This is a genomic window from Stenotrophomonas sp. (genome assembly GCF_050737575.1).
Taxonomy (GTDB): Bacteria; Pseudomonadota; Gammaproteobacteria; order Xanthomonadales; family Xanthomonadaceae; genus Stenotrophomonas.
On record NZ_JBOHXW010000004.1, the window covers coordinates 337,890 to 393,977 of the forward strand.

Annotated in this window: 55 protein-coding genes and 2 tRNA genes (2 of these 57 running past the window's edge); 26 read left to right on the forward strand and 31 right to left on the reverse strand. The window is 64.4% G+C overall.

Going from position 1 to position 56,088, the window contains the following annotated elements:
- Nucleotides 1–556 carry the 5' portion of an inositol monophosphatase family protein gene (locus ACREP4_RS10110; RefSeq protein WP_431596047.1) on the reverse strand. Its footprint begins 272 nt before the window's first position, so only the first 556 of its 828 coding nucleotides appear in the window; it begins with the start codon at nt 554–556; its stop codon lies off the left edge, out of view.
- A gap of 120 nt (nt 557–676) precedes the next feature.
- On the opposite strand from ACREP4_RS10110, the gene ACREP4_RS10115 reads away from it, so the two are divergent.
- The 3 genes from ACREP4_RS10115 (at nt 677) to ACREP4_RS10125 (ending at nt 4,567) form a co-directional block, all read left to right on the forward strand.
- The gene (locus ACREP4_RS10115; RefSeq protein WP_431596048.1) at nt 677–1,435 is read left to right on the forward strand and encodes an RNA methyltransferase; all 759 of its coding nucleotides are present in this window, start codon (nt 677–679) and stop codon (nt 1,433–1,435) included.
- Between the two features lie 61 nt (nt 1,436–1,496).
- Nucleotides 1,497–2,414, forward strand: coding sequence for a phosphate/phosphite/phosphonate ABC transporter substrate-binding protein (locus ACREP4_RS10120; protein ID WP_431596049.1), 918 nt, complete (start codon nt 1,497–1,499; stop codon nt 2,412–2,414).
- Nucleotides 2,411–4,567, forward strand: coding sequence for a putative bifunctional diguanylate cyclase/phosphodiesterase (locus ACREP4_RS10125; protein ID WP_431596050.1), 2,157 nt, complete (start codon nt 2,411–2,413; stop codon nt 4,565–4,567). Before ACREP4_RS10120 ends, ACREP4_RS10125 begins: the two co-directional genes overlap by 4 nt.
- Nucleotides 4,568–4,582: 15 nt before the next feature.
- Here ACREP4_RS10125 and epmB read toward each other — a convergent pair whose 3' ends face one another.
- A complete protein-coding gene (gene epmB, locus ACREP4_RS10130; RefSeq protein ID WP_431596051.1) occupies nt 4,583–5,641 on the reverse strand; it encodes an EF-P beta-lysylation protein EpmB in 1,059 nt (352 codons plus the stop codon).
- 100 nt (nt 5,642–5,741) lie between these two features.
- Between epmB and efp the strand changes: the two genes are divergently transcribed.
- The 5 genes from efp (at nt 5,742) to ACREP4_RS10155 (ending at nt 9,971) form a co-directional block, all read left to right on the forward strand.
- Nucleotides 5,742–6,308, forward strand: coding sequence for an elongation factor P (gene efp, locus ACREP4_RS10135; RefSeq protein ID WP_431596052.1), 567 nt, complete (start codon nt 5,742–5,744; stop codon nt 6,306–6,308).
- Nucleotides 6,309–6,483: 175 nt separating this feature from the next.
- On the forward strand, nt 6,484–7,821 hold the full coding sequence (locus ACREP4_RS10140; protein WP_431596053.1) for a TRZ/ATZ family hydrolase: 1,338 nt from the start codon (nt 6,484–6,486) through the stop codon (nt 7,819–7,821).
- A gap of 43 nt (nt 7,822–7,864) precedes the next feature.
- The gene (gene ubiG, locus ACREP4_RS10145; protein ID WP_431596054.1) at nt 7,865–8,581 is read left to right on the forward strand and encodes a bifunctional 2-polyprenyl-6-hydroxyphenol methylase/3-demethylubiquinol 3-O-methyltransferase UbiG; all 717 of its coding nucleotides are present in this window, start codon (nt 7,865–7,867) and stop codon (nt 8,579–8,581) included.
- A complete protein-coding gene (locus tag ACREP4_RS10150; RefSeq protein ID WP_431596055.1) occupies nt 8,578–9,267 on the forward strand; it encodes a phosphoglycolate phosphatase in 690 nt (229 codons plus the stop codon). Before ubiG ends, ACREP4_RS10150 begins: the two co-directional genes overlap by 4 nt.
- A complete protein-coding gene (locus tag ACREP4_RS10155) occupies nt 9,237–9,971 on the forward strand; it encodes a phytoene/squalene synthase family protein (protein ID WP_431596056.1) in 735 nt (244 codons plus the stop codon). Before ACREP4_RS10150 ends, ACREP4_RS10155 begins: the two co-directional genes overlap by 31 nt.
- A 247-nt stretch (nt 9,972–10,218) precedes the next feature.
- On the opposite strand, the gene ACREP4_RS10160 is transcribed toward ACREP4_RS10155, so the two are convergent.
- From ACREP4_RS10160 to yidD, 3 genes are read right to left on the reverse strand one after another with little or no spacing between them, the layout of a single operon-like run.
- Nucleotides 10,219–11,073: a M23 family metallopeptidase gene (locus ACREP4_RS10160; protein WP_431596057.1), complete on the reverse strand. Its 855-nt coding sequence runs from the start codon at nt 11,071–11,073 to the stop codon at nt 10,219–10,221.
- Entirely contained in the window at nt 11,073–12,419 is a 1,347-nt protein-coding gene (locus ACREP4_RS10165) for a dihydroorotase (RefSeq protein WP_431596058.1), read from the reverse strand. The genes ACREP4_RS10160 and ACREP4_RS10165 overlap by 1 nt, the downstream gene beginning before the upstream one ends.
- Before the next feature lies 1 nt (nt 12,420).
- A complete protein-coding gene (gene yidD / locus ACREP4_RS10170) occupies nt 12,421–12,693 on the reverse strand; it encodes a membrane protein insertion efficiency factor YidD (RefSeq protein ID WP_431596059.1) in 273 nt (90 codons plus the stop codon).
- A gap of 262 nt (nt 12,694–12,955) precedes the next feature.
- On the opposite strand from yidD, the gene dksA reads away from it, so the two are divergent.
- Together dksA and ACREP4_RS10180 are read left to right on the forward strand one after the other, a co-directional pair.
- Entirely contained in the window at nt 12,956–14,062 is a 1,107-nt protein-coding gene (gene dksA, locus ACREP4_RS10175; protein WP_431596060.1) for an RNA polymerase-binding protein DksA, read from the forward strand.
- A 68-nt stretch (nt 14,063–14,130) separates the two neighbouring features.
- Nucleotides 14,131–14,586 carry a nucleoside deaminase gene (locus ACREP4_RS10180; protein WP_431596061.1) on the forward strand — a complete coding sequence of 152 codons (456 nt, stop codon included), beginning with the start codon at nt 14,131–14,133 and terminating at the stop codon, nt 14,584–14,586.
- Between the two features lie 271 nt (nt 14,587–14,857).
- Here the strand turns inward: ACREP4_RS10180 and ACREP4_RS10185 are convergent, their stop codons facing one another.
- From ACREP4_RS10185 to cysS, 3 genes are all read right to left on the reverse strand, one after another.
- Nucleotides 14,858–16,102, reverse strand: a complete 1,245-nt coding sequence (locus ACREP4_RS10185) for an MFS transporter (protein WP_431596062.1) — start codon at nt 16,100–16,102, stop codon at nt 14,858–14,860.
- A complete protein-coding gene (locus tag ACREP4_RS10190; RefSeq protein ID WP_431596063.1) occupies nt 16,099–16,539 on the reverse strand; it encodes a SufE family protein in 441 nt (146 codons plus the stop codon). The genes ACREP4_RS10185 and ACREP4_RS10190 overlap by 4 nt, the downstream gene beginning before the upstream one ends.
- Nucleotides 16,540–16,821: 282 nt before the next feature.
- Nucleotides 16,822–18,195: a cysteine--tRNA ligase gene (cysS, locus tag ACREP4_RS10195; RefSeq protein WP_431596064.1), complete on the reverse strand. Its 1,374-nt coding sequence runs from the start codon at nt 18,193–18,195 to the stop codon at nt 16,822–16,824.
- 163 nt (nt 18,196–18,358) lie between these two features.
- On the opposite strand from cysS, the gene ACREP4_RS10200 reads away from it, so the two are divergent.
- The 11 genes from ACREP4_RS10200 (at nt 18,359) to ACREP4_RS10250 (ending at nt 30,252) form a co-directional block, all read left to right on the forward strand.
- Nucleotides 18,359–18,925: a hypothetical protein gene (locus ACREP4_RS10200; protein ID WP_431596065.1), complete on the forward strand. Its 567-nt coding sequence runs from the start codon at nt 18,359–18,361 to the stop codon at nt 18,923–18,925.
- A gap of 302 nt (nt 18,926–19,227) precedes the next feature.
- Nucleotides 19,228–20,238 carry an N-acetylornithine carbamoyltransferase gene (locus ACREP4_RS10205; RefSeq protein WP_431596066.1) on the forward strand — a complete coding sequence of 337 codons (1,011 nt, stop codon included), beginning with the start codon at nt 19,228–19,230 and terminating at the stop codon, nt 20,236–20,238.
- Nucleotides 20,239–20,382: 144 nt separating this feature from the next.
- Entirely contained in the window at nt 20,383–21,573 is a 1,191-nt protein-coding gene (locus tag ACREP4_RS10210; protein WP_431596067.1) for an argininosuccinate synthase, read from the forward strand.
- 158 nt (nt 21,574–21,731) lie between these two features.
- Nucleotides 21,732–22,829 (forward strand): acetylornithine deacetylase, encoded by a 1,098-nt coding sequence (locus ACREP4_RS10215; protein WP_431596068.1) that lies wholly within the window; start codon nt 21,732–21,734, stop codon nt 22,827–22,829.
- Between the two features lie 72 nt (nt 22,830–22,901).
- A complete protein-coding gene (locus ACREP4_RS10220; RefSeq protein ID WP_431596069.1) occupies nt 22,902–24,230 on the forward strand; it encodes an acetylglutamate kinase in 1,329 nt (442 codons plus the stop codon).
- A 3-nt stretch (nt 24,231–24,233) separates the two neighbouring features.
- Nucleotides 24,234–24,833: a GNAT family N-acetyltransferase gene (locus ACREP4_RS10225; protein ID WP_431596070.1), complete on the forward strand. Its 600-nt coding sequence runs from the start codon at nt 24,234–24,236 to the stop codon at nt 24,831–24,833.
- Nucleotides 24,830–25,786, forward strand: a complete 957-nt coding sequence (gene argC / locus ACREP4_RS10230) for an N-acetyl-gamma-glutamyl-phosphate reductase (protein ID WP_431596071.1) — start codon at nt 24,830–24,832, stop codon at nt 25,784–25,786. The genes ACREP4_RS10225 and argC overlap by 4 nt, the downstream gene beginning before the upstream one ends.
- Nucleotides 25,787–25,894: 108 nt before the next feature.
- Nucleotides 25,895–27,193 (forward strand): argininosuccinate lyase, encoded by a 1,299-nt coding sequence (gene argH, locus ACREP4_RS10235; protein ID WP_431596072.1) that lies wholly within the window; start codon nt 25,895–25,897, stop codon nt 27,191–27,193.
- A 367-nt stretch (nt 27,194–27,560) separates the two neighbouring features.
- On the forward strand, nt 27,561–27,818 hold the full coding sequence (locus ACREP4_RS10240; protein WP_431596073.1) for a YciI family protein: 258 nt from the start codon (nt 27,561–27,563) through the stop codon (nt 27,816–27,818).
- 4 nt (nt 27,819–27,822) lie between these two features.
- Nucleotides 27,823–28,971, forward strand: a complete 1,149-nt coding sequence (gene proB, locus ACREP4_RS10245) for a glutamate 5-kinase (RefSeq protein WP_431596074.1) — start codon at nt 27,823–27,825, stop codon at nt 28,969–28,971.
- Between the two features lie 33 nt (nt 28,972–29,004).
- Nucleotides 29,005–30,252: a glutamate-5-semialdehyde dehydrogenase gene (locus ACREP4_RS10250; protein ID WP_431596075.1), complete on the forward strand. Its 1,248-nt coding sequence runs from the start codon at nt 29,005–29,007 to the stop codon at nt 30,250–30,252.
- Nucleotides 30,253–30,422: 170 nt separating this feature from the next.
- Here the strand turns inward: ACREP4_RS10250 and ACREP4_RS10255 are convergent, their stop codons facing one another.
- From ACREP4_RS10255 to ACREP4_RS10280, 6 genes are all read right to left on the reverse strand, one after another.
- Nucleotides 30,423–31,622 carry a CynX/NimT family MFS transporter gene (locus ACREP4_RS10255; RefSeq protein WP_431596076.1) on the reverse strand — a complete coding sequence of 400 codons (1,200 nt, stop codon included), beginning with the start codon at nt 31,620–31,622 and terminating at the stop codon, nt 30,423–30,425.
- 259 nt (nt 31,623–31,881) lie between these two features.
- Nucleotides 31,882–31,958, reverse strand: a tRNA-Pro gene (locus tag ACREP4_RS10260).
- A 162-nt stretch (nt 31,959–32,120) separates the two neighbouring features.
- Nucleotides 32,121–32,197: transfer RNA gene (locus ACREP4_RS10265), tRNA-Pro, on the reverse strand.
- A gap of 60 nt (nt 32,198–32,257) precedes the next feature.
- Nucleotides 32,258–32,368 carry a cytochrome bd-I oxidase subunit CydX gene (gene cydX, locus ACREP4_RS10270; protein ID WP_431596077.1) on the reverse strand — a complete coding sequence of 37 codons (111 nt, stop codon included), beginning with the start codon at nt 32,366–32,368 and terminating at the stop codon, nt 32,258–32,260.
- Between the two features lie 34 nt (nt 32,369–32,402).
- Nucleotides 32,403–33,554 carry a cytochrome d ubiquinol oxidase subunit II gene (cydB, locus tag ACREP4_RS10275; protein WP_431596078.1) on the reverse strand — a complete coding sequence of 384 codons (1,152 nt, stop codon included), beginning with the start codon at nt 33,552–33,554 and terminating at the stop codon, nt 32,403–32,405.
- A gap of 15 nt (nt 33,555–33,569) precedes the next feature.
- The gene (locus ACREP4_RS10280; RefSeq protein WP_431596079.1) at nt 33,570–35,144 is read right to left on the reverse strand and encodes a cytochrome ubiquinol oxidase subunit I; all 1,575 of its coding nucleotides are present in this window, start codon (nt 35,142–35,144) and stop codon (nt 33,570–33,572) included.
- Between the two features lie 202 nt (nt 35,145–35,346).
- Between ACREP4_RS10280 and cydD the strand changes: the two genes are divergently transcribed.
- Nucleotides 35,347–37,068, forward strand: a complete 1,722-nt coding sequence (gene cydD / locus ACREP4_RS10285) for a thiol reductant ABC exporter subunit CydD (RefSeq protein ID WP_431596080.1) — start codon at nt 35,347–35,349, stop codon at nt 37,066–37,068.
- Nucleotides 37,065–38,780 carry a thiol reductant ABC exporter subunit CydC gene (gene cydC, locus ACREP4_RS10290; RefSeq protein WP_431596081.1) on the forward strand — a complete coding sequence of 572 codons (1,716 nt, stop codon included), beginning with the start codon at nt 37,065–37,067 and terminating at the stop codon, nt 38,778–38,780. The genes cydD and cydC overlap by 4 nt, the downstream gene beginning before the upstream one ends.
- 104 nt (nt 38,781–38,884) lie before the next feature.
- Here cydC and ACREP4_RS10295 read toward each other — a convergent pair whose 3' ends face one another.
- The 13 genes from ACREP4_RS10295 to ccmA all read right to left on the reverse strand — a co-directional run bounded on the left by ACREP4_RS10295 (nt 38,885) and on the right by ccmA (nt 49,618).
- Nucleotides 38,885–39,499 (reverse strand): DUF1294 domain-containing protein, encoded by a 615-nt coding sequence (locus ACREP4_RS10295; protein ID WP_431596159.1) that lies wholly within the window; start codon nt 39,497–39,499, stop codon nt 38,885–38,887.
- 117 nt (nt 39,500–39,616) lie between these two features.
- Nucleotides 39,617–40,471, reverse strand: a complete 855-nt coding sequence (locus ACREP4_RS10300) for a DNA ligase (RefSeq protein WP_431596082.1) — start codon at nt 40,469–40,471, stop codon at nt 39,617–39,619.
- Nucleotides 40,472–40,692: 221 nt separating this feature from the next.
- Nucleotides 40,693–41,808: a homoserine O-acetyltransferase MetX gene (gene metX, locus ACREP4_RS10305; protein ID WP_431596083.1), complete on the reverse strand. Its 1,116-nt coding sequence runs from the start codon at nt 41,806–41,808 to the stop codon at nt 40,693–40,695.
- A gap of 75 nt (nt 41,809–41,883) precedes the next feature.
- Nucleotides 41,884–42,918 carry a tetratricopeptide repeat protein gene (locus ACREP4_RS10310; protein ID WP_431596084.1) on the reverse strand — a complete coding sequence of 345 codons (1,035 nt, stop codon included), beginning with the start codon at nt 42,916–42,918 and terminating at the stop codon, nt 41,884–41,886.
- Nucleotides 42,912–43,364 (reverse strand): cytochrome c-type biogenesis protein, encoded by a 453-nt coding sequence (locus tag ACREP4_RS10315; protein ID WP_431596085.1) that lies wholly within the window; start codon nt 43,362–43,364, stop codon nt 42,912–42,914. The genes ACREP4_RS10310 and ACREP4_RS10315 overlap by 7 nt, the downstream gene beginning before the upstream one ends.
- On the reverse strand, nt 43,361–43,987 hold the full coding sequence (locus ACREP4_RS10320) for a DsbE family thiol:disulfide interchange protein (protein ID WP_431596086.1): 627 nt from the start codon (nt 43,985–43,987) through the stop codon (nt 43,361–43,363). The genes ACREP4_RS10315 and ACREP4_RS10320 overlap by 4 nt, the downstream gene beginning before the upstream one ends.
- Nucleotides 43,984–45,918, reverse strand: a complete 1,935-nt coding sequence (locus ACREP4_RS10325) for a heme lyase CcmF/NrfE family subunit (RefSeq protein WP_431596087.1) — start codon at nt 45,916–45,918, stop codon at nt 43,984–43,986. The genes ACREP4_RS10320 and ACREP4_RS10325 overlap by 4 nt, the downstream gene beginning before the upstream one ends.
- Nucleotides 45,919–46,386: a cytochrome c maturation protein CcmE gene (ccmE, locus tag ACREP4_RS10330; protein WP_431596088.1), complete on the reverse strand. Its 468-nt coding sequence runs from the start codon at nt 46,384–46,386 to the stop codon at nt 45,919–45,921.
- The gene (ccmD, locus tag ACREP4_RS10335; protein WP_431596089.1) at nt 46,383–46,556 is read right to left on the reverse strand and encodes a heme exporter protein CcmD; all 174 of its coding nucleotides are present in this window, start codon (nt 46,554–46,556) and stop codon (nt 46,383–46,385) included. Before ccmD ends, ccmE begins: the two co-directional genes overlap by 4 nt.
- On the reverse strand, nt 46,553–47,305 hold the full coding sequence (gene ccmC / locus ACREP4_RS10340) for a heme ABC transporter permease CcmC (RefSeq protein ID WP_431596090.1): 753 nt from the start codon (nt 47,303–47,305) through the stop codon (nt 46,553–46,555). The genes ccmD and ccmC overlap by 4 nt, the downstream gene beginning before the upstream one ends.
- Before the next feature lie 220 nt (nt 47,306–47,525).
- Nucleotides 47,526–48,206: a TetR/AcrR family transcriptional regulator gene (locus tag ACREP4_RS10345; RefSeq protein WP_431596091.1), complete on the reverse strand. Its 681-nt coding sequence runs from the start codon at nt 48,204–48,206 to the stop codon at nt 47,526–47,528.
- Nucleotides 48,207–48,266: 60 nt separating this feature from the next.
- Nucleotides 48,267–48,962, reverse strand: a complete 696-nt coding sequence (gene ccmB / locus ACREP4_RS10350) for a heme exporter protein CcmB (RefSeq protein WP_431596092.1) — start codon at nt 48,960–48,962, stop codon at nt 48,267–48,269.
- Nucleotides 48,959–49,618 (reverse strand): heme ABC exporter ATP-binding protein CcmA, encoded by a 660-nt coding sequence (gene ccmA / locus ACREP4_RS10355; RefSeq protein ID WP_431596093.1) that lies wholly within the window; start codon nt 49,616–49,618, stop codon nt 48,959–48,961. The genes ccmB and ccmA overlap by 4 nt, the downstream gene beginning before the upstream one ends.
- Before the next feature lie 179 nt (nt 49,619–49,797).
- Between ccmA and ACREP4_RS10360 the strand changes: the two genes are divergently transcribed.
- The 3 genes from ACREP4_RS10360 to ACREP4_RS10370 all read left to right on the forward strand — a co-directional run bounded on the left by ACREP4_RS10360 (nt 49,798) and on the right by ACREP4_RS10370 (nt 52,413).
- On the forward strand, nt 49,798–50,946 hold the full coding sequence (locus ACREP4_RS10360; protein ID WP_431596160.1) for a pyridoxal phosphate-dependent aminotransferase: 1,149 nt from the start codon (nt 49,798–49,800) through the stop codon (nt 50,944–50,946).
- A 123-nt stretch (nt 50,947–51,069) separates the two neighbouring features.
- Nucleotides 51,070–51,885: an amidohydrolase gene (locus tag ACREP4_RS10365; RefSeq protein WP_431596094.1), complete on the forward strand. Its 816-nt coding sequence runs from the start codon at nt 51,070–51,072 to the stop codon at nt 51,883–51,885.
- Between the two features lie 93 nt (nt 51,886–51,978).
- Nucleotides 51,979–52,413, forward strand: coding sequence for a hypothetical protein (locus ACREP4_RS10370; RefSeq protein ID WP_431596095.1), 435 nt, complete (start codon nt 51,979–51,981; stop codon nt 52,411–52,413).
- Nucleotides 52,414–52,689: 276 nt separating this feature from the next.
- Here the strand turns inward: ACREP4_RS10370 and ACREP4_RS10375 are convergent, their stop codons facing one another.
- The 4 genes from ACREP4_RS10375 to scpB all read right to left on the reverse strand — a co-directional run.
- Entirely contained in the window at nt 52,690–53,325 is a 636-nt protein-coding gene (locus ACREP4_RS10375; protein WP_431596096.1) for a hypothetical protein, read from the reverse strand.
- A 3-nt stretch (nt 53,326–53,328) separates the two neighbouring features.
- Entirely contained in the window at nt 53,329–53,670 is a 342-nt protein-coding gene (locus ACREP4_RS10380) for a type II toxin-antitoxin system Phd/YefM family antitoxin (protein WP_431596097.1), read from the reverse strand.
- Nucleotides 53,671–53,863: 193 nt separating this feature from the next.
- Nucleotides 53,864–55,522, reverse strand: a complete 1,659-nt coding sequence (locus ACREP4_RS10385) for a pseudouridine synthase (RefSeq protein WP_431596098.1) — start codon at nt 55,520–55,522, stop codon at nt 53,864–53,866.
- Nucleotides 55,515–56,088, reverse strand: the 3' portion of a protein-coding gene (gene scpB, locus ACREP4_RS10390; protein WP_431596099.1) for an SMC-Scp complex subunit ScpB. The gene runs 281 nt beyond the window's last position; 574 of the gene's 855 nt are visible here — the last part of the coding sequence; the start codon falls outside the window, past its right edge; its stop codon occupies nt 55,515–55,517. Before scpB ends, ACREP4_RS10385 begins: the two co-directional genes overlap by 8 nt.

Genomic DNA, 56,088 nt, shown 5'->3' on the forward strand with positions numbered 1-56,088 from the left:
AGCCGGTGCGGCGGACGTCCTCGGCCTGCACCAGCAGGGTGTCGAGGGCCTTGAGCTGGCTGCTGGCACGGGCGCGTTCGCGCGGGGCGAAGCCGGTGTGGATCATGGTGCCTTCCAGATCCTTGCGGTCTGAAATGCGGATGCGGCGATCATTGAACACCGCGCCGTTGCCACGGCTGGCGGTGAACAGTTCGTTGCGCAGCGGGTCGAAGATCACCGCATCGGTCGGCTCGCCATTTTCGACAAGCGCAATAGATACGCAGTAATGCGGGAAGCCGCGGAGGTAGTTGCTGGTGCCGTCGAGCGGGTCGATCACCCACATCTGGCGCTTGCTGCCCTGCACGCCACCTTCTTCACCGAAAATTCCATATTCGGGATAGGCGCGCTTGAGCTCTTTGACGATTACTTTCTCCGCATCGCCATCCACTTCGCTGGCGTAATCCATCCGACCCTTCTGCACTACATTGAGTGCTTCGAGCTTGTTGATGTTGCGGAGCAGGACGTTGCCGGCGAGGCGGGCGGCCTTGACCATGACGGTTACGGCGGGTTTCTGCATGGCGAAAGGCTCCCGTGAAGGCTGAGATCGGATTGGCGGGGGAAAAGAGCGGGTCCGGCGCACAGGCCGGTCGCGCAGTTTACCATCTGCAGCTGTCTCGCTCCTGATTTTTTGCCATCCATGTCTGTTCCTGTCCATATCCGTTTCGTTCTTGTTGGTACTCAGCACCCTGGAAACATCGGGGCGGCCGCCCGTGCGATGAAAACCATGGGGCTGGCGCGGCTGGTGCTGGTCGCCCCCGAAAAGCCGCTGGATGACGTGGCATTGCGCCGTTCGGCTGGTGCCGAGGACGTGCTGGGCGATGCGCCGGTGGTGGCGACCCTGGCCGAGGCCGTGGCCGACTGCCAACTGGTGCTGGGCTGCACGGCGCGCTCGCGCCGGGTGCAGTTGGAGGAGCTGCTGCCGGAACTGGCCGGCCAGCGTGCGGTTGCCAAGGCCGGTGAGGGCGCCGAAGTGGCCTTCGTGTTCGGCCGCGAGCGTACCGGTCTGACCAATGAAGAGCTGCAGCTGTGCCATGTGGCTGTGCATATCCCGTCCAATCCGGAATTCAGCTCGCTGAATCTGGCCGCAGCCGTGCAGGTGCTGGCCTACGAAGTGCGCATGGCCCAGCTCGAAGGGCAGGTACAGTTGGTCGCGCCGGAGCCGGGTTTTGGCGAGGCCCCGGCCAATCATGCGCAGCTGGAAGGCATGTTCAGCCAGTTCGGCGACACCCTCGATCAGATAGATTTCCACAAGGGCCGTGCCCCGGAATCGGCTATGCGCAAGCTGCGCCGGCTGTTCATGAAAGCCGACCTGACCGAGCAGGAAGTCCGCTTGCTGCGGGGCATTCTGGCCGACGCACAGCGTATGGCACGTCTGGCCGGAAGCAGTCCTGGCTAAGCTCCTCATCACGGTGCGGAATTTCCGGTAGGCTTGCTGGATCGTTTGGGGAGCTGCCGTTTTGCGCGTGTTTCGATGGCTTTGGGGAGCCGTATTGGGACTGGCTGCGCTACAGCCGGTAACTTGCGGGGCGGTCGAGCGTTCGGTGCTGGTGTTGGGTCGGATCAGTGATGATCCGAAGTCTCACTATGACCAGCTCAAACCGCTGTTGGACTACGTGGTGCCAAGGATGCGGGACGTCGGGATCGTCGAAGGACGCGTCCTGATGGCCAAGGATGCCCAGCAGATGGGCAGCTACCTGCGTCGTGGGCGCGTGGACTGGGTGACAGAAACCGCCGGCACGGCCATGGCCTTGCAGCAGCGGGCCGGCGCGCGCCCGTTGTTGTTGACTGAGCGCAGTGGCGTGGGCGCTTACGAAAGCGTGTTCTTCGTGCGCCGCGACAGTCCGATTGGCAGCCTGGAAGACCTCAAGGGCCGCACCGTGGCGCTGCAGAGCGCGCTGTCGACCAGTGCGTACCTGGTGCCGGCCATGGAGCTGCTTGCGCACGGCGTGAAGCCGGAAATCCTGTTGACCCCCAACGATGTGCCTGCCGCCGATACGGTGGGTTATGTGTTCGCGCGGACCGAATTGAACATCTCCACCTATGTGCACAAACGGGTGGTGGATGCCGGGGTGATCAGCAGCCTGGATTGGATGAACGACCGCAGCATGCCGCCGGCGTTCCGGGGCGACATGCGAGTGATCTTCCGTAGCGAACCAATGCCGCGTGCGCTGGAAATGGTGCGGTCCGACCTTGACCCTGCGGTGCGAGCGCGCCTGCAGCAGGTGTTGTTGGATGCAAGCCGCGACCCCGTTGCTGGCCCGGCACTGGCCAAATTCTTCGGGACCACCGGCTTTCATCCGGTGGACGCCGACAGCCAGCGGGCGTTGGACCGCCTGCGTAATGGCTTGCTGCGTATCCGCTTGGAGGTGGAATGAACCGCTTTCGCTTCGGTCTGCAGGCCCGGTTTTTGCTGGCATCCGGTGCGGCGTTGTTGGTGGTCACGATCATCGTCGCGCTGATGCTGGCGCGCCAAGCCAAGGCCCAGCAGGAATTGCTGCGGAACGGGGTCGAGGTGGTCAGCCAGGTGCTGGATCACAGTGTCAAAGAGCGCGGCACCGCGCTGGCGCAGGGCTTGGCCGACAGCCTGGTCAACCCGCTGTATTACGAAGATCTGGCTGCCATTGGTGCGCTGGTGCGCAACACCACTGCGCAGGAGTCGGTGAGCTATGTGCTGGTGCACGACGCCGAGGGTGACCTGATCCACGACGGCTCCATTGATGTGGCCGGCTATGGGCAGCCGATGCACGATCCGCTGGCGCAGTCGGCGGTGGCCGCGCAGAAGCTGCTGCTACAGGAGTCACCGTCGGTGCTGGAAGTGGACCTGCCCATCCATATCGGCGACCTGCGTATAGGTGGGCTGCGGGTTGGCATGGACCTGAAGCCGGTGCAGGCACAGGAAGCGGCGGCCATGCGCGCGCTGTCGCAGCGGCTGGAGGAAAGCCGGCGGCGGCAATGGCTGTGGTTGACTGCGTTGATGGCGGCGCTGGTGGTTTTTGCCAGTGCCACCGCGTTGTACATCCAGCGCACGATGGTGCGGCCAATCCGCTGGCTGAGCAGCGCCGCGCAGCGTATTGAACGCGGCGATTACCAGATTGAAGAACAGCCGACCCGCCGCGGCGATGAGATCAGCGACTTGCTGCGCACCTTCAACGGGATGAGCCAGAGCATCGCCCGGCATGATCGGGAAGTGCGGCAGATGGCTTATACCGACGCCCTGACCGGCCTGACCAATCGCCTGGCGTTCCGCGAGACGCTGGAGGAGCGCCTGCACGAGGCGCGCCAGGACGGCCAGTCGCTGGCGCTGCTGTTCATCGACATTGACGAGTTCAAGCGGGTCAACGACACGCTCGGCCATGAAGCCGGTGATGACGCGCTGTTGCAGTTTGCCCAGCGCATTGCCACCTCGGTGGATCAGGTAGGCGGCCACGGCGCCTTGTTGTCGCGCTTTGGTGGCGACGAGTTCGTGATTCTGGTTGGTGACAGCGGGCGCGGCGCGGCCGAGGTGGCGGCGAAGCTGGCCGAGCGACTGGTGGTGGAGCTGGGGCAGCCCCTGCAGGTGCAGCAGCGCGAAATCTTCCTCGGCAGCTCCATCGGCATCACCCTGTTCCCCGAAGATGCGAACGGGGCCACGGCGCTGTTGAAGAACGGCGACATCGCCATGTACCAGGCCAAGCTGGCCGGCAAGAACTGCTTCCGCTACTACAACCGGGCGATGGACCACGCGGTCGAGCGGCGCTTGTACTTGGAGCAGGAGCTGCGCGGCGCGTGGGATCGCGGCGAGCTGCGGCTGGTCTACCAGCCCATCTTCCGTACCCGCGACCACATTCTGGTCGGCGCCGAAGTGCTGCTGCGTTGGAACCACCCGACGCTGGGTTCGATCCCTCCGTCGGTGTTCATTGATGTGGCCGAGCAGAGTGGCCTGATCCAGGCGCTCGGGCCGAAGGTGCTGCACGCGGCCTGCGAGCAGGCCATGACGTGGCCGCGCAACGTGATGGGCGAGGAAATCTTCATCTCGGTCAACGTCTCGCCGCGTCAGCTGCGTAACGGCGATCTGGTCGGCGAGGTTGAAACCAGCCTGCATGCCTCGGGGCTGGCGGCGTCGCGTCTGCATCTGGAACTGACCGAAACGGCGGTCATCGGCGACGAAATTCTGGCCGTGACACTGCTGGAGCGGCTGCACCGTGCCGGCGTGCGGGTGTGGCTGGATGACTTTGGTACCGGCTTCTCCGGGCTGAGCCATCTCCGTCAGGTGCCGGTGGACGGGGTCAAGATCGATCGCAGCTTCGTGGCCGACATGGAGCGCGATCCGGACGATCTGGCGCTGACCACCGCCATCATCGCCATGGCCCATGCGCTGGGCATCACGGTGGTGGCGGAGGGTGTCGAGCAGCGGGCGCAGTTTGAACTACTCAGTCAGCGCGGCTGCGATCTGGTGCAGGGCTACTGGCTGGGTCGTCCGTTGGACGCCGATGCGCTGGTGCAGCTGTTGGAGCACGACATGGTCAGTGTGCCGAGCATGTTGGTATGAACTGAAGCGCCTGCCTTACAGGTTCGCCAATTCGTAATCCGGGCCTGTCATCGGCCGCTTGCTGGTGTCGCCGGCGGTTTCGCGCACCAGCTTGGGCACCAGATAACCGGACAGCCGGGCCAGCAGCCCGGCATGCAGCGACAGCGCCTGTTCGTCGCTGATTTCAAAATGCGCCACGCCCTGCACGCGGTCCAGCTGATGCAGGTAATAGGGCAGCACGCCTGCCGCAAAGCTGCGCTCGCTCAGCTCGGCCAGCGTCGCCAGGTCGTCATTGATCCCGCGCAGCAGCACCGCTTGGTTAAGCAGTTGCGCGCCGGTGCCGCGCAGGCAGGACATCGCCGCGTCGACGCTGGCATCGAATTCATTGGCATGGTTGGCGTGGATCACGAACGCCACCGGCCAGGGCAGGGCGCTCAGCCACTGCAGCAGTTCCGCGTCCACGCGCTCGGGCAGCACCACTGGCAAGCGGCTGTGGATGCGCAGGCGCTTGATGTGGCCGATGGCGGCCAGCGCATCAGTCAGTTCGACCAGCTTGGAGGTGGCCAGCGACAGCGGATCGCCGCCGCTGAGGATCACTTCATCAATGCTCGGGTCGGCGGCAATGGCGGCCACGGCCTCCTGCCAGCCACCCTTGGCGGCGTTCTCTTCGGCGTAATCAAAGTGCCGGCGGAAGCAGTAACGGCAATGGATGGCGCAGCTGCCGGTGGCGACCAGCAAGGCGCGGCCACGGTATTTCTGGATGACGCCGGTGGCTTTCTTGGCCTGGCTGTCACCCACCGCATCGAAGCTGAACCCGGGGACGACCTGCATCTCCTCGTTGATGGGCAGCACCTGCCGCAGCAGCGGATCGGTCGGGTCGCCGTGGCGCATGCGGGCCACGAAGCCGCGCGGTACCCGCAACGGGAACTGCGCCAGCGCGTCGGCCGAAACCCCCATGTCTTCCGGCGCCAGCCCAAGCTCGGCCAGCAGCTGCGACGGCTCGCGGATGGCGGCGCGCCAGTGCGCCTGCCAGCGGTCGCCGGGCAGGGTCAGGATGGCTTTTTGTGGAGCGTGGGCGGGGGCTGCGGTTATCATTGGCGGTCAGAAAAACAGTTGCCCCGCCTGATGGCGGGCGTTCCATTCTAATCCGGCCGGCCGAAACACGTGCCGGTTTTGCCAATTCAGGAGTTTCAGCATGGCCAGTTACGGCATGAACGACGTAAAGAACGGGATGAAAATCCTGGTCAACAGCGCCCCGGCAGTCATCATCGACACCGAGTACGTCAAGCCGGGCAAGGGCCAGTCCTTCACCCGCGTCAAGTACCGCCTGATCAAGGACGGCCGCACGCAGGAAGTGACCATGAAGTCGACTGACACGCTGGAAGCAGCTGACGTGGTCGATACCGACATGAACTACATGTACAGCGACGGCGAGTACTGGCACTTCATGGACCCGGAATCCTTCGAGCAGGTGCAGGCTGACAAGGCCGGCATGAACGGCGCCGAGAAGTGGCTGAAGGGCGAAGAGTCCTGCGTGGTGACCCTGTGGAACGGCGTGCCGATCGACGTGACCCCGCCGAACTTCGTCGAACTGAAGATCGTCGAGACCGATCCGGGCGTGCGCGGCGATACCTCGGGCGGCGGCGGCAAGCCGGCCACCTTGGAATCCGGCGCCGTGGTGCGCGTGCCGCTGTTCGTCAACCAGGATGAAATCATCCGCGTTGATACGCGTTCGGGCGAATACTCCGCACGCGTCAAGTGACGTAATGGCGCGTTTGCGCAAGCGCAAACGCCTTTGCCATTGCGTCATCTCCGCGCAGGTGGGGATCGTGGCGCAGGTCACATTGGGCTTCGGGCGACCTTTCGGAAGCCCGAAGCCTTTTTCGCATCCGGCGTTGGCTGGATGGATTCAGTAGCAGATCTAGAGGTGAACCGGCGTGAGCGATATCCAACCCCAGCAATGTGACCTTCTGATCGAAGCCGGTTATGTGGTTCCGGTCGAGCCGCATGCGGTGGTGCTGGAAGACCACGCGGTGGCCGTGACCGGCGGAAAGATCGTGGCGGTGCTGCCGCGCGCTGAAGCGCGTGTCCAGTTCGCTGCCAAAGAAGTGGTGTCGCGACCGGAAGCGGCGCTGATTCCCGGCTTGGTCAACGCGCACACGCACAACCCGATGACGCTGCTGCGCGGCGTGGCCGACGATCTGCCGTTGATGACCTGGCTGCGCGAGCACATCTGGCCGGTGGAAGCAGCGGTGATCGGCCCGGAGTTCGTTGCCGATGGCACCACGCTGGCCATTGCCGAGATGCTGCGCGGCGGTACGACATGTGCCAACGAAAACTATTTCTTCGCCGACGTGCAGGCCGCTGTGTACAAGCAGCATGGTTTCCGCGCGTTGGTGGGCTCGGTGATCATCGACTTCCCCAGCGCCTGGGCAAAGAGTGATGACGAGTACTTCGCCCGCGCCACCGAGCTGCACGATACCTGGCGTGACGACACGCTGATCGGCACCGCATTCGCGCCGCATGCGCCGTACACGGTGAGCGATGCCAACTTCGAGCGGGTGCGGATGTTGTCCGACCAGCTCGATATTCCGGTGCACCTGCACACGCATGAAACCGCGCAGGAAATCACCGATTCCATCGCGCTGCACGGGCAGCGCCCGCTGGCGCGACTGGATCGACTGGGGCTGGTCAATGACCGCCTGATCGCGGTGCACATGACCCAGCTGACCGACGCCGAAATCCACCTCTGCGCCGAACGTGGCGTCAGCGTGGTGCATTGCCCGGAATCGAACTTGAAACTGGCGTCGGGCTTCTGCCCGGCATGTGCGCTGGTCAAGGCCGGCGTGAACCTGGCCATCGGCACCGACGGCTGCGCCAGCAACAACGATCTGGACATGTTCAGCGAGAACCGCACCGCGGCCATCCTCGCCAAGGCCGTCGCCAACGACGCCACTGCGCTGGACGCTGCCACCACGCTGCGCGCGGCAACGCTCGGTGGCGCGCGCGCGCTGGGCTTCGGCGACCGCGTGGGTTCGATCGAAGTGGGCAAGCAGGCCGATCTGGCATGCGTGGATCTGTCGGCGCTGGAAACGCAGCCGCTGCACCACGTGCTGTCGCAACTGGTTTATGCCGCTGGCCGTCACCAGGTCAGCGACGTGTGGATCGACGGCAAGCCCAAGTTGGTCCAGCGCGAACTGGTTGGCATGGACGTGGCCGCGATCACCGCCAATGCACGCCAGTGGCGCAACCGTATCCGCAACATCCGCGCCTGAGGGCGCAGCCGGGTCGCGCAGGCGGCCCAAAGAGGAAATACAGATGAGTGCAACCTCCACCAATTTCGATCAGGCCGAACTGGACAAGTTCGCCGCATTGGCCAACCGCTGGTGGGACGCCGATGGCCCGCAAAAACCGTTGCACGCGCTCAATCCGGTGCGCCTGCAGTACGTTGCCGACCGCGCCACGCTGCGCGGTGCCAAGGTGCTGGATATCGGTTGCGGCGGCGGCTTGTTGAGCGAGGCGCTGGCCAAGGAAGGGGCGCAGGTGACGGCCATTGATCTGGCACCGGAGCTGGTCAAGGTGGCGCGTCTGCATGGCCTGGAATCGGGCGTGCAGGTGGACTACCGCGTGCAGGCTGCCGAAGACCTTGCCGCAGAACAGCCGGGCGCATTCGACGTGGTCACCTGCATGGAAATGCTGGAGCACGTGCCGGACCCGGGCGCGATCATCGCCGCCTGCCAGCGCTTGCTGCGTCCGGGCGGAAAGCTGTTCCTGTCCACGATCAACCGCACCCCGGCTGCATTTGCGGTGGCGGTGGTGGGTGCCGAATACATCGCGCGGCTGCTGCCCAAGGGCACGCACCATTACCAGGAATTCATCAAGCCGGCCGAGCTCGGCGCGTGGCTGCGTGAGGCCGACCTGCAGCTGCAGGACGTCACCGGCATGGCCTACGAGCCGTGGCGCAATCGCGCACGCCTGAGCAGCCGCACCGAGATCAATTACCTGGCCTACGCGGTCAAGCCGGCACAGGCATGACCGCCGCGTCGTTCCCGGCGGCGGTGTTGTTCGACCTGGACGGCACGCTGCTGGACAGCGCGCCGGACTTCATCGCCACCGCCAATCGCATGCGTGAAGCGCGTGGCTTGCCGGCGCTGCCGCTGGAGCAGCTGCGTCCGGTGGTGTCCAAGGGGTCGCGGGCGATGCTGGCGGTTGCATTTCCGCAGATGGCCGAGAGCGAGCGCCATGCGCTGGTGCCGGAGTTTCTGGAGGTCTACGAATCCCTGATCGGCCAATACGCACGTTTGTTTGACGGTATCGAAACGATGCTGGAAACGCTGGAGCAAGCCGGCACGGTCTGGGGCATCGTCACCAACAAGCCCGAATACCTGGCGCAACTGATCCTGCCGCAACTGGGCTGGGAGCAGCGTTGTGCGGTGTTGATCGGCGGCGATACGCTGCCGGAGCGCAAGCCGCATCCGCTGCCGTTGGAAGTGGCGGCGCAGCGCATCAAGGCCGCGCCCGGTGCCTGCGTGTATGTGGGCGACGACGAGCGTGACATCGTCGCCGCACGCGCCGCTGGCATGCCATCGATCGCGGCGCTGTGGGGCTATCGCCTCGATGGCGATGACCCGCTGGCGTGGCAGGCCGATCATCTATGCGAGCTGCCGCAGCAGCTCTGGCAGGCGGCTGCATGGCCGGCCGCAAAACGGGCTTCGGCCTGACTCAACGAAACAGAGGTAATGACGTGAGCAGTGCGCTGGATAGCTTCCTGGACAAGTGGCGTGACCGTTGGCCCGAATGGACCTTCGTGGAGCGCTTCGTTGCGGAGGGAGATCGCGCCCGGGCCGTGGCGTGGTTTGCGCTGCTGCAGGAATTTGACGACATCTTGAACGCCACCGGCGATACAACGCCGCAGGACGCCAAGCTGGCGTGGTGGGGCGAGGAACTGCGCAGCTGGGCCGCTCAGCGCTCACGGCATCCGCTGGGGCGCGTGTTGGAGCCGGTGCGTGCGCCGTGGGATCAGTTGGCCGATGCGTTGCCGAGCTTGATGGACGCGCGCGAGCCGCCGACCGATGCCGCGCAGGCGCGCAAGGTGTTGGCGCAGTACGCAGCAGCGGCGGCTGCGGTGGAAGCCGCGGTGTTCAACAGCAAACTGTCGCCGGCGGCTGCCGAGGCGCTCACCACGCAGATGCTGGCGCTGCGCGTGCAGGAAAATGCCGCATCGGTGCCGCAGACCTTCAGCAATGAGATGGAATGGGACAAGGCCTTGCAGGCGGCGTGGCCGTCGCGTGTGGCCGGTCCGCGCCCGCGTCGTGTCTATGCGGTGCTCGCGCGTGGCCGCCAGCAGGCGCGCATTCGTGGCGGCGAGTACCAGCCGAGCCCGGCGGGTTTGCTGTGGCGTAGCTGGTGGGCTGCGCGGGGGTAAAACTGGTGCAGCTCGCCGGAGCCGCTCGCCTCTCCCGTCAGCGGGAGAAGAGCCTGTCCCCGCGAAGGCGGGGGGGCCGAAGGGCGGATGAGGGGAGGCTGTGGGCTGTTGATCCATAAGCTTCGCGGCTTGGGCTGCTCCCACAAGTAGTGTTGGGAACGCCCCTGTAGAGCCGAGCCATGCTCGGCTGAGGCTCTACCGGTAAGCCCTCTGCCGAGCGTGGCTCGGCACTACATTCCCTTCGGCTTTATTTGCCGCGTTCCAACACCAGCAGCGGGTCAATGCGGGTGTCGAACCAGTTCATCCCCCAATGCAGATGCGGCCCGGTCGCGCGCCCGGTCGCACCGACGGCGGCAATGTTCTGGCCCTGTTCAATCCGGTCGCCCACTTTCACGTCGATGCGTGACAGGTGCAGGAAATTGGAGCTGATGCCGTAGCCGTGGTCGAGCACCAGGGTGCCGCCGGTCAGGTAAAGATCCGGGCCGGCGAAGGTGACGATGCCGGCGGCCGGCGCTTTCACTGGGGTGCCGGTTGGCACGGCGATATCCATGCCGGAATGGCCGCTTCCCGGTTGCCCGTTGTAGACGCGTGCATTACCGAAGCGGCCACTGATACGGCCTTGTACCGGCCAGATGAAGGTCTGGCTGAAATCGGTGCGGTTGTCGTCGCGCTTGCGCGCTTCGGTGACCTGCGCCTGCTCACGGGCGATGCGTTCGGCAATGGCGGGCGGCGGGTTCACCGTCTTCGGTGGCACGCCGTTGACGCGCTCGGTCGGCCAGTCGCGCGGCGTCACCGCGATGGATGCGGTTTCGCTGCTGCCATCCGGGCGGCGGACCTGCACCTGCAAAGGGCCTCTTTCGTCGCGGCCGACGCCGAACACCACGCTGCCGTAGCCGCTCACGCGCAGATCGCGACCGCCGTAACGGACGTTGCTGCCGGCCGGCACCTTGCCGACCACCATCGCGCCTTGCGACACGCTGGCGGGGAACACGACGCGATTGTCGACCAGCAGGTCGCCGATGCCGTCCTGCGCCTGTGCGGATGCTGCGGGGAACAGCGGCGCTGCCAGCAGCAGCGCCGTGACCATCAATGCCGAGCGCATCAGCGGTCGTAGGTCATGCGCTGGCCGGCCGGTGCACCGACCAGCTTGCTGCCATCCCACACCTGTTGACCGTTGACCCAGGTGGAAGCGATACGCGAGCGGAAGGTGGTGCCTTCAAAGGGCGACCAACCGCACTTGGACAGCACGTCTTCGCGCTTGACCGTGAACGGCACGTCCTCCACCAACACCAGATCGGCGAAGTAGCCTTCGCGCAGGAAACCGCGTTCTTCCACGTCGAACAGTTGCGCCGGCGCATGGGCGAATTTCTGCACCACCTGTTCGCGGGTGAGCTTGCCTTCGTGCACGCGCTCCAGCGCGGCGACCAGTGCGTACTGCACCAGCGGCAGGCCGGATGGCGCCTGCGCGTAGGGCTTCTGCTTCTCTTCCCAGGTGTGCGGGGCGTGGTCGGTAGCCAGTACGTCGAGCACATCGTTGGCGAGTGCGGCGGTGATCGCCTCGCGGTCGGACACTTCCTTGATGGCCGGGTTGCACTTGATCAGGTTGCCCTTGGTTGCGTAGTCCGGGCGCGCGAAATGCAGGAAGTGCACGCAGGTTTCGGCAGTGATCTGCTTGCGGCTGCCGTCGGCGCGGATCAGCGGGCCTTTCTCGAACAGTTCCAGTTCGTCGGCGGTGGAAATGTGCAGCACATGCAGGCGCGTGCCGTGCTTGCGGGCCAGTGACATTGCCAGCAGGGTGGACTTCTTGCAGGCTTCGCGCGAACGGATGTCCGGGTGCATGTCCGGGGTCAGTGCATCGCCGTATTTTTCCTGGAACGCCTTCAGGTTGGCGTCGATCATCGGCGTGTCTTCGCAGTGCGTGATGATCGGCGTCGGGCACTCGCGGAAGATCGCGTCCAGCGTTTCCGGGTTGTCCACCAGCATGTTGCCGGTGGATGCGCCCATGAACACTTTCACGCCCGGCGCTTTCTTCGGATCCAGTGCGCGGATGGCTTCCAGATTGTCGTTGCTGGCGCCGTGATAGAAACCGTAGTTGGCCCAGGCGCGGCCCTTGGCCAACTCGTATTTGGCTTCGAGGATGGTCGAGTCCAGCGTCGGCGGATTGGTGTTGGGCATGTCCATGAAGCTGGTCAGGCCACCGGCCACCGCTGCAGCGGATTCGCTGGCAATGTCGCCCTTGTGGGTGAGGCCGGGCTCGCGGAAGTGCACCTGGTCATCAATCATGCCGGGCAGCAGCCAGCGCCCGGCGGCATCCACGATTTCTTCGCCGTCGCGCGGCGTCAGCCCGGTGCCGATCTGCGCGATGCGGCCGTTCTCGATGCGCAGGTCGCCGTCGAAGGTGCGGCCTTCATTGACCATGCGGGCATTGGTGATGAGCGTGGAGGACATGTCAGTGTTTTCCTGTACAGCGGCAAGAAGAAGAGTCAGAGCGCTCGGGCACCGGGTCGAAACCGCCAGGGTGGAAGGGCTGGCAGCGGCCAAGCCGCAGCAGCGTCAGCCAACAGCCGCGCAGCGGGCCGTGTACGCGGATGGCTTCCATCCCGTATTCAGAGCAGCTGGGAACAAAACGGCAGCGCGGCCCGAGCAGGGGGCTGACGAAGCGCTTGTAGAAGCGCAGTACGGCAATGAGTAGGCGGCCGATCACAGCCGAATGATATGCCACTTGGCATTGCCATTGGATTTGTCGCAGGATGCAGGACGGTGCCGGTAAAGCTTTTGGGCTTTACCGCTGCCGACCAGACGCGGATGCCGCGCTTGGTTACGTTCCGAACTGCGTACAACGGTCCGGTGACGCCACCGGACCCTCGCAGCGCGGGCCGGGCATCCGTTCAGGCAACGGTGTCTGGCGCGGTTGCTGCTGCTGGTCGGGTAGGCTATAAAGGCCCGCTTTCCCGGGCCCCGGGGGAAACAAGGAAGAGCGTTTCGTGGCTGCTAAAAAACCTGCAAAGAAGGCCGTCAAGGTCGCCAAGAAGACCGCCAAACCCGTAGTCAAGAAGGCGGTGTCCAAGCCGGCTGTGAGCAAGCCCGTTGCCAAGGCTGTAAAGCCGGCAACCAAGGCCCCTGCCAAAAAGGTGGTTGCCAAGAAGGCAGCGACCAAGCCGGCCGTCGTCAAGAAGGTTGCTGCCAAGCCGGCGGCTCCGGTGGCCAAAAAAACGCCTGCCAGCAAGGTGACCAAACCCGTCGCTAAGCCGGCAAAGAAAACTGCACCCGTGGCCAAGGCCGTCAAGCCTGCAGCCAAGCCGGTGGTGAAAAAGGTGGCGGAGAAATCCGTTGCCAAAGTCGTCAAGACGCCCGCCACCCCAACCGTGGTCAAGTCCGTACCGAAGCCGGCCGTCAAGCCGGTGACGGCCAAGCCTGTCCCGGCTGAAGTCGCCAAGAAGGTTCCAGCCCCGGCCGTCAAGCCGGTTGCTGCCAAACCGACGCCGGCGGCCAAAGCCCCGCAATCCAAGAAGCCCGTGCCTGTTTCGAAATCCCCCGTGAAAACACCCGTCAAATCCACCGCTCCGGTTGCTGTTCGCCCGGTTGGCAAGGTGGCCGTCGCCGTAACCGCTCGTTCGACCGCTCCGGCGCCGCGCAGCAAGTACAAGGTGGTCGAGTACAAGACCGACGAGGCCTCTGGCCGCCCGATCCTGCCTGCCGGCTACAAGCCGACGGCGGACGAGGAGTACATGAGCACGCTGCAGCAGGAGTATTTCCGTCAGCGTCTGCTGCATTGGCGCGCTGATCTGGTCGAGGAATCGAAGCAGACCATCGAGAACCTGCGTGAGGAAGTGCGTGACATCGGCGATGAAGCCGAGCGTGCGACCCGCGAGACCGAGAACTCGCTGGAACTGCGTACCCGCGACCGCTACCGCAAGCTGATCGGCAAGATCGACAGCACGCTGAAGCGTGTGGAAGCCGGCGACTATGGTTTCTGCGTCGATACCGGCGAGGAAATTGGCCTGGATCGTCTGGAAGCCCGTCTCACCGCCGAGCGCACGATTGATGCGCAGGAGCGTTGGGAGCACCTGCAGAAGCAGCAGGGCGACTGATCGTCCGGTTCTGTCGAACAACGCAAAACCCCGCTTCGGCGGGGTTTTGCCTTTTTGGAGTTATGAAGATGGCGGATCAGGACGTTTTCATGCGCCGCGCAGTGGAGTTGGCCCGCGCGAATATCGCTGCCGGTGGTCGACCGTTCGGCGCGGTGTTGGTCAAGGATGGCAAGGTGCTGGCCGAGGCGGCCAATCGCATTCATGCCAGCCACGATCCCACCGACCATGCGGAAATGCACGCCATCCGTTTGGCCAGTGCAAGACTGGCCAGCCCGCGTCTGGACGGCTGTGTGATTTACGCGAGCGGTCATCCATGCCCGATGTGCCTGGCGGCGATGTACCTGTGTGGTATCGAGCAGGCGTGGTTTGCGTATTCCAACGAAGACGGCGCACCGTTTGGACTTTCTACCGGCGCGGTGTATGCACGGTTGGCAGAGGGGCCGGCGGCTTCCAGCTCTGGTCTGCGACAGTTGCGGCCGGCGGGCGAGGCCGGGCTGTACGCGGAGTGGAAAGCAGGGCAATAGCGAAAAGCTCCCCCCATCCGCCCTTCAGGCACCTCGCTCAGCGCCCCCGCCTCGCATAGCATGCGAGGCGTTCAGCCATGCACGAGCCAGTGGCTCGTAAGCCGCATGCCTTCACCCCGCAAGCAGGAGAAGGGATGGTGCTGGCTTCGGAAACCCTCTGCGCTTCGCACGGCCTGCCACCGTTCGGTGGCCTGAAGGCATGCGCAATGCTCGGCATGCTCCCTTCTCCCGCCTGCGGGAGAAGGTGCCCGAAGGGCGGATGAGGGCGGCTCTACTGCAGATCGCGCAGATTCAATCGTCGCAACTGCGGCGCCTTCCATGCGGTGATGCCGGCCACGCCCAACACCGCGCAGCCGCCGATCACCACCGCCGGCACCAGACCCAGCAGGCGCGCCATCGTCCCGGCATAGAACGCGCCCAGTTCATTGGATGAACTGATGAAGATGCCGTTGATCGAGGACACCCGGCCGCGCATTTCATCGGGCGTGGCCAACTGCAGAATGGTCGAGCGCACCACCACCGACACGCCGTCGCAGGCGCCGTAGAACAACAGGATCGCCGCTGACAACCAGAAGCTGTGCGACAGCCCGAAGGCCACGACGCACAGGCCGAAGCCGGCGACAGCGAACAACAAGACGCGGCCGGCGTTGCGTTGCAGCGGGCGCCGCGCCAGCCACAGGCCGACGCAGATAGAGCCCAGTGCCGGTGCCGCGCGCAGGATGCCCAGGCCTTCCGGCCCGTGATGCAGGATGTCCTGGATGAAGGCCGGCAGCATCGCCACGACGCCGCCGAGCAGTACCGAGAACATGTCCAACGCCATCGCGCCGAGCATGATCTGGTTGGACAATACGAAGCGTGCGCCTTCGGCGATGCTGGCGAAGATCGGCGCGCGGGTCAGCGGCGGGGCCGGCTCGCTGACCTTGAGCGAGGCCAGTGCCGCCAGTGCCAACATCGCCATCACCGCAGCAACGCCGTACGACAAGCCTTTGCCGCCCCAGGCAACCAATACGCCGCCCAGCGCCGGGCCGATGACCATGCCCGCCTGGAACACCACGCTGCCAAAGCCGGCGCCGCGTGCGAACTGCTCGCGTGCCAACACGCGCGCGAACAGCGCGTTGTAGATCGGCGACAGAAACGCGCGGACCATGCCGGTCAGTGCAATGGCCAGATAGATCGGCCAGACGCCCTTCACCGGCAGCCAGTTCATCGCCACGGCAGCCAGCACGGCGGCGGTGGCGATCAACCCCAGCGTGGCGGCCATGCCGAGTTTGCGGCGCGGCAGGTGGTCGACCAGGTAGCCGGCGAACGGCGCCACGCAGAAGAACGGCAGCACTTCTGCCAAGCCTATCAGGCCCAGCGAGAACGGATTGCGGGTGATTTCATAGATGTGCCAGCCGACCGTGACCGCGACGATCTGGTAGGACAGCATCGCCGCGATGCGGTACATCAGCAGTTGCGCGAAGCCGGGTTGGCGTAGCAGGGTCGCTGCGCTGGAGCTGTCCGCCGTCGCGCTCACTGCTGCTGTGCTTGGGCGGTATCGCGGATGAAGGTCAGCATTGCGGCCAGACCGTTGCTGCGGGTGGGTGACAGGTGCTTGGCCAGGCCGATCGCAGACACATAGTCCGGCTCGGTCGCCAGGATATCGGCGGCGGAGCGGCCGGAATACACACGCAGCGCCAGGTAGATCAGGCCCGAAACGATGGCCGAATCGCTGATGGCGTGGAAGACCAGCTTGTCGGCGTTGCCTTCGGGCACGATCCAGACCATCGACTGGCAACCGAGCAGACGGTGCTCCTCGGTCTTCCACTCTTCGGGGAAAGTGGGCAGCTTGCGGCCGAGGTCGATCAGGTACTGGTAGCGCTCGGACCAGTCACCAAAGAAGGAAAACTCCTCGGCAATGGTGGCCTGTGCTTCGGCGGGGGTGGGTTCGAGCGGGAAGGGGGAGTCGATCATTGGGGTTCCTGTTTTGGCGCCGCTCCGGTGAGGTGGGAGTGGCTTTGTGGGGTGGGGGGCTTCTTCCCCCTCTCCCCAACCCCTCTCCCGCGAGGGGAGAGGGGCTCAAAGCAGCGCGAGCTCAAGCAGCGCTGCGCAATTGCAGCTTTTAAAGCCCCTCTCCCCTCGCGGGGCGATGGAGAGCAGCTTGCGAATCATGGATTCGCTGCTCTCCTAGCGCCTTCGCGTCTAGCGAAGGCCGGGGCGCGGAGCGGGGGTGGGGGAGAGGGGGAAACGGGAGACTTACCCCCGCTTCCAGCGCACGCCCTGCGCGGTGTCCTCCAGCACGATGTTCTCGGCGGCCAATTGGTCGCGGATGGCATCGGCGCGGGCGAAGTCGCGGTTCTGCTTGGCGGCGATGCGTTCGTCGATCAAAGCCTGGATGCGTGCATCGTCACCGGCTTCTGCGCCACGGCTGAACCATGCCGCCGGTGCCTGCTGCAGCAGGCCAAGGGCAAGGCCGGCGCCAAGCAGCTCGCGCTTCAGGCGGATTTTGTCTTCGACGCTTTCGGCTTTGCGTGCGTCACTGGCGATGCGTGCCACTTCGGCCAGTGCCAGTGGCGTATTGAGGTCATCGTCCAGTGCAGCTTCCACCGAGGCAGGGATTTCGACTGTGGCGTCGATATCCACCAGATCACGCAATGTGCCGTACAGCCGGTCCAGCGTACGGACCGACTGCTCGATCAGCGCGTCCGACCAATCCAGCGGCTGCCGGTAATGCGCCGACAGCAGCGCGTAGCGCAGGGCTTCTGGCGGGTGCTGTTGGACCAGGTCGTGCACGCGCTCGATGTTGCCGATCGACTTGCTCATCTTGGCGCCGCCAAAGTTGAGCATGCCGTTGTGCAGCCAGAAACGGGCAAAGGTCTGCCCGCCGTGGGCGCATTCGCTCTGGGCGATCTCGTTTTCGTGGTGCGGAAACTGCAGGTCCACGCCGCCGGCATGGATGTCGATGGTCGGCCCCAGATGCGCGGCGGCCATTGCCGAGCACTCGATATGCCAGCCCGGGCGGCCCACGCCCCACGGCGATTCCCAGCCGGGCAGGTCGTCGGTGGACGGCTTCCACAGGACGAAGTCGCCGGCTTCGCGCTTGTACGGCGCTACTTCGACGCGGGCACCGGCCAGCATTTCTTCCGGATCGCGGCGCGAGAGCTTGCCGTAGCCCTTGAAGCTGCTGACGGAGAACAGCACATGGCCCTCGGCGGCATAAGCATGACCACTGGCGATCAGGTCTTCGATCATCGCGATGATGTGCGGGATGTGCGCAGTGGCTTCCGGCTCGATATCCGGCGGCACAACGCCCAGCGCGGCCATGTCGTCGCGGTAGGCGGCGGCGAAACGGTCGGTGATGGCCGAAATCGGCACCCCTTGTTCCTTGGCCGCTGCATTGATCTTGTCGTCAACGTCGGTGATGTTGCGGGCGTACCGCAGCGCGCCGTAACGCCGCCGCAGCAGGTCGGCCAGCACACCGAACACCACCGGGCCACGGGCATTGCCGATATGGACGTAGTTGTAGACGGTGGGGCCGCACACATACATGGTCGGGGCGGTGGCATCGAGCGGAGCAAACGGCTCCAGCTGCCGCGTCAGGTTGTTGTGCAGGCGCAGGGTCATGGGCATCTGTTGGGGGTGAGGCGAACCCGACGATTCTAGCGGCCCGGGACGGGTGGGGCACGCCCGGGCTGTGCAGGATGCGGACGGAGGGGTAAGGTTCAGCCCCAGAGCCGCGCCGCTGCCTACACTATTGGCCACCATTCGCTCCCGCATCGTGCCGCTGACCTTGATGAAACCAAACCCGCTGCTGTTGACGCTTTGCCTGTGTACCGCCGCCTCCGGGGCTGCCGTGGCGCAGGAGAGTGATCTGCGCAACCGTGTGGTTATCGTGGAAAACGTCCGTTACGACTACGCCCAGGTGCTCAATGTCGAACCGGTGTTCCAGACGCTGCGCGCCACGCGCACCGAGGAACATTGCGAGCCGGTCTCCACGCGCACGCTGGCACCGGTGCAGGTAAAGGGCGAGAACGGCGAGGAGCGCGGCGGCATGCGCCGCTTCTGGGATTCGGTGAAGGGCATCTTCAGCCGCGACGAAGTAGAGGAAGAGGTGGTCAGCGCTGAAGACGCGCAACCCCGGCATGCGTCCGGTGGTTCGGCGATGCTGACTCCGGAATGCAAGATTGTTGAGGTGGGTCGTGAGTTCCGCCGGCCCATCGCCTATGACGTGGATTACGTCTACAAGGGCATCAAGTTCCGCTCGCGGCTGCCGGAAGACCCGGGCAACCGCCTGAAACTGCGGGTGTCAATCACCCCGGATATCGGCCAATCCTTCGACGCATCGTCGGCCACGCCCTGATGTTGCGCTGCGACACTTGCGTGCCGGCAGGCTGCGTGCGAGTATGCGCGACGATGAAAGCCAACAGCTTCCAGCACGAAACCAGCACCGCCCGGATGGCCTCCGGGATGACCTCGCGTGCCCGCCGACCGGAATCCCACATATTCGCTGGGTGACCGGGGCTTCGTGCTGTCTGTTCAGAAAACCCAGCCCAGGCTGGGTTTTTTCGTTTTTGGTTTGGCAAAAGTTTCAACCGCAATGAGTCGCGCCTTGGCGCATCCAACCGCCGGTAACGGCGACATTCCGCAGCAAAGGATGGATTGATGTCTCTGAAGCACTTCTTGAACACCCAGGACTGGAGCCGTGGCGACCTCGACGCGCTGCTTACCCAGGCAACGCTGTTCAAGCAAAACAAGCTGGGCGATGACCTCAAGGGCAAGTCGATCGCTCTGGTCTTCTTCAACCCCTCCATGCGCACCCGCACCAGCTTCGAGCTGGGCGCCTTCCAGCTGGGCGGCCACGCGGTGGTGTTGCAGCCAGGCAAGGATGCGTGGCCGATCGAGTTCGATTTCGGCACGGTGATGGACGGCGATACCGAAGAACACATTGCTGAAGTGGCCAAGGTGCTGGGCCGCTACGTCGACCTGATCGGCGTGCGCGCGTTTCCGAAGTTCGTGGACTGGTCCTACGACCGCCAGGACATCGTGCTCAAGAGCTTTGCCAAGTACTCGCCGGTGCCGGTCATCAACATGGAGACCATCACCCATCCGTGTCAGGAGCTGGCGCACATTCTGGCGCTGCAGGAACACTTCGGTACCACCGACCTGCGCGGCAAGAAGTATGTGTTGACCTGGACCTACCATCCCAAGCCGCTGAACACCGCAGTGGCCAACTCGGCGCTGACCATTGCCACGCGCATGGGCATGGACGTGACCTTGCTGTGCCCGACGCCGGATTACATCCTGGACGAGCGTTACATGGGGTGGGCCGAGCAGAACGTGGCCGAGAGCGGTGGTTCGCTGCAGGTCAGTCACGACATCGCCAGCGCCTATGCCGGTGCCGACGTGGTTTACGCCAAGAGCTGGGGCGCGCTGCCGTTCTTCGGCAATTGGGCGCCGGAAAAGCCGATTCGCGACCAGTACCAGCACTTCATGGTGGACGAGGCCAAGATGGCGCTGACCAACAATGGTGTGTTCAGTCACTGCCTGCCGCTGCGCCGCAACGTGAAGGCCACCGACGGCGTGATGGATTCGCCGCAGTGCATTGCCATCAATGAGGCGGAGAATCGCCTGCACGTACAGAAGGCGATCATGGCGGCGCTGGCCGGCAAGTAATGCGTTAGCTCCTCTCCTGATGGGAGAGGGGTTGGGGTGAGGCTAGGTTCCTCGCTCCAAAGACCACCTCAACTTCGTTACCCCCTCCCCAACCCCTCCCCCGCAAGGGGAGAGGGGCTTCAATAAAGCAGAGACTTCTTCCCCATGAGCAAAGACATCGTCCTCGCCTTCTCCGGCGGCCTCGACACCAGCTTCTGCGTGCCGTACCTGCAGGAGCGCGGCTACAACGTGCACACCGTGTTCGCCGATACCGGCGGCGTGGATGCGGAGGAGCGTGACTTCATCGAAAAGCGCGCCGCTGAGCTGGGCGTCACCAGTCACGTCACCGTCGATGGCGGCCCGGCGATCTGGGAAGGTTTCGTCAAGCCGTTCGTCTGGGCAGGCGAGGGTTACCAGGGCCAGTACCCGTTGCTGGTGTCCGACCGTTATCTGATCGTGGACGCTGCGCTCAAGCGCGCTGCCGAGCTGGGCACCAACATCATCGCCCACGGCTGCACTGGCATGGGCAACGACCAGGTGCGTTTCGATCTGGCAGTGAAGGCGCAGGGCGATTACGTCATCGTCGCGCCGATTCGCGAAATCCAGAAAGAGCACACCCAGACGCGCGCCTACGAGCAGAAGTACCTGGAAGCGCGCGGCTTCGGCGTGCGTGCCAAGCAGCAGGCATACACCATCAATGAGAACCTGCTGGGCCTGACTATGTCCGGCGGCGAGATCGACAAATGGGAAGCACCGGGCGAAGGCGCCCGCGGCTGGTGCGCACCGCGCAGTGCGTGGCCGGTGGAGCCGCTGACCGTGACCCTGAAGTTCGTCGAAGGCGTGGCTGTTGCGCTGGACGGCAAGGAACTGCCGGGTGAGCAGATTCTTGCCAAGCTCAACACCTTGTTTGCGCAGTACGGCGTGGGTCGCGGTGTTTACACCGGCGATACGGTGATCGGCCTGAAGGGCCGCATCGTGTTTGAAGCACCGGGCCTGGTCTCGCTGCTGGCCGCGCACCGCGCGCTGGAAGACACCGTGCTGACCAAGCAGCAGAACCGCTTCAAGCCGGAAGTGGCGCGCAAGTGGGTGGAGCTGGTGTACGAAGGCTTCTATCACGACCCGTTGAAGACCGACATCGAAGCCTTCCTGAAGGCTTCGCAGGCCAAGGTGACCGGCGAAGTCGTGCTGGAAACCCGTGGTGGCCGCGTCGATGCGGTGGCCGTGCGCTCGCCGTACATCCTCAATGCCAAGGGCGCGACCTATGCACAGTCGGCGGACTGGGGCGTGGAAGAAGCCGAAGGCTTCATCAAGCTGTTCGGCATGAGCTCGACGTTGTACGCGCAGGTCAATCGCTGAGTGCTGTTAGCCCCTCTCCCCACGGGAGAGGGGTTGGGGTGAGGGTAGGGCGCAGCCGCATGCAACGTTGGCGCAGCCTTACCCTCATCCGCCCCTTCGGGGCACCTTCTCCCGGAGGGAGAAGGAAGCTTCGTCCGCCTCCGCTATGAACTGAAACCATGACCAACCTGCTCGAATCCACTCTGCAGCACCTTGAAGCCCTGGTGTCTTTCGACACCCGCAATCCGCCGCGTGCGATCACCACCGGTGGCATCTTCGATTACCTGCGTGACAACTTGCCGGGCTTCAACGTCGAGGTGATCGATCACGGCGCCGGTGCGGTCAGCTTCTATGCGGTGCGCGGCAATCCGAAATATCTGTTCAACGTGCACCTGGACACCGTGCCGGATTCGCCGCACTGGTCTGCCAGCCCGCATGTGATGCGTCGCCTTGAGGATCGTGTCGTCGGCCTGGGCGTCTGCGATATCAAGGGTGCGGCTGCGGCGCTGGTGGCAGCTGCCAATGTCACCGATGGCGATGCGGCGTTCTTGTTCTCCAGTGACGAAGAAGCCAATGACCCGCGATGCATCGCTGCCTTCCTGGCGCGTGGCATCGCATATGAAGCGGTGATCGTCGCCGAGCCGACCATGAGCGAGGCGGTGCTCGCACACCGCGGCATCAGCTCGGTGTTGATGAAATTCCAGGGCCGTGCCGGTCATGCGTCGGGCAAGCAGGATCCGTCCGCCAGTGCCTTGCACCAGGCGATGCGCTGGGGCGGCAAGGCGCTGGATCATGTTGAATCGCTGGCGCATGCGCGCTTTGGCGGGTTGACCGGCCTGCGCTTCAACATCGGCCGTGTCGAAGGTGGCATCAAGGCCAACATGATCGCGCCGGAAGCCGAGCTGCGGTTTGGTTTCCGTCCGCTGCCGTCGATGGATATCGATGCGCTGCTCGGCACCTTCGCCGGTTTCGCCGAGCCGCAGGCGGCGCACTTTGAAGAAACCTTCCGTGGCCCGAGCCTGCCGTCGGGCGACATCGCGCGCGCCGAAGAGCGCCGCCTGGCCGCGCGCGATGTTGCCGACGAACTGGGCTTGCCCATCGGCAATGCCGTTGATTTCTGGACCGAGGCATCGCTGTTCTCGGCCGGTGGTTACACCACGATGGTGTATGGCCCGGGTGATATCGCCCAGGCGCATACCGCCGATGAGTTCGTCACGCTGGAGCAGTTGCAGCGTTACGTCGAGTCGGTGCACAGCATCCTGCAACGCGGCGCCTGAGCCGCAGTGGCCCGGCGGTTCACCGCCGGCTTCTCCCCCGCGACCGTTGTGGTCGCTTTGTAGACGCAAGCAATGTCCCCAGCCATGCAACCCCATCGCCAGACCCGCCAGACCATTGTCCGCCTGCTTTCGAGCATGGCCAGTGCGAAGGAAATCAGTCAGTACCTCAAGCGTTTTTCACAGCTTGATGCCAAGCGCTTCGCCGTGGTCAAGGTGGGCGGTGCGGTGCTGCGCGACGATCTGGAAGCACTGACGTCTTCGTTGTCGTTCCTGCAGGAAGTGGGCCTGACCCCGATCGTGCTGCATGGCGCCGGCCCGCAGCTGGATGCTGAGTTGTCGGCCGCAGGCATCGAGAAGCAGACCATCAACGGCCTGCGCGTGACCACGCCCGAGGCGTTGGCCATCGTGCGCAAGGTGTTCCAGCAGTCCAACCTCAAGCTGGTCGAAGCGCTGCAGCAGAACGGTGCGCGCGCAACGTCCATCACCGGTGGCGTGTTCGAAGCCGAGTACTTGGATCTGGACACTTACGGTTTGGTTGGCGAAGTGAAGAAGGTGAATCTCGCACCGATCGAAGCCAGCCTGCGTGCCGGTTCGATTCCGGTGATCACCAGTCTGGGCGAGACGGCGAGCGGACAGATCCTCAACGTCAACGCCGACTTCGCCGCCAATGAGCTGGTGCAGGAACTGCAGCCGTACAAGATCATTTTCCTCACCGGCACCGGCGGTCTGCTGGACGAGGAGGGCGCGCTGATTTCGTCGATCAACCTGTCCACCGAATACGACCAGCTGATGGCGCAGCCGTGGATCCACGGCGGCATGCGGGTGAAGATCGAGCAGATCAAGGATCTGCTGGACCGGCTGCCGGAGGAGTCGTCGGTGTCGATCACGCGCCCGGCCGATCTGGCCAAGGAGCTGTTCACCCACAAAGGGTCGGGCACGCTGGTGCGTCGCGGTGAAAAGGTGCTCAAGGCGACGTCGTGGGACGAGTTGGATACCGCCCGTCTGAAGACACTGATCGAATCCAGCTTCGGTCGCACGCTGGTGCCGGATTACTTTGAAAAGACCAAGCTGCTGCGCGCCTATGTCAGCGAGAACTACCGCACTGCGGTGATCCTCACCGATGAAGCCGAAGGCGTATACCTCGACAAGTTCGCCGTGCTCGACGACGCGCAGGGCGAAGGCCTGGGCCGCGCGGTGTGGAACGTGATGCTGGAAGAAACCCCGCAGCTGTTCTGGCGTTCGCGCAACGGCAATCCGGTCAATCATTTCTATTACGCCGAATCCGACGGCTGCTACAAGCAGGGCCACTGGAAAGTGTTCTGGTTCGGCGCCGACGGTTTCGACCGAATCCGTACCTACGTCGAACACTGCGCCGCACGCAGCCCGAGCCTGGAGGGCTGAACCATGAACCATGCCGATTGGAGCAAAGTACCGACGCTGGCGGGTTCGCACGTGCGACTGGAGCCGCTGCAGATGGCGCATATCGACGGCCTGCGAGGCGCGTTGGGCGACGGTACGCTGTCCGAACTCTGGTACGCGCAGGTGCCGACGGCCAAGACCATGACCGCCTATGTGCAAGCCGCGCTGCAGGCGCAGGCCGAGGGCAAGGTGCTGCCGTTCGCGGTGCTCAATGCGGCCGATGAAGTGGTCGGCACCACGCGCTATTACGGGCTGGATGCAGAGGTTCCAAAGCTCAGCATCGGCTACACGTGGTACGGCAAAACCGCGCAGCGCACCGGCATCAACACCGAGGCCAAGTTGATGTTGCTCACTCATGCGTTTGAACGGCTGCAGTGCCTGAGCGTGGTGTTCGAGACCAGCTCGTTCAACCTCGCGTCTCGCGCGGCGATTGCGCGTCTGGGCGCCAAGCAGGACGGCGTGCTGCGCAATCACAAGCGTCATCCCGACGGTACACCGCGCGACACCGTCATCTTCTCCATCATCGACACGGAATGGCAGGACGTGAAATGTCAGCTGCAGCACCGTTTGGACGCACACGCATGAATGTTGCTTCGTCTTTCACCGTTGGCATCGTCGGTGCCCGCGGTTATACCGGCACCGAGTTGATCCGGCTGTTGGCCGCGCATCCGCAGATTGAGCTGGCGTTTGTTTCCTCACGCGAGTTGGCTGGCCAGCGCGTGGCCGATCACAATGATGCGTACAGCGGCGAGCTGCGCTACGAAAGCCTGGACGCCGATGCGGTGGCCGCCAAGGGCGTGGACGCGGTGGTGCTGGCGCTGCCCAATGGCAAGGCCGAACCGTTTGTAGCGGCGCTGGATGCAGCGAAGCCGGACACGGTGATCGTGGATCTGTCGGCCGACTACCGTTTCGACAACAGCTGGTATTACGGCTTGCCGGAGTTGACCCGCAATCGCTATGCCGGGCAGAAGCGCATCAGCAATCCGGGTTGCTACGCCACCGCGATGCAACTGGCCATCACGCCGCTGTTGTCGCAGCTGGCCGGGCCGCCGACCTGCTTTGGTGTTTCCGGGTGGTCCGGTGCCGGCACCACGCCGTCGGACAAGAACAACGCCGAGCTGCTGCGCGACAACCTGATGCCGTACGCGCTCACCAACCACGTGCACGAACGCGAAGTGACCACGCAACTCGGCGTGCCGGTGGAATTCATGCCGCACGTGGCGCCGCACTTCCGTGGCATCACCATGACCGTCAATCTGTGGCTGCAGCAACCGCTCAAGCGCGAAGAGGTGATGGCGCTGTATCAACAGCGTTATGCCGGCGAGCCGCTGGTGGACGTGGTGGATGAAGCACCGTGGGTCAGCCGCATCGCCGGCACGCATGGTGTGCAGGTGGGCGGCTTCACCATGGCGCCGGGCAACAAGCGCGTGGTGGTGGTGGCGACCATCGACAATCTGCTCAAGGGCGCAGCCACGCAGGCGCTGCAGAACCTCAACCGCGCGCTCGGCCTGGACGAGCTGACCGCCATCCCCCATTAACCGCATGTCGTAGGAGCGGCCTCGGTCGCGAGATATTGGCTCTGTCACTGAAGAGCTTCGTGGCCCAGGTCGCTCCTACGGGATTCTTGAATTCAGAGGCTTTTCACCATGACCAACCTGCTCTGGCAGAAACCCGGCGTCGCGGTTGACGCGAAGATCCAGACCTTCCTGGCCGGCGATGACGTCATCCTCGACCGTGAGTTCTTCCTGCACGACATCCAGGCAAGTACCGCGCATGCCGAAGGCCTGCAGCACATCGGCATCCTGTCGGCGGATGAATTGGCCGCGCTCAAGCGCGAGCTGGCGACGCTGGCGGACGACTTCCGCAGCGGCGCTTTCGTGCTCGACGAACAGTACGAGGATTGCCATTCGGCCATCGAAGCGCGCCTGACCGAGCGTCTTGGTGATGCGGGCCGCAAGATCCACACCGGGCGCAGCCGCAACGATCAGATCCTGGTGGCCACGCGTTTGTGGCTGAAGGAAAAGCTGGAGCGCGTGGCGCAGATCAGCACCGACGTTGCCAAGGTCGCGCTGGATCGTGCGCAGGCCGAACAGCTGCAGCCGTTGCCGGGTTACACCCACATCCAGCGCGCCGTGGTGTCCTCGGCGGGCATGTGGTGGGCTGGCTGGGCCGAGGCGTTCATCGACAACGCCATCCGTGCGCGCGACACGCGTGCGCTGGTCGACACCAACCCGCTGGGCACCGCCGCCGGTTATGGCGTCAACCTGCCGCTGGACCGCGAGCACACCACGGCAGCGCTGGGTTTCTCCCGCATGCAGGTCAACCCGATCTACGCGCAGCTGTCGCGCGGCAAGTTCGAGCTGGCCGCGTTGGAAGCCTTGGGCGGCGCAACGCTGGACCTGCGCCGGATTGCGTGGGACCTGTCGCTGTTCACCACCGGCGAGTTCGCCTTCGTATCGCTGCCGGCGCAGTACACCACCGGCAGCTCGATCATGCCGAACAAGCGCAATCCGGACGTGATCGAACTGATGCGTGCCACCCACGCCAGCGTTGCGGCCGCGCGTACCGAGATCGAGCAGCTGCTGTCGCTGCCGTCGGGTTACCAGCGCGACCTGCAGAACTCCAAGGGCGCAATCGTGCACGGCTTTGGTCGTGGACTGGCGGCGCTGGAGCTGTTGCCGGCACTGTTGTCGAATCTGGATTGGCGCGACGACAACATTCGCAGCGCGATTGATTCGGGCATGTATGCGACCGATGTTGCCGTGGAAGCTGCCGTTGCCGGTGTGCCGTTCCGCGATGCGTACAAGGCCGCTGCTGAAGCTGCTGACACCGCAGGGCAGGGGCGTACCCCTGAGGGCAGTTTGGCCGCGCGCGTGTCGCCTGGAGCGGCGGCGGATCTGCGGCTGGATGAGCTCAATGCACGCTGGAAGGCGTTGCAGGGCTGATGGAGTGAACGCGGGCGCCGAAGGGCGCCCGTGTTGGTTTTGGCTCTGGCTTCGGCTTAAGCCCCTCTCCCGCGTGCGGGAGAGGGGTTGGGGTGAGGGGAAGCTTCCAGCAAGCTACGTCAAAAGCTCCCCTCATCCGCCCTCCGGGCACCTTCTCCCGCACGCGGGAGAAGGGATAGCCAAAGGCCCAAGCCAAAGCCCAAGCCCCAAGCCCCAAGCCAAAGCCCAAGCCCCAAGCCCCAAGCCCCAAGCCAAAGCCCCAAGTCAAAGCCCCAAGTCAAAGCCCAAGCCCAAGCAAGTTCCAAGCGAAAGCAAACGCGACGGCGGCGTGTCTGGCGTGCTGTCATACGCAGCAAAGGAGAATGCAATGAAGCTTTACCTGGTAATGGCAATGCGCAAGCCGTCGTTCGACGACGCGGTGATTGCCCCGCACAAAGCGTTCCTCGATGTGCTCAGCGCCGAGAACCGTCTGCACCTGACCGGTGGGTTCAGTGATGGCAGTGGTGGTGCTTATGTGTTGAAGAACATCGACAGCCTCGACGAAGCCAAGGCCATCGTCGCCACCGATCCGCTGGCCATCCACGGCAGCTCCGAGTTGACCGTCCACGAGTGGAATACGCGCTGATCCCATGATCCAGACCTCACTTTCGCCGTTCACCGAACAAGTGCTGCCGCCGTGGCGCCGCGCCGTGCTCAAGGTTGGCAGCAGCCTGTTGGCCGCTGACGGCGGTGGCCTGACGCCACGCTTCGCACTCGGGCTGGCGCAGTTCGTGTCGGCCAATGTGCAGGCCGGGCGCGAAGTGGTGATCGTCTCTTCCGGTGCGGTCGCTGCCGGCCGTGCCATCGTGCCCAAGGCCGCTGAAGCTGGCGCCGCGATGGCCGCGCGACAGGCGCTGGCCGCGCTCGGTCAGGCGCAATTGATCACGCTGTGGCAGCGCTTCTTCGAGCGGCCGGTGGCGCAGGTGCTGCTCACGCATGACGACCTGCGCAATCGCCGTCGCTATCTCAATGCACGCGCCACGCTCAACGAGCTGCTGGCGCTGGGCGCGTTGCCGGTCATCAACGAAAACGACACCGTCTCGGTGGACGAACTCAAGCTTGGCGACAACGACAACCTTGCCGCCATCGTCGCTGCATTGGTCGATGCCGATGCCTTGTTCATCGCCACCGACATCGACGGCCTGTACACCGCCGACCCGCGCAGCAATCCATTGGCGCAGCCGATCAACGAAGTCACCGAGCTGACGCCGGACGTGCTGGCGATGGCCGGCGGCAGCGGCAGCGCGGTCGGCACCGGCGGCATGCACACCAAGCTGCAGGCGGCGGCCAAGGCCGGTGCGGCCGGCATCGATACGTTCCTGTTCAACGGCCGCGATGGGGACGTGGTGCGCGGGCTTGCCCAGGGCAGGCTGCGTGGCACGCGTCTGCACGCGGGGCAATCACGCATCGCCGCGCGCAAGTATTGGCTGCGGCATGCGCCGGTGGAGCCGGGTGCGATCCTGGTCGATGCCGGCGCTGCGCGGGCGTTGCGCGAGAAGGGTGCATCACTGTTGCCAGGCGGTGTGGTTGGTGCGGAAGGTGAGTTCCGGCGTGGCGACATGATCGAGGTGCGCCTGTTTGATCCGGAGGGGCAGCAGCGCATCGCGCGCGGCGTGAGCCAGTATTCGGCGGTGGACATCCGCCGCATCAGTCAACACCACACGCGCGAGATCGAGACCATTCTCGGCTACAACTACGGCGACAACGTCATCCATCGCGACGATATGGTGCTGCTGTGACCAACGCATTCAATGCTTACCAAAGGTGCCGCCATGACTGATATCCGCACGCTGGCATTGCAATGCCGGCAAGCCGCGCAGACGCTGGGTCTGCTGTCCACGCAGGCGCGAAGCGCGTTGCTGCAGTCGATGGCAGATGCGCTGGATGCCGATGCGGAAGTGATCCTCGCAGCCAACGCGCGCGATCTGCAGGCCGCAGATGACAAAGGCGTGGGTGCGGCGATGCGGGATCGTCTGGCATTGAATCCCGCGCGCCTTGCAGGCGTTGCCAATGCGCTGCGTGAAGTGGCCGCATTGCCTGATCCGGTGGGTGAAATCACCCGCGACTACGAACGTCCGAATGGCATCCGCGTGCAGAAGGTACGCGTGCCGTTGGGTGTGATCGCGATGATCTACGAGGCGCGGCCGAACGTGACCGCCGACGCTGCCGCGCTGTGCATCAAGGCCGGCAATGGTGTGATTCTGCGCGGTGGCTCGGAAGCCATCCACTCCAATACCGCCATCGCCGCCAGTCTCAAGCGCGCCCTGCGCGAAGCCGGGTTGCCCGACGCCGCGTTGACGCTGGTCGAAGACCTGCGCCGCGAAACGATGCTGGAGCTGCTGCAGCTCAACGACATCATCGATCTGGCGATCCCGCGTGGTGGTGAAGGGTTGATCCGCTTTGTCGCCGAACACGCGCGCGTGCCGGTCATCAAGCACTACAAGGGCGTGTGCCATTTGTTCGTCGATGCCAGTGCCGATCTCGCACTGGCAGTGAATCTGTTGGTGGACGGAAAGGTGTCGCGCCCGTCGGCCTGCAATTCGCTGGAGACGTTGTTGGTACACGAAGCCATCGCGCCTCAGTTCCTTCCGCTTGCCGCCGCTGCGCTGCGCGAACGCGGCGTGGAATTACGCGGTGATGCAGCGACGCAGGTATTGCTGCCGGACGTGCTGCGGGCCACTGACGACGATTACGCAGCCGAGTATCTCGACCTGATCCTATCGATCCGCGTGGTGCCGGACATGGCGGCCGCCATCGCGCATATCCAGCAGTACACCTCCGATCACACCGAAGTGATCGCCACCGGTAATCCCGCGCATGGCGAAGCCTTCGTGCACGCGCTGCGCTCGGCGGTGGTGATGGTCAATGCGTCATCGCGTTTTTCCGACGGCGGCGAACTGGGCTTGGGCGCGGAAATCGGCATCTCCACCACGCGCCTGCATTCCTACGGCCCAATGGGTCTGGAGGCGCTCACCGTGGAGCGCTTTGTAGTGCGCGGCGAGGGCCAGGTGCGGCACTGACACCTGGCTGAGCAAAGTGGCATTCGGCATGAAGGGCGCGCTGCCAGTCGCTGTTCATGTTGCGAATGGCGACCAGCTTTCATCGGCCGAATCGCAGGCAAGCCGCTTCGTTGATCTTCAGCACAAACCGATTTCACGCAGCAGAATTTACGCTTCGTGAAATCGTTGCCTCACCAATGATCTTCCAGGTGCTGCGGGCGGCAGGCGAACCAGGCGGCGGTGAGCAGCACCGTCGCGCAGACGGTCAGGAACGCGAACGGCAGCATCCAGCCGTTGGTGCGGCCGTGCAGCCAGCCGAACAGCACCGGGCCCAGGCACGCAAAGCTGTAGCCAACGCCCTGCATGAAGCCTGACAACGCGGCCGAGCCGGCTGGTGTGCGGGTGCGCAGGTTGATCAGCGTCAGCGCGAGCGGGAAGGTGGACGGGCCGAGCCCCAGCAAGGTGGCCCACAACAACGGCGCGCTCATCGGTGCCCACAGCAGGCCGGCGAATGCGGTGAGGTTGATGGCAAACGCCACCGCAACGATGGGAAAGGGATTGCGCAAGCGCACGGCCAGGGCCGGCATCAGCAATGAGGGCACCAGGCCCAATGCCGAGAATACGGCGACGGTCACGCCGCCGAACGCCGGTGACGCGCCGGCCTCGATCATCATCTTCGGCAGCCAGGTGAACATCGAATAGGTGATCAGCGAGGTCATGCCGAACATCAATGCCAAGCCCCAGCCCAACGACGTGCGCCAAACCTTGCCCGGTGCGTGGACCGGCGCGTTGTGGGCTTCAGGTGTACGCGTGCTGCGTGACATCAGCACCCACGGCAGCATCGCTGCCAGCGAGAGCAGCGCCCACAGGCCCAGCGAGATGCGCCAGTCGTAGGCGTCGGCCATCGGCACCGCCAGCAACGCCGGGATCATCGTGCCGGCCTGCAGCACGGTGATGTACAGCGTGCTCATGGTGCCAACGCGATCAGCGAAGTAGCGCTTCACCAATGGCGGCACCACCACGTTGCCGATGCCCATGCCGGCCAGTGCGATGCCGGAGCCAAGCAGCAAGGTGCCGACATTGCCGGCACTGGCGCGCACCAGCAGGCCCAGCGTGGCCAGCGCCATTGCCAGCAGCGCCGTGCGCTCCAGGCCGATGCGACGGGTCAACGCGGGGGTAGATAGACCGAACAGAGCGAAGGCGGCGGTTGGCATCATGCCGAGCACGCCGGTCATCGTGCTGCCGAAGTTGAACACCTTCTCCAGCTGATCCAACAACGGCGTCAGCGAGGTGACTGCCGTACGCAGATTGACGGCCGCCAGCACGATGGCGACGAACGCCAATACGCGGCCGCGCAGCAGGGGATGAGGGGAGGGGGCGGCGTGGGTCATAAAGCGTTCTTCACAGGTAGCGCTGCGGCCCAGACCGGGATCGGCACGGGCAAACAGGTTCAGATGGGCGATTGGGCGGCGGGGCCAGTAGAAAGTAGCTGGGCCGGAGAATCGCGATTGCGCATTGTACGGCGCGGGGTGTGAATGGGATGCGGTTGCATCGCCGGCAGCCTGATGCGGCACGGTGCGGGTAGTGGTGGATCGCCCAAGAAAAAAGGTCTGGAAATGCGCGTGCATTTCCAGACCTTTGATTCTTCCTTGGTCGGGGAGACAGGATTCGAACCTGCGACCTCTACGTCCCGAACGTAGCGCTCTACCAGACTGAGCTACACCCCGTAAGGAGCCGCCTATGATAGCGGTGACTCCACTGCCTTGCAAGTGTTTCCCCAGTGGCCAACCCCGTGGACGGGTGAGTACCGGTGCGCCCGCGAGGGCGGCTTCACACAACAAAAAAGCCTGAAAAACGTCGCCGTTTTCCAGGCTTCCTTGTGACCTTCCTGGTCGGGGAGACAGGATTCGAACCTGCGACCTCTACGTCCCGAACGTAGCGCTCTACCAGACTGAGCTACACCCCGCGAAGGGAGCCGGAAAGATACGCTCAGTCCGGGCTCCTGACAATACCTTGAAGCGTTTTTTTAGCGTTTTTCGTTGTTTTTGCGCGCTTCGCGGGCTTCAAACCACATGCCGTTGAGAATGGCCACCGTACAAGCGAGGCCGGCGCCGAGAATCCAGGCGAAATACCACATGGGATGACTCCTTTACGTATGTCGTGGATGCGGATCAGTAAGCGTTCGGGTTTTCACCCATTTCCGCCGTGGTGGTCTTGCCCTTCATTACGCGGTAGACCCAGGTGGTGTAAGCGATGATCAGCGGCAGGAAGATCACCGTGGCCAGCAGCATGATCCACAGCGTCAGGTGGCTGGACGAGGTATCCCACAGTGCCAGGCTGGAACTGGGCTGGCTGGAAGAGGGCAGCAGGAACGGGAACACCGCAAAGCCGACGGTGAAGATGATGCCGGCAATCGATGCGCCCGAGGCGAGGAACGCCAGGCCGCCACGACGCTTGCGCAGCAGCACCGCACTGAGCAGCGCACCGAGCAGGCCGATCACCGGTGCAAGGATCGTGGCCGGCATGTCGGTGTAGTTGCGCATCCAGCCGCCGGCAGCGGTGATTTCCACCGTCTTCAGCAGCGGGTTGCTCGGGCCATCGGTGACTACTTGCGAGGTGAAGGCATAACCCGGCAGGCCCATGGCCACCCACACGCCGCCCAGTGCGAACAGCACGAAGGTCAGCAGTGCGGCGATGCTGCCGAAGCGGGCCGAACGGTCAGCCACCGGGCCGTCGGTCTTGATGACCAGCATGGCGGCGCCATGCGAAACCACCATCGCCACACTGAGCAGGCCGGCAAGCAGGGCGAACGGTGTCAGCAGGCCGAAGAACGTGCCCGTGTACCAGATGCGCTGGGTGTCATCGAAGTGGAACGGAACGCCCAACAGCACGTTGCCGACGGCCACGCCCATGATCAGCGCCGGGACGAAGCCGCCAACGAACAGCGCCCAGTCCCAGTTGTTGCGCCAGCGTGCGCTGGGCATCTTGCTGCGGTACTTGAAGCCGACCGGGCGCAGGATCAGTGCGAACAGGATGACGAACATCGCCAGATAGAAGCCGGAGAAGCTGACCGCATACAGCGGCGGCCAAGCGGCGAAGATCGCACCGCCACCCAGCACCAACCACACCTGGTTGCCTTCCCACACCGGGCCGACGGTGTTGATCACCAGTCGGCGTTCTTCATCGGTCTTGGCCACGAACGGCAGCAGTGCGCCGACGCCCAGGTCGAAACCATCCATTACCGCGAAACCGATCAGCAGCACGCCGAGCAGCAGCCACCAGATCACGCGCAGTGTCGTGTAGTCCAGAAGAATGAATTCCATGAGTGTTCTCCTTCCTTATGCTTGGCGCGAGGCCGATGCGTGGTGGGAAGCGCCGGTCTGCAGCGAGGGCAGGATTTCGTCCGGACCCTTGCGGATAGCCTTCAGCATCAGCTTGACTTCGATGACGATCAGCACCGTGTACAGCACGGTGAAACCAGCCAGCGTCATCAGGATTTCATGCAGGGCCAGGCCAGAAGCGGCATAGAAGGTCGGCAATACGCCTTCCACAGCCCACGGCTGACGGCCGTACTCGGCGATGAACCAGCCGCATTCGATGGCGATCCACGGTGCCGGCAGCGACCACAGTGCAATCTTCAGGAAGGTGCGCTTGCTCTCGAAGTTGTTGCGGCACGAGTAGTAGAACGCAAAGCCGAAGAAGGCGATGAGGTAGAAGCCCAGGCCGGCCATGATGCGGAAGGTCCAGAACAGCGGGGCCACGCGCGGCACGGTGTCCATTGCCGCCTGCGAGATTTCCTGCGGGCTGGCGTTGAGGATGTCCTCGCGGTAGCGCTTCAGCAGCAAGCCATGGCCCAGGTCCTGCCAATGGCGGTCAAACATCTCGCGGGCTTCAACGTCGTTCTTGTCGGCGCGGATGCGTTCCAGTGCACCGTAGGCCAGCTGGCCACCACGGATGCGGTGTTCAGCGCGGTCCACCAGTTCCAGGATGCCCGGGATCGGCTGGTTGAACGAACGGGTCGCAATCAGGCCCATCAGGTACGGGATCTTGATCTCGTAGTCGTTCTGGTGGGTCTTCTGGTTCGGGATGCCGAAGGCGGTGAAGTCGGCCGGGGCAGCCTCGGTCTCCCACATCGCTTCAATCGCGGCCAGCTTCATCTTCTGGTGTTCGTTGGCGGCGTAACCGCTTTCGTCACCCAGCACCACCACCGACAGCGAGGACAGCAGGCCGAACGCGGCAGCCACGGCGAACGAGCGGCGGGCGACGTCATGGTGCTTGTTGCGCAGCAGGAACAGGGCGCTGATCGACATCACAAACATCGCGCCGGTGACATAACCGGCCGACACCGTGTGCACGAACTTGGCCTGTGCCACCGGGTTGAACAACACGGCCATGAAGTCGACGACTTCCATGCGCATCGTTTCCGGGTTGAACACCGCACCGACCGGGTTCTGCATCCAACCGTTGGCGATCAGGATCCACAGTGCCGACAGGTTGGTGCCCAGCGCCATCAGCCAGGTCACCGTGAGGTGCTGCACCTTGGACAAACGGCCCCAGCCGAAGAAGAACAGGCCGATGAAGGTCGCTTCAAGGAAGAACGCCATCAGGCCTTCGATGGCCAATGGAGCACCAAAGATGTCACCAACGTAATGGCTGTAATACGACCAGTTCATGCCGAACTGGAATTCCATGACGATGCCGGTACTCACGCCGATGGCGAAGTTGATGCCGAACAGCACGCCCCAGAACAGGGTCATGCGGCGCCAGACATCTTTGCCGGTCATGACATAGACGCTCTCCATGATCGCGATCATGAAGGACAAGCCCAGCGTGAGCGGGACGAAAAGGAAGTGGTACATCGCGGTCAGTGCAAACTGCAGCCGCGACAGCTCTACGACTGTTGGGTCGATCATAGCCAGGCTACCTCGTTGGTGTTGGGCATCTTTGGGTGGCAGGAGTGGGGTTAATGACGTGGATGCTCCCTGTTCATGCTTACCCCCGCCTTGATCTGGATCAATGAGGCCCAGGCGTGCAGCAGCGATCTTGCATGGGGCCGGCGGGCAGGGAGCAGCTTGCTTACAATCGGGCGGATTCCTTTCAGCTGAGTTGCCAGTCTTGAGCGATGTTCCACATTCCAGCGATACGGTGCGTCAACAGCGTCGTCAACAACAGCAGTGGCTTGCATCCCTGGCCGCTGGCGCACGTTCGCGGCAGCGGCTGGCCGCCCTGGCGGTGTGTGGCTCGGGCGCGTTGCTGATCGTACAGGCCGCGGCGATTGCCTGGTTGATCCAGAGCATAGTCGTGGAGCGTGTAGCCATTGTGGAGACCGGCCCGGCTTTCGGGCTGCTGGCGTTGACCCTGCTGCTGCGCAGTCTGCTGGGCGGGCTGGCGCAGACGGCGGCCGGTGACGTGGCCGATACCGCCAAGCTGGCCTTGCGCGCGCAGATCTACCGGCGGCTGATGGAGCGCGGCCCGCTGTGGCTGCGGCGGCAGCGCACCGGCGAGCTGGGCGAACTGCTGCTGGCGCACGGCGATGCCATCGAAGGCTATTACGCCGGTTTCCAGCCGGTGCGGGTGGAAGTGGTGGTGGTGCCGCTGTTGATCCTGGCTGCAGTGGCCTACGTGGATTGGGTGGTGGCGCTGATCTTCCTGTTCACCGCGCCGCTGGTGCCGTTTTTCATGATGCTGGTGGGCTGGGGCGCGGAAGCGGCCGGGCGCGCCCAGTTGGGCGAACTGGCGCGGATGAGCGGCCACTTTGCCGACCGCATCAAAGGCCTGGGGCTGCTGCGTCTGTACGGGCGCGGTGAGGCCGAGCTGGACGGCATTGAACAGGCGGCTGAAGGCGTACGCGTGCGCACCATGAAAGTGCTGCGCATCGCCTTCCTGTCCTCCACGACGCTGGAGTTCTTTGCCTCGGTGAGCGTGGCGATGGTGGCTTTGTATCTGGGCCTGAGCTACCTGGGGATGATGTCGCTGCATTCGTTTGTGCCCACCTTGGGCACCGGCATGTTCTGCCTGCTGCTGGCGCCGGAGTTCTACGCGCCGCTGCGGCGCTTGGCCGCGCACTATCATGACCGCGCCAATGCGCTGGCCGCTGCCGCCGAAGTAGAGCGCTTGTTGGCCGATGATGCGTCGCCCGCAACCACGGACGAAGCCGGCATTGCGCCGGTCAGTACCGAGCCGGCGCAGCTGCATGCGCCGATGGTGCAGGTGCAGGCCATCACGTTGCGCCCGCAAGGTGCAGGCCACGATGTGCTGGCAGGTTTTTCATTGGACATCGAACAAGGGCAGCGTTTGGCCCTGGTCGGGCCCAGCGGCAGCGGCAAGAGCACCTTGCTGGAAGCGCTGGCCGGTTGGCTGCCGGTGCGCGAGGGCAGAATTGTGACGCGCGACGGCCTGCGTATCGGTTACGCCGGGCAGCGGCCGTATCTGTTCCACGGCAGCATTGCCGACAACCTGCGGCTGGCGGATCCGGCCGTCAGCGATGCGCGCTTGCAGGCGGTGGCCGAGGTCGCGCAGGTCATGCGTTTTGCACAGCACTTGCCGCAGGGCCTGGACACGGTGATCGGCGAGCGCGGGTTTGGTTTGTCCGGTGGCGAGGCCCGGCGTATTGGTTTGGCGCGGCTGTTGCTGCGCGAGCCGGATCTGTTTCTGCTCGACGAACCCACCGCATTCCTCGATCCACAAACCGAGCACGATCTGCTGCAGGCGCTGGCGTCGCATACGCGCGGGCGCACCGTGTTGATGGCCACGCATAGCGAGGCCGCGATGCGCTGGGCGGACAAGGTCATCACCTGGCCGGCCAATCTGCACGCACATGAAGGGGAGCGCGCATGAAACCGAAAGAGATCGTGTGTGAGAACACGAGCCGTGCAAAGGGTCGGCGCGATGACATGCGTGGCGTGTTCGTACGTCATGGCGGCTGGCTGCTGCTGACCACCGTGCTGCTGTTCACCACCATGCTGGCCGGTGTCGCCTTGTTGGGCTTGTCCGGCGGCTTCCTCACTGGTGCCGCATTGGCCGGCGCGTTGGGCGCAGGCGCGACCTTCAACTTCTTCTCGCCGTCGGCCGGTATCCGTGGCCTGACGATGATGCGGATCCTGTCGCGCTACCTGGAAAAACTGGTCGGCCACGACGCCACCTTGCGCATCGCCCGTGACTTGCGGGTGTGGTTCTTCCGGCGTGCATTGCCGCTGGCGCCGGCACGGCTTGGCAGCAGCCGTACTGGCGAGCTGCTGGCGCGATTGATCTCCGATATCAGCGATGTCGACGGCGCGGTGGTACGCGCGGTAGGCCCGTTGCTGGCACTGGTGGGGATTGCGTCGGTCGCAGTGTTTGCGGCGGCACTGATCTACTGGCCAGCCGCAGTGTTGTTGGCTGTGCTGGGGGCGCTGGTCGGGCTGGGCGTGCCGGTGTTGGCGGTGCGTCGCGGCGATGCCAACGAGGCTCAGCGTGCGCAGCACCGTGCGGGTCTGCGCACGCTGGCGTATGAAGGTCTGGAAGGCGTTGCCGATCTTGCTGCGCTGCATGCGCGTGATGCCTGGGCGCTGCGCGTGGACGAAGCAGCGGGGCAGTTGGCCGTTGCGGATCGACGCCGCAGGCAGCGTTTGATCGGCGGCAACATGCTGCATTCGCTGCTGTCAGGACTCGGCTTGCTGGGGATGTTGTGGCTGGCTTTGTCGGCATTCGAGGCCGGCAAAGTGGAAGCGCCGATGGCTGCTGGTTTGATCTTCCTGACCGTTGCGCTGTTGGAAGTCGCCGCAGGCAGCAGCCTTGCCTGGCAGGCGCTGCAGTCGGCGCGGGTGGCGGCAAAACGGCTGGAGCAGATCGTGGATCAGCCGCCTGCCGTGCACGACCCCGCGCAGCCCGTCGCCGTGCCTCCGCCGCCGGCCGTGTTGTCGTTTGAAAACGTGGTGTTCGCGTGGCCGGGTGAAACACGGCAGTTGCTTGACGGCGTTGATCTACAATTGGCGCCCGGTGAGCGCATCGCCATCCGCGGCGACAGCGGTTGTGGCAAAACCACGTTGTCGGCCTTGATGCTGCGGCTGTGGGACCCGCAGCAGGGCGTTATCCGCTACGGCGGCGCGGACCTGCGTGGCTTCCTGCAGGACGACTGGTATCGCCAGATCGCCTGGTTGCCGCAAGGTGCCCCGGTATTTGCCGGCAGCATTGCCGAAAACCTGCGTCTGGGTTCGCCCGATGCCAGCGACGCCGCGATGTGGTCGGTGCTGGAGCAGGTGCGGCTGCAGGAATGGGCGCAGCAGCAGGGTGGCTTGTCGGCGTGGGTAGGCGAAAATGGCGCCACCATGTCGGCCGGTCAGGCGCGTCGTTTGGCTCTTGCCCGCGCACTGCTGCGCAACGCACCGTTGATGGTGCTGGACGAACCCACCGAAGGTCTGGATGTGGATACCGCCCACGCCTTGTTGACCGATCTGGCCGCTGCGTTGGGCAACCGCAGCCTGCTGATGATCACCCACGGCGAGTTGCCTGAAGGGGTGGTGCAGCGCGAGTACCGCCTGCACCGTGGGCAGTTGCAACAGGTGGACTGACCGGGTTTGAAGCGCGGCCGTTATGGCCGCGCTATCGGTTGCTGTCATCAAAGTGACGATGCGCCTGCAGGATGACGATGTCGTCATCCGCTACTAACGCAAGCTCAGAATGCGGTGGTCAGTAGCGTGTCTTTCAGCGTGACCAAAGCGATGACGCCGAGAATGTTGAACACCACCGTCACCCAGAAAACACGCTGGAAATTGCGCTTGCTGGTCTTGTGATTGAACAAGCCTTGCGCCAGTAACGCACCCGGCCAACCGCCCAGTAACGCGATCAAGTGCAAGGTGCTTTCCGGTGTCCGCCAGCGGTTGCCTTGCGCGGCGGCTTTATCGCTGAGGTAGAAAATCAGCGCGAGCAGGCTGAGGCTGCTGATTGTCAGCATCGCCCAGTCGGGAATGAACTTCGCCATCCATGCCAGCGTCACAGCAAGCAGCGTCAGCAGCCCGAGTGTGGTGCGTGGCAATCGCGGCGCGGGGCCAGAAGGCTTTGCTGCGGCCTGGACCTTGCTGGTCGCGGCGAAGCGGATGGCGGTGGCATTGAAACGCCCGCGCGCATCCTTCTTCTGCTCGTAGCTGATCAGCAGGCCATTGGCTGGCCGCTGCGGCGTGCGCTCGAAGGCTTTGATGTGGACGAAGGCACGATCGCCACCGCCGTTGGGCACGACAAAGCCGAAGCCCTTGTCGTCATTCCAATCCTGAAGTCGTCCCTGATAACGCATGCCGCCCCCCGTGCTGTCTGCGCGCATTGAAACCCAGCATGCCGGTACCTGTGAAGGGGAAGAAAGGCTTTGCTCATGGTGTTGCAGCGATTCATCTTTGCATGCTGGAGTCGGTTTTTATGGGCGTGCGTTGGCTGGCGGGGAGTCCTCGCGTACCCGCAGGAAGCGGGCAAAACGCGGCAGGCCGTGGACGGTGAGGCCGTTGTAGCGGTAGGTGATGAGGCTGCCGATAGCCGGCGGGTTGGCGCGTTGGGCATCACTCAAACCGCTGCCAATGCGGAAGCGTCTTCCGTCGTCGGATTGCACCTGCAGTGCGCCGACCATGCCTTCGTATTTTCCTTTGCCGGGCACATAACCGGCCACGCGCGCTTCGGCATCGTCAAAGAGTTTGAGTTTCAACAGGCCTTCGCTGCGCCCGGCAGCGTAGTAGTTGTCCTGGTGATGCAGCATCAAGCCTTCGCCACCGGCGGCAACCACTTCTTGCAGGTGTTTGTGCAGTGACGCGGCGTCGCTGAAACGCTGTTGGGCGATGACGGCCAGATAAGGATTGTTTGTGCCATGAACCAAGCCGCGCATGGCGGCGAGCCGTTGCTCGAAGGTGCCGGGATGCGCGGGCAGGTCGAAGGCCATGAAGCGCAAGGTGCGCCATTGCGTGTCGTCGGCAGGCGTACTGCGAACGATAGCGCTGGTGGAATCGAAAGCGTTGCGGCTGGCCCACAATTCGCCATCAAGCGGTTGCTGTGGCCACGCATGGGTGAACCATGCCGGCGCCGGGATGATGTTGCCGGCGCGGCTGATCAATCGGCGGCCGTCCCAGTGGGCACGGACGCCGTCGAGCTTTTCGCTGACCAGATAGCGGGAAACATCGGGGCCGTCCTGCCATTGCCCGGCAAGCATCAGCGGCGGAGGTGATGCGCTGGCCGCGGGCATGCAGCACAGCAGGAGCAGGCAGTACAGGAAGAAGCGCAGCATGGTGAACCCTCGTGCGGTGAGGGCTGCCAGCGTGGGCCGGGGAGATGCGTGCGCCTATCGGGTGTGGGGGCTTGGTTGCGTAGGAAGCTGGGTGTTGGGATTTCTGGGTCGCGGATATGGCGAAGAAGGGTGGTTGTTTGGATGGGGCAAGCGGTTGCTTGGTGGTTTTTGGGCAGGGGGGAGCTTCTACCGTAGATGCCGAACCGCAGTACCGCGTCCGTTTACGCAATCGACTGCAAAAAGCTTCCCACTGCGGGTCCAAAACGGTCGTAATCCACCAGGAAGGCATCATGGCCTTGTGGAGAATCCATGCCGATGAATTGCGTTTCGGCGCCGCCAGCACGCAGGCCATCGGCGATCTGCTGTTGCTGCTCCACCGGGAACAGAATGTCGGTGTTGGCGCCAATCGCAAGGGCGCGTTCGACACGGATTTTGGCCAGCCCGGCCATCACGTCGCCCTCGCCGTATTCGGCCAGGTCGAACCAATCCATCGAGCGGCCGAGGTAGAGATAGCAATTCGGGTCGAAGCGGCGGACGAAGCGACGCGCGTGCCCTTCCAGATAACTTTCCACCTGGAACTCCAGCCCAAACGGGCCGTCATCGGTCAGTTCCGAATCCAGTCGCACGCGACCGAAGCGGCCATCCCATTCCAATGCGGAGCGGTAGGTGATGACGCCCAGCTTGCGCGCCATGCGCATGCCCGATTCGGGGTAGCTGTTCTCGTCGTAGTCGCCGTTGTTCCAGGCCGGATCCAACCGGATGGCTTCGCGCTGCAGCGAGCGGATGGCGATGGAAAACGGCAACGCCTGCGCGCTGCCAGAGATATTGATATGGGTGCGGGCAATACCTGGATGCTGCAGCAACATGGCCAATGCGGTCATGCCGCCCATGGAGTTGCCGATCAAACAGGCCAGCTGCGCGATGCCGAGCGCTTTCACCACTTCGGCTGCGGCGTTGGCCACGTCCTCGATGGACAGCTCGGGGAACGTCAGGCGATACGGTTTGCCACTGGCCGCATCGAGCGTCGCTGGGCCAGTGGAACCCTTGCAGCTGCCCAGCGAGTTCACGCAGATGACAAACCAGCGGTCGGTATCAATCGGTTTGCCGGGGCCGAGCATGGGCTCCCACCAACCGGAAGCGGGATTGCCGGCGTTGCTGGCCGCATGCGCGTCCGGCGACAGGCCGGTGACGATCAGGATGGCATTGCCCGCATCGGCGGCCAGCGTGCCCCAGGTTTCGTAAGCGACATGGGCACCGTGCAGGGCGCCGCCACGCTTCATCGGGAACGGGGACGAGAGCGCATGAAAGCGGCTGCCTTCGGGGATGAATTCAGTCATCGGCCAATTTTAACGGGCGTGGAAGGGCGGGCTTTGCATGCGCTGATAACCGGACGTTATTTGAATATGTCCGGCTCAGGGTTGTCCCAGCGTGATGTCCAGCGGCTTGTCGGTCGGCAGCGTGACGCGGACGGGCGCGGAATCAACATCGCCGTCCTGGCGCATGGCCTGGCCGCTGGCGGACAGTCGCGCGAACACTTCCACTTCCGTCAACGCCGACAGCTTCTGTGTGGGCATCGGGCTGTCGCTGTCGTCCAACGTGACGGTCAGCGGCAAGGACTGTGCGGGGTGACGTTCTGCAGCGACCGGCATCGGCGGGCCGCCGGGAATGCGGGCAATGATGAACACGCTGTCCTTGCCCGACGCCACGCGCGCGGCCAATGACGGCACCAGCGCGACCGTCACGGTGATGGCATTGGCTGAAGTGGCGCTGGCCACCGCTGCAACCGCGACCGGAGCCGCTGCGGGCGCCGGCGCAGTTGCGACCTTGCCGCGCGCGGCATCGATCTGCTCCTGCAGTGCCGTCGCCGCAGCCGGTTCCAGCCTCGGCAGCAGGCTTTCCCAAGTGCGGGCGGCATCTTCGTTCTGGCCGCGCTGACGCTGCACGATGCCGATCAGCCAGATCGCACGCTCGTTGTCAGGTGCCAGCGTGCGCGCATGCTGCAGCCATTGCGCCGCGGTGTCGTCGAACAGGAAATCCGGTGCCGCCTGGGCGCGGGTCTGCGCGGCTTCCACCAGCAGGCCGGGTTCGTCCGGGGCCAGCGTCACTGCACGCTCATACGACACGGCCGCATCGGCGATCTTGCCGATTTCCAGTTGCGAGCGTGCCAGCAGTACCCAGCCGTCCATCCGCTCGGGGTTCTGCTGCAGCGCCGACTGCAACTGGGCAATACCTTCTTCGATGGTCTGCGGTGCCGCGGTGGCCGCATGCGGCTGCAACGCTGCCGGCGTGCCCAGCCATTGGTAGAGGCCAAGCGTGGCAACCACCAAGGCGCTGACCAGCGTGGCCCAGATACGGCGTTTACCGCTGCGCCACAATGGCCACAGCGTGAGTCCGGTGGCGACAGCTGCGAGCAGCGCAGCGCCTGCAAGAAACAGGGTGTTCACCATTGACGATCTTCCTGTGCGTGCTCGTCCACGTCGGGTGCTGGCAACGCGCGTGCGCGTTTGCGCACTTGGACGACCAGCACCACGGCGCCGGCAAGCAACAGCAGGCCCGGGCCGAACCACAACAGCGCGGTGCTGGCTTCCATCGTCGGGCGGTACAGCACGAACTCGCCGTAACGCTCGACCAGAAACTGCTTGATCTGCGCGTCGCTGCGGCCTTCGTGCATCAGCTTGAGCACTTCGCGGCGCAGGTCATGTGCGATCTGCGCGTTGGAATCGGCCAGCGATTGGTTCTGGCATTGCACGCAACGCAGTTCGGCGGTGAGTGCGTGGAAGCGGGCTTCTTCGGCGCGGTCGCGGTACTGCAGCGGGGTGGGATCACCGGCCGGTTGTGCGCAGGCAGCCAGTGCCATGCCCAGCGACAGCAGTGCGCCGACCATCCACTTCATCGTGCGGCGCCCATGTCGGTGCCGTGCTTGCCGTTGGCTTGCGCTTCAACCTTTTCCAGTGCCGGGATCAATTGCTGATCGAGCACGTCCTGGGTGATGGCGCCGCTGTACTTCCAGCGCACGATGCCACTGCCATCGACCAGGAAGGTTTCCGGTGCGGCGGCGATGCCCCAATCCAGCGCGGTGCGGCCTTCTTCATCGGCCAGCACCACCATGTACGGATTGCCCAGCTGCTCCAGCCAGCGCAGGGCATCGGTGCGCTCGTCTTTCCAGTTGTAGCCGATCACGCGCACGCGCTTGGTTTCGGCAAAGCGGGTGAGGATGGGGTGTTCGTCGCGACAGGCCGGGCACCAACTGCCCCACACATTGAGCAGGTACGGTGCGCCGCGCAGTTGCTGATCGCTGACCTGCACGCTGGGGTCGTGCAGGACCGGCAGGTTGAACGCGGGCGCCGGTTTGCCGATCAATGCCGAAGGCAAGGTGTCGCGGTCGGGGCGGTCCGAACGGCTCACCCCGTACAGCATCAGCCCCAGCAAGCCGAGGAAGAACAGCGCGCCGATGACGACGGCCACCAGCGGCAGGCGGTGCGGTTTGTTGGATTCGGGAGGTGTGGAAGTGGTCATTTGGCTTTACCAGGCAACCGGCGGAAACGGCGGTCAAGCGCGGTGATGAAGCCACCCAGGGCCATCAACGCAGCGCCCAGCCAGATCCAGCGGACAAAGGGTTTGATCTGTACTCGCACGGCCCAGGCGCCGTCGCCGAGTGATTCTCCCAGCGCAACGTAGATATCGCCACCCAGCGCGGGATGAATGCCGGCTTCGGTCATCGGTTGGCCGCCGCTGGCGTACATGCGTTTTTCCGGGTTCAACCGGGTAATGAATTTGCCGTCGCGCAGCACCTGTAGGTGGCCGCGATCAGAGTGGTAGTTGGGGCCTTCACTGGCATCCACGCCTTCAAACAGCAGCGTATAGCCGCCAGCATCCACCGATTTTCCGGGAGCCAAGGCCACTTCGTGCTGCACGTTGAGCGCTTCCACCAACAGTGCGCCGACCAGAAACACCGCGATGCCCAGGTGGCCGACCAACATGCCGGTCATCTCGGCATTCAAACGGCCGCTGCTGCGTAGGCGCGTCCACAGGTAATACAGCGTGCCGCCGGCCACCCACGCCGCACCGGCAATGCCGAAGGCGGTCTTGAGTTTGCCTTGGGGGGCGACTACCCAGCCGATCACACCCAGCACCACGGCCAATAACGCCCACGGTGCCAGCAAGGCGAGCGGGCGCAGGCCTTGTTCGCGCTGCCAGCGGGTCAGCGGGCCGAACGGCAGCAGCATCACCAGCGGCGCCATCAACACCACGAACAGCGTGCCGAAGTACGGCGGCCCCACCGATACCTTGCCCAGGTCCAGTGCGTCGGCCAGCAGCGGGTAAAGCGTGCCGAGCAGCACCATCGCGCAGGCGCAGGTGAGCAGCAGGTTGTTGGCGAGCAGCAGGGTTTCACGCGAGTTGAGTGCGAAGGCGCGGTTGGCATCGCGCGCATTGCCGCTCAGCGTCGGTACGCGGATCACGTACAGCAGCAGCGAGGCGCCAACCACCAACGCAAGGAAGATCAGAATGAACAAGCCGCGCGCCGGATCAGCGGCAAAGGAATGCACGCTGGTCAGCACGCCCGAACGCACCAGGAAGGTGCCCAGCAGCGACAGTGCGAAGGCGGCGATGGCCAGCAGCAAGGTCCAGCCGATGAACACGCCGCGTTTTTCGGTCGCCGCCTGCGAATGCAGCAGCGCTGCACCCACCAACCACGGCATGAAGCTGGCGTTCTCCACCGGATCCCAGAACCACCAACCGCCCCAGCCCAGTTCGTAATACGCCCACCAGCTGCCCAGCGCGATACCCAGCGTGAGGAAGCCCCAGGCTGCGTTGGTCCACGGCCGCGTCCAGCGCAGCCAGCGCACGTCGATATGGCCGTCGAGCAAGGCGGCGATGGCGAAGGCGAACGGGACCACGAAGCCGACGTAGCCGATGTACAGCAGCGGCGGATGGATGATCAGCCCCGGGTCCTGCAGCAGCGGGTTCAGGTCATGGCCTTCGACCGGCGACGGCAGCAACCGCTCGAACGGATTGGAGGTGAACAACAGGAAGGCGAGGAAGCCAACGCTGATCATGCCCATCACGGCCAGCACGCGCGCCACGACCGGGTCGGGCAGTTGTCGCGAGAATTGGCTTACCGCTGCGCTCCACAACGCCAGCACCAGCGTCCACAGCAGCAGTGAACCCTCGTGTGCGCCCCACACCGCGGAGTAGCGGTAGATCATCGGTAGCAGCGAGTTGGAGTTCTCGGCGACGTAACGCAACGAGAAATCCTGGCGCACAAAGGCGATGGTCAACACCACGAAGGCACCCAGCACCGTGACCAGCTGCAGCATGGCGGCGGGGCGTGCGGTGGCGATCAAGGCCGGCAGTTGGCGCTGTGCACCGATCAGCGGCAGCACGCTCTGCAGCAGCGCTGCCAGCAGTGCAAGGATCAGCAGGACCTGTCCAATTTCAGCGAGCACTCAGGGCGTTTCCGTAGCAGGGGCGGTGGCGGGGACCTGGTGCTTGGTATGCGCTTGGCCCATCTTGTCGGCCAGCTCCTTGGGCATGTAGGTCTCGTCGTGTTTGGCCAGTACGTCTTCGGCCACGAACACGCCATCAACCATGCGCCCGGTGGCGACCACGGCCTGACCTTCGCGGAACAGGTCGGGCAGGATGCGGTCGTAGCTGACCGGTAACAGGGCATCGCCGTCGGTCACCTCGAAGCGCGCCAGCAGTGCGCCGGGTTCGCGCTTGAACGAGCCCTTGTTGACCATGCCGCCCAGCCGGAACCGCGCATCGGCCGGCACCTTGCCGGCGTGTACTTCGGCTGGCGTGTACAGATAGGCGATGTTGCGCTGCAAGGCCAGAGTCACCAAGGTGACCGCAATGCCGGCCACGGCCAGCACCAGGACCACCAACAGCAAGCGGCGGCGTTGGGTGGGGCTCATCGGCTCAGCTCCTCGTCCACTGGCGTTGCCGCCGCGCGGTTGGCGCGGGCCACACGACTGCGGGCCTCACGCAATTGCTGACGGATCTGCAGGCGCGGCACGATGAAATCCCAAGCCAGCACGATGAAGAACACGCCATAGGCCATGGCGACGTATTTGAAATAGGTCATGCCGCTTTCTCCAGACGTTCTCGCAGCCAAGCCTTACCGGCTTCACGGCGCAGGTTGTCGGCGCGCGCACGGGTCAGCAGCGAGCCGGCAAACCAGAACTTGGTGGCCAGCACCATCAGCCACAGTGGCAACACCATGCTGCTGTCCATGCTGGATTCGCCAAACACGCTGATGGTCTGTCCCTGATGCAGGGAGTTCCACCAATCCACGGAGTAACGGATGACCGGCAGCAACGCCACGCCGACGATGGACAGCAGGCCGGCGGCACGCGCAGCGGCGCGGCGGTCGTCAATGGCGCCGTACAGGCCCATCACGCCCAAGTACAGGAACAGCAGAATCAGCTCGGTGGTCAGGCGCGGGTCCCAATCCCACCAGGTGCCCCACATCGGCTTGCCCCAGATGCTGCCGGTGAGCAGGGTGATCAGGGTGAACGCCGCGCCGATTGGTGCGCAGGCCATCGCCAGGATTTCGCAGAGTTTGATCCGCCAGATCAGCGCGATGGCGCTGTAGAAAGCCATCAATCCAAATACGAACAGGCTCATCCAGGCCGCTGGCACGTGGATGTAGAGAATGCGGAAGCTGTCGCCTTGCTGATAATCCGCCGGCACCACCGCCAGCGCCTGCCACAGGCCATAGCCGAATAACGGCAGCGAAGCGAGGTAACACCACGTTGACCAGCGGGCGGCGAAGGTGTCGAAGTAGGGCGGTGAGCCCAGCTTGTGAAACCAACCTACTAAACCTTTGAACATCCGCTCGCTCGCTGGGGAAGACCAAGGCCCGGTCACATGACGTGATGGGCCGGCTGGGTGCCGCCAGTTGCGGCACCGTTGCTGTTTTCAGACTAGGCTCAAGATACCTGAAAACCGCCGAATGGTCGGCCAGTGCGTGCTCGATGAGTGAAGCGTGCGACCAACGGTCGCAGGGGGCTATTGCCTGCGTGGAGTCGCGCTGCGCTGCGGCAAAATCGACTTAGGTGCGCGGCAGCACGCCAGCGAGGAAGAGCCGTACCGCCAGCCGCGCCTGCTGCTTGGCGTTGGGAATATCGTCCGGGCTCATGCGGCCGTTGACCGAGCGCAGGACCAGGCCGCCGATCACCATCATGTAGAACAGGTGCGCACTGCGGTCCGGGTCTTCCACGTGCAGACGGCCGGCTTCGGTCTCACGCTGGAAGTAGTCGTTCAACAGCGCTTCCATCGGCTCCACGCCGTGCGCATGGAACCAATCGCGCAGCTCCGGCAGGCGCATGCCTTCGGAGATGACCACGCGGTGGCAGGCAATCCGGGCGGGGGTGAGGATTTCCTCGACCATCCGGTAGGCCGCTTGTTCGAGGGCTTCTTCCGGTGGCAGCGTGGACTGCATCAACTCGTCCAGGCTCTGCCCGAAGCTGTCGATGCTGCGCTCCATCAAGGCGTGTACCAGCCCGGTCTTGTCGCCGAACGCGCGGTACAGGGTGGCCATCGAGCCGCCGGCGCGTTTGACGATGTCCGACAGACGCGCGGCCTGGTAGCCCTTTTCGTTGAATACCTCGGTCGCCGCTTCGAGGAACTTTTCAACGCGCAGTTCGCCGCGGCGTTGCAGTTCGACCACAGGACGGGGCGGGAGGGTGGGCTTTCCCGTCTCCGGGGTTTTCGGGCGGTGCCTATTGGGCATTGGGGTCAGCGGGGCCGTGAAGCAGTCAGGAAGAATACCGTTGTTTATGCGGTATACGAATTACGAATTGGCAATACGGATCGCCGCGGCAGCAGTGATCGGCGCCAATAATGCGCAGACCACCAGCCCGGCGCCAAGCATCAGCAGCGGACCGCTGGGGTCGAAGCCGCGGGCGGCCAGCGCCACGGCCCCGGCGCCGAATACCAGTACCGGCACGTATAACGGCAACACCAGCAAGGCCAGCAGGATGCCGGCACGGCGCATGCTCACCGTCAACGCGGCGACCACGGCGCCCAGCAGGCTCAGCAGCGGTGTACCCAAGGCCAGGGCAGCCAGTAGCGCCGGCAGCTGTTCGCGCGGCAGCTGCATCAGTTCGGCCAGCAGGGGGCTGATCAGCACCAGCGGGAAGGCGGTGGTCAGCCAATGCGAGAACACCCGCACCGCGACCAGCCATGCCAGCGGGATCGGCGAAAGCAACCATTGCTCCAGCGAACCGTCCTCGGCGTCGCTGCGGAACAGCGTGTCCAGCGACAGCAAGCCGGCCAGCAGGATCGACAGCCACAACACGGCCGAGGCCACGTTCTGCAGCAGCTTTGGTTCGCCGCCCAGGGCAAGTGCGAACAGTGCGACTACAAGCAGCGCGAACAGGATGGGCTGCGCCGCGTCGCCGCGCCGTCGCCATAACAGGCGCAGGTCGCGTGCGAGCAGGGCCTTGGCGGCGGTGATCAGGGTCGGCTGCGGACCGGGCAGGCTCATGCCGCCTGCTCCTGTGCTTGTGCGCTGGCAAGCACGAGTGTGCGATTGCGCACCGGCGGCGCAGCATAGGCGCCGTGGGTGGTGACCAACGCAGCACCGCCACTGCGCAGGTGCGCGGAAATCATGCGGTTGACCAGGTTGATGCCGTCCAGATCGAGGTTGGCATAGGGTTCGTCGAGCAGCCACAGCGGTGCCGGCGACAACCAGACGCGGGCCAGTGACAGGCGCTTTTTCTGGCCGGCCGACAGCTGCCGCACCAAGGTGTCTTCATAGCCGGCCAAACCGACGATGGCCAGCGCGTTGCCCGGCATCTGCCGCGCGCGACGGCCCTGAAGCCCGCACATCAGGTGCAGGTTCTCCAATGTGCCAAGGTCCTGCTTGAGCGCGGTGAGGTGGCTCAGGTACGCCATGTAACGCGAACGTTCGTGACTGTTGGCCGGGCGCCCGTCGATCTCGATCCTGCCATCGTCCGGCCGCAGCAATCCTGCCAATACGCGCAGCAGCGTGGTCTTGCCGGCGCCATTACCGCCTTGCACCAGCAGCGCTTCGCCGGCATCCACATGCAGGTCGAGCGGGCCGAACACCGGGTCGTCATTACGGGTGAATCGCAGGCCGCGTGCGGCGAGCAGCGGCGGGGTGTTCGGGGAGTCAATCATCGGATCGGCGCTTCCGTCCTTGGGGTGGCAGCGCAGCCGGGCTGGCGCATGGGGCGGCGGCATTATAGACCCGCCGTGGCGGGCTTCATGGCCTGGAACGCAGTGATGCCGGCGCGCTGCCCCCTGATTGCTGGCTTTGCGTACACTCGCTGCTCTCTTTCCCCCGCGTGTACATGCCGATGCAGCCGCAGACCAAGTTGCCCAAGGTGGGCACCACCATTTTCACCGTGATGTCGCAGATGGCCGCCGAGCATGGCGCCGTGAATCTGGGACAGGGTTTCCCGGATTTCCCCGCGCCGCAGCGCTTGATCGACGAAACCGCCAAGGCCATGCGCGAGGGTTTCAATCAGTACGCGCCGATGACCGGTGTGGCGCCGTTGCGCCAGGCCATCGCCCAGAAGGCACTGGATTGCTACGGCGCGCAGGTTGATCCGGACAGCGAAATCACCGTCACCTCCGGCGGTACCGAAGCCATCTTCAATGCCATCCACGCCGTGGTGCGTGCCGGTGATGAAGTCATCGTGCTCGACCCGGCGTATGACTGCTACGAGCCGGCGATCGACCTGGCCGGTGCGCGGGCGGTGCATATCGCGCTCGATCCGCAGACTTTCGCCGTGGACTGGGGCAAAGTGCGCGCGGCGATCACGCCGAAGACCCGCATGTTGATGGTCAACACCCCGCACAACCCGTCCGGCGCGATGCTGTCGGCCGCCGACATGCAGGCACTGATCGACGTGCTGCGCGGGACCGACATCTATCTGATTTCCGATGAGGTGTACGAGCACATCATCTATGACGGCGTGCGCCACGAATCGGCGTTGCGTTACCCGGAGCTGCGCGAGCGCGCGTTTGTCATCTCCAGCTTCGGCAAGACCTACCACTGCACCGGCTGGAAGATCGGCTACGCCATCGCGCCGCCGGCCATGACCGCCGAGTTCCGCAAAGTGCATCAGTACAACACCTTCACTACTTACAGCCCGGCGCAATACGGTTTTGCCGCGATGATCCGCGACGAACCCGAGCATCACCTGGAGTTGGGCGCGTTCTACCAAGGCAAGCGCGACCGTTTCCGCGAGCAGCTGCTGACCACGCGCTTGAAGCCGCTGCCGGTGCCCGGTGGTTATTTCCAGTTGGTGGATTACTCGGCCATCAGCGACCTGCCGGACCACGAATTCGTGAAGTGGCTGACCATCGAAAAGGGCGTGACTGCGATTCCGCTGTCGCCGTTCTACGAAACGCCGCCGGCCGGGCAACGCCTGGTTCGTCTGTGCTTTGCCAAGAACGATGCGACGCTGGACGCGGCCATCGAGCGCCTGCAGAAGCTGTGATTGAGAGCAGGGAGTGGGGAATAGAGAGCGGGGAATGAAAGTTTCTTTGCTCCTGATTTGCTCCATTCCCGTTCGTGCTCCTTCATTCCCTGTTCCCCATTCCCCCATTCCCGGCTTCAAACAATGACCGACCTCCGTATTTCTCTCGTCCAGGGCGACACCCGTTGGCACGATCCGGCCGCTAATCGCGAGCACTACGGCGCCTTGCTGGCGCCGCTGGCCGGCACGACGGATCTGGTGATCCTGCCGGAGACCTTCACCAGCGGTTTTTCCAACGACGCCATCGACAAGGCCGAAGACATGGACGGCCCGACCGTTGCATGGATTCGCGAACAGGCGCGCGCGCTGGGTGCGGTCGTCACTGGCAGCGTGCAGCTGCGCGTGGGCGAGGGCGTCTACAACCGCCTGCTGTGGGCCACGCCGGACGGCGAACTGCAGCACTACGACAAACGCCACCTGTTCCGTTTTGCCGGTGAGCACAAGCGTTACGCAGCGGGTGAAGCGCGCCTGTGCGTGGAGTTGAAAGGGTGGCGGATCAATCCGCAGATCTGTTACGACCTGCGTTTCCCGGTGTTCTGCCGCAATCGGTTTGATGTCGAACGGCCTGGGCAGATGGATTTCGATCTGCAGATCTTCGTGGCGAACTGGCCCTCGGCCCGCGCCTACGCCTGGCAGACGCTGGCACGCGCACGCGCCATCGAAAACCTGTGTTACGTGGCAATCGTCAACCGTGTCGGTGTGGATGGAAACGGCCTGCATTATTCCGGCGACAGTGCGGTGATTGATTACCTCGGTCAGCCGCAGTTGGAAATCCGCGAGCGCGAACAAGTGGTCACCACCACCATTTCCGCAGCGGCATTGGCCGCGCACCGTGAGCGCTTCCCGGCGATGCTGGATGCCGATGCATTCGCACTTTCCGGGCCGGTAGCGACAGGCTGAACGTCAACCCGATGCGGAGGCTGGCGCGGCGCAGTAGGGCAGGGCTTGGCTGCTAGGCTCGGCATCGGTTTCAACACGCAGGAGGCTGCAACCATGAAATCCACATTGGCAGTGTTGGTGTTGTTGGCAACGGCGGGCTTGGCGCCGGCCGCACAGGCAGCGGGCAACATCGACTGCGAACTGCACTACACCCTTTCCGGCTGGTCGGCGTTCTACAAGACCGCCGAAGGCACGGGAACGATCACCTGCGACAACGGCTCCAGCATCCCGGTCAAGATCACCGCCAAGGGTGGCGGCCTGACCGTTGGTCGCACCACCATCACTGATGGGCGCGGCAAGTTCACTGGCGCGTATTCCACCAATGACCTGCTCGGCACCTATGCCGCCGCGGAAGTGCATGCCAGCGCTTCGCGCGCCAGCGACGCACAGGCAATGACCAAGGGCGATGTCTCGCTGGCACTTGCCGGCACCGGCCGTGGTTGGAGTCTGGGCGTGGGTTTCGGCAAGTTCGTGATCGAGCGCCGCTGAAACGGCTCGGTAAGTTGAAGGTCGCAGCTTTAAAAGCCCCTCTCCCGCGTGGCGGGAGAGGGGTTGGGGTGAGGGCGCTCTGAAAGCACGTAGAGCTAAGGAGCTGCCCTCATCCGCCCTTCGGGCACCTCGCTCCGCGCCCCGGCCTCGCATAGCATGCGAGGCGTTCAGCCATGCACGAGCCAGTGGCTCGTAAGCCGCATGCCTTCACCCCGCCTGCGGGAGAAGGGACAGCTGCAAGAGCAACCGCAAGATCAACGGCCAAAGCCAAAGCCCTCACTCCTCCTGCACCACCGGAAACGCCTTCAGCGCAGCCCACACAATCGGCTTCGCCCATTCCGGCACCTGCGCGAATTCCTCCTGCGCCGCCGGGCACAGAATCCGGCCTCGCTCCAGCTCAAGCACCAGCAGCGGTTCGACCTGTCCATCGGCATCCGCCGGGCGGCTGTTGTCGTAGACGTGCAATGTCGTGAGATAGGGCAGCAGCTCGATCAGATTGAGTCGTGAACTATCGAAACGCTGGCGGATCTTGGCCTCGGGAATGTCGTGACCGCCTGCGATAACGCGCTCGGCAACACGCTGCAGATGCAGCTCCACGTTTTCCAATCCGCAGAACCAGATACTCACTTCATGTTGCTGGCAGGCATCACGCAGCAATGCGGGAATCGTGTTTGCTCCCAGCGTGGTTTCAAAGGCGTAGTCGTGATTTTCGGCCATCGCATCGCGCAGCCGCCGGGTGCCTTCCAGCCAAGCGGTGGCGTTGGCTTCTTCAAGCGGCCAGCCGCGTTCGACCAATTGCCGGGTGAACGCGTCGGGATTGAACCAGGTGGCGCCGTCCTCGTGCAGCATCATGCCCAGCAGCGAACTCTTGCCGGCGCCGTTGACGCCGGCCAACACCAGAATCCGTGCCACCGCTTAGAGCGACTTGCCCAGCGTGACCTTGCCGCCGCGACGTGCAGGTCGGTCGAACACCTTGGACAGCCCGTCGGCCTTCAGTGAGGAAAGATGCACGTCGAACTCGGCCTGCAAGGCCTTGAGTGACTGTGCGCGCTGCGCCGCCGTCGAGGTGCTGTTGGCTTGTGTCACCAAACGCTCGTATTCCTCAGCTGAGACCACGACCGCCTGCGGATGGTTGTGATTGGTGATCACCACCGCACCGCGCTTGCTTACCTTGCGCATCAGCTCAGGCCAGCCCTTGGCCTTGACGTCGCTGGCGGGCGTCCTTTCCAGGTCAAGCAGGTTCAGTGAGAAGTCCATGGCCGGTCTCTGATCGGTAGTTGCATTGAACGCTACTCCAAATTTCCCATTTAGGGAAATTTGCACATTATTCCCATTAAGTTACCTGGGAGTCGCGGTTCCGTTGACGAGGGCTGCCAACGAGCAGCCCAAACGCAAAAACGCCCGGTGCATTGCACCGGGCGTTCTGTTTCAGCGTAGCTGCGGGCGACTATCAGCCGCCGCGCGGGCCACGGTTGCCGCCGCCACCGGGACGGCCACCGCCGCCTGGGCGACCTGCGCCACCCGGACGGTTGCCGCCGGGACGCGGGCCGCCGGAGGGACGACCGCCGGGGCCACCCGGGCCACGGTTGCCGCCGCTCGGGCGACTGGCCGGACGTGCGCCGTACGGGCTGTAGCTCGGGGTTGCGTGATCAGACGGGAAGCTCGGGGCGTTGCCCGGGTGACCGTACGGATGCTTGCGCTGGCCCTGGCCGGCACCTGCGCCGCCGGCGCCCTGCGAACGGCCTTGGCCGCCCGCACCGTAGCCGCCGCCCTGCGGACGACCCTGGCCCGGGCCACCGCGGCCGGGGCCTGCACCTGGGGCGCCGCCCGGACGCGGCTTGCCGTACGGACGTGCCGGGCCTTCACCTGCGGCACCACGGCCGGGGCCACGGTTGCCGCCCGGGCCGGCGTTGCGGTGACCGCTCGGGCCGGTGCTCACGCCGTCCGGCACATACCAGGTGCGGAATGCGGCGGGGTTGCCATCGGGCAGGCTGCGGTCGCCGGCCGGCTTGCGCTGCTTGAACGGACGCTGCGACTGCTTGGCAGCGGCGTCGCCGCTGACCGTCAGGCCGCCCTTGTAACCACCGCCCGGCTTGCCGCCACGGCCACGGCCGCGGTCTTCGCGCACAGCGTCGAAGCGGCGCAGTTCGCGGCCTTCGTCGGCGGTGCTGTGGCCGTTGACGTAGGCATTGCCGCGGCCGCCTTCGCGCGAGACGCGCACGGTGGTCTTGGCCGCCTTGCGCTGGCCGATCACCGGCTGCAGGGTCAGCGCGGACGGGGTGCCTTCTTCCAGCTTCAGCTGGGCGCGCAGCGCCTCAACCTGCGGGCTGGTCAATTCCACCGACTTGCCGCGCATCAGTTCGCGCGGCAGCTCGATCTTGCCGTAGCGGGTGCGCTTGAGGCGGCTGACCTGGCAGCCCTGCGATTCCCACAGGCGGCGCACTTCGCGGTTGCGGCCTTCCTTGACGACCACGCGGAACCAGTCGTGCGAATCGGTGCCGCCAATGCGCTCGACTTCGTCGAACTTGGCGCCGCCGTCTTCCAGCAGCACGCCGCGACCGAGGCGCTCGATGATGGCGTCGGAGACCTTCTCTTCGCCTTCCGGGGCGCGCACGCGGACCACGTACTCGCGCTCGACCTCAAAGGACGGATGCATCATTGCGTTGGCCAACTCACCGTCGGTGGTCGCCAGCAGCAGGCCGGTGGTGTTGATGTCCAGACGGCCGATGGCGATCCAGCGCGCGCCCTTCAGCGGCGGCAGCGCTTCAAACACCGTCGGACGGCCTTCGGGATCGTCACGCGTGGTGACTTCGCCTTCGGGCTTGTTGTAGATCAGCACGCGCGACGGATCGGTCAGGGCGCTTGCAACAAAGCTGCGGCCGTCGAGGTCGATCTTGTCGCCGCTCTTGACCGACATGCCGACCTGCGCGGTTTCGCCGTTGACCTTGACCAAGCCGTCGGCGATGCGCTGTTCCAGCGCGCGGCGCGAGCCCAGTCCGGCCTGGGCCAGAACCTTGTGCAGGCGCTCTTCGAGCTTGGGCTGTTCGGTGCCGGTTTCGCGCTTGAGCGAAAGCTTGTTCAACGTCGACTTACGGGGGGTGTCACTCATCTGTTTTGCTCCGGCCGGCGTTTTCCGCGTCGGCCTCATGGTCGGAATCGGCTACGTCAACAGCCACGGTCGTCGTCGCGACGGCGTTGTTTTCAGTTTGTTCCACTTCCGCCGCGCGCTCTCCCGGCGCGGCGTCGGGTTCGCCCGTGAGGGCGGTGTCGGATGCGGCTGCTTCCAAATCCGGGGATTCGTTGGCAGCTGCGTTAGTTGGGTTATCTGATTCGCCCGGCTCGGCACCGTTATCGGGTGCGGCAGCGCCAGCAGTCAGTGGTGCAGCGGGTTGGCCGTCGCCATCCAGCGGAAGTTGCGGTTCCAGTTCGCCGATGTCACGCAGCTCGGACAGCGGCGGCAGTTCGTCCAGGCGCTTGAGCCCGAAGTAATCCAGGAAGCCCTTGGTGGTGCCAAACAGTGCCGGTTTGCCAGGCACGTCGCGGTGGCCGATGACCCGGATCCACTCGCGCTCTTCCAGCGCCTGGATGATGTTGCTGCTCACCGCCACGCCGCGCACCTGTTCGATCTCGCCACGGGTGATGGGCTGGCGGTAGGCGATCAGCGCCAGGGTTTCC

Coding starts and splice junctions, on each gene's coding strand:
- ACREP4_RS10115 (WP_431596048.1), top strand. CDS start 677: ATGTCTGTTCCTGTCCATATCCGTTTCGTTCTTGTTGGTACTCAGCAC.
- ACREP4_RS10125 (WP_431596050.1), top strand. CDS start 2,411: ATGAACCGCTTTCGCTTCGGTCTGCAGGCCCGGTTTTTGCTGGCATCC.
- epmB (WP_431596051.1), bottom strand. CDS start 5,641: ATGATAACCGCAGCCCCCGCCCACGCTCCACAAAAAGCCATCCTGACC.
- efp (WP_431596052.1), top strand. CDS start 5,742: ATGGCCAGTTACGGCATGAACGACGTAAAGAACGGGATGAAAATCCTG.
- ubiG (WP_431596054.1), top strand. CDS start 7,865: ATGAGTGCAACCTCCACCAATTTCGATCAGGCCGAACTGGACAAGTTC.
- ACREP4_RS10150 (WP_431596055.1), top strand. CDS start 8,578: ATGACCGCCGCGTCGTTCCCGGCGGCGGTGTTGTTCGACCTGGACGGC.
- ACREP4_RS10155 (WP_431596056.1), top strand. CDS start 9,237: ATGGCCGGCCGCAAAACGGGCTTCGGCCTGACTCAACGAAACAGAGGT.
- ACREP4_RS10160 (WP_431596057.1), bottom strand. CDS start 11,073: ATGCGCTCGGCATTGATGGTCACGGCGCTGCTGCTGGCAGCGCCGCTG.
- ACREP4_RS10165 (WP_431596058.1), bottom strand. CDS start 12,419: ATGTCCTCCACGCTCATCACCAATGCCCGCATGGTCAATGAAGGCCGC.
- ACREP4_RS10180 (WP_431596061.1), top strand. CDS start 14,131: ATGGCGGATCAGGACGTTTTCATGCGCCGCGCAGTGGAGTTGGCCCGC.
- ACREP4_RS10190 (WP_431596063.1), bottom strand. CDS start 16,539: ATGATCGACTCCCCCTTCCCGCTCGAACCCACCCCCGCCGAAGCACAG.
- cysS (WP_431596064.1), bottom strand. CDS start 18,195: ATGCCCATGACCCTGCGCCTGCACAACAACCTGACGCGGCAGCTGGAG.
- ACREP4_RS10200 (WP_431596065.1), top strand. CDS start 18,359: ATGAAACCAAACCCGCTGCTGTTGACGCTTTGCCTGTGTACCGCCGCC.
- ACREP4_RS10205 (WP_431596066.1), top strand. CDS start 19,228: ATGTCTCTGAAGCACTTCTTGAACACCCAGGACTGGAGCCGTGGCGAC.
- ACREP4_RS10210 (WP_431596067.1), top strand. CDS start 20,383: ATGAGCAAAGACATCGTCCTCGCCTTCTCCGGCGGCCTCGACACCAGC.
- ACREP4_RS10215 (WP_431596068.1), top strand. CDS start 21,732: ATGACCAACCTGCTCGAATCCACTCTGCAGCACCTTGAAGCCCTGGTG.
- ACREP4_RS10220 (WP_431596069.1), top strand. CDS start 22,902: ATGTCCCCAGCCATGCAACCCCATCGCCAGACCCGCCAGACCATTGTC.
- ACREP4_RS10225 (WP_431596070.1), top strand. CDS start 24,234: ATGAACCATGCCGATTGGAGCAAAGTACCGACGCTGGCGGGTTCGCAC.
- argC (WP_431596071.1), top strand. CDS start 24,830: ATGAATGTTGCTTCGTCTTTCACCGTTGGCATCGTCGGTGCCCGCGGT.
- argH (WP_431596072.1), top strand. CDS start 25,895: ATGACCAACCTGCTCTGGCAGAAACCCGGCGTCGCGGTTGACGCGAAG.
- ACREP4_RS10240 (WP_431596073.1), top strand. CDS start 27,561: ATGAAGCTTTACCTGGTAATGGCAATGCGCAAGCCGTCGTTCGACGAC.
- proB (WP_431596074.1), top strand. CDS start 27,823: ATGATCCAGACCTCACTTTCGCCGTTCACCGAACAAGTGCTGCCGCCG.
- ACREP4_RS10250 (WP_431596075.1), top strand. CDS start 29,005: ATGACTGATATCCGCACGCTGGCATTGCAATGCCGGCAAGCCGCGCAG.
- ACREP4_RS10255 (WP_431596076.1), bottom strand. CDS start 31,622: ATGACCCACGCCGCCCCCTCCCCTCATCCCCTGCTGCGCGGCCGCGTA.
- cydX (WP_431596077.1), bottom strand. CDS start 32,368: ATGTGGTATTTCGCCTGGATTCTCGGCGCCGGCCTCGCTTGTACGGTG.
- cydB (WP_431596078.1), bottom strand. CDS start 33,554: ATGGAATTCATTCTTCTGGACTACACGACACTGCGCGTGATCTGGTGG.
- ACREP4_RS10280 (WP_431596079.1), bottom strand. CDS start 35,144: ATGATCGACCCAACAGTCGTAGAGCTGTCGCGGCTGCAGTTTGCACTG.
- cydC (WP_431596081.1), top strand. CDS start 37,065: ATGAAACCGAAAGAGATCGTGTGTGAGAACACGAGCCGTGCAAAGGGT.
- ACREP4_RS10295 (WP_431596159.1), bottom strand. CDS start 39,499: ATGCGTTATCAGGGACGACTTCAGGATTGGAATGACGACAAGGGCTTC.
- ACREP4_RS10300 (WP_431596082.1), bottom strand. CDS start 40,471: ATGCTGCGCTTCTTCCTGTACTGCCTGCTCCTGCTGTGCTGCATGCCC.
- metX (WP_431596083.1), bottom strand. CDS start 41,808: ATGACTGAATTCATCCCCGAAGGCAGCCGCTTTCATGCGCTCTCGTCC.
- ACREP4_RS10310 (WP_431596084.1), bottom strand. CDS start 42,918: ATGGTGAACACCCTGTTTCTTGCAGGCGCTGCGCTGCTCGCAGCTGTC.
- ACREP4_RS10315 (WP_431596085.1), bottom strand. CDS start 43,364: ATGAAGTGGATGGTCGGCGCACTGCTGTCGCTGGGCATGGCACTGGCT.
- ACREP4_RS10320 (WP_431596086.1), bottom strand. CDS start 43,987: ATGACCACTTCCACACCTCCCGAATCCAACAAACCGCACCGCCTGCCG.
- ccmE (WP_431596088.1), bottom strand. CDS start 46,386: ATGAGCCCCACCCAACGCCGCCGCTTGCTGTTGGTGGTCCTGGTGCTG.
- ccmD (WP_431596089.1), bottom strand. CDS start 46,556: ATGACCTATTTCAAATACGTCGCCATGGCCTATGGCGTGTTCTTCATC.
- ccmC (WP_431596090.1), bottom strand. CDS start 47,305: ATGTTCAAAGGTTTAGTAGGTTGGTTTCACAAGCTGGGCTCACCGCCC.
- ACREP4_RS10345 (WP_431596091.1), bottom strand. CDS start 48,206: ATGCCCAATAGGCACCGCCCGAAAACCCCGGAGACGGGAAAGCCCACC.
- ccmB (WP_431596092.1), bottom strand. CDS start 48,962: ATGAGCCTGCCCGGTCCGCAGCCGACCCTGATCACCGCCGCCAAGGCC.
- ccmA (WP_431596093.1), bottom strand. CDS start 49,618: ATGATTGACTCCCCGAACACCCCGCCGCTGCTCGCCGCACGCGGCCTG.
- ACREP4_RS10360 (WP_431596160.1), top strand. CDS start 49,798: ATGCAGCCGCAGACCAAGTTGCCCAAGGTGGGCACCACCATTTTCACC.
- ACREP4_RS10365 (WP_431596094.1), top strand. CDS start 51,070: ATGACCGACCTCCGTATTTCTCTCGTCCAGGGCGACACCCGTTGGCAC.
- ACREP4_RS10370 (WP_431596095.1), top strand. CDS start 51,979: ATGAAATCCACATTGGCAGTGTTGGTGTTGTTGGCAACGGCGGGCTTG.
- ACREP4_RS10380 (WP_431596097.1), bottom strand. CDS start 53,670: ATGGACTTCTCACTGAACCTGCTTGACCTGGAAAGGACGCCCGCCAGC.
- ACREP4_RS10385 (WP_431596098.1), bottom strand. CDS start 55,522: ATGAGTGACACCCCCCGTAAGTCGACGTTGAACAAGCTTTCGCTCAAG.